Source organism: Streptomyces sp. NPDC048191 (assembly GCF_040652655.1).
GTDB lineage: Bacteria > Actinomycetota > Actinomycetes > Streptomycetales > Streptomycetaceae > Streptomyces.
The window spans coordinates 171,735-228,352 of sequence record NZ_JBEZMO010000008.1; the positions used below are offsets into that span (position 1 = coordinate 171,735).

General features: G+C 71.2%; 57 protein-coding genes and 1 riboswitch (2 of these 58 cut by a window edge). Of the genes, 44 read left to right on the forward strand and 13 right to left on the reverse strand.

The genetic code is table 11. The annotated features are described in order from the left end of the window. Both ffh and ftsH read left to right on the forward strand, forming a co-directional pair. Positions 1–1,000 carry the 3' portion of a signal recognition particle protein gene (gene ffh / locus AB0D93_RS16255; protein ID WP_362119572.1) on the forward strand. The gene continues 551 nt to the left of window position 1, outside the view, so 1,000 of the gene's 1,551 nt are visible here — the last part of the coding sequence; the start codon falls outside the window, past its left edge; it ends in the stop codon at positions 998–1,000. Between the two features lie 91 nt (positions 1,001–1,091). Next, the gene (ftsH, locus tag AB0D93_RS16260) at positions 1,092–3,032 is read left to right on the forward strand and encodes an ATP-dependent zinc metalloprotease FtsH (protein WP_362119575.1); all 1,941 of its coding nucleotides are present in this window, start codon (positions 1,092–1,094) and stop codon (positions 3,030–3,032) included. Here ftsH and AB0D93_RS16265 read toward each other — a convergent pair. Continuing rightward, positions 3,029–3,952: an SAM-dependent methyltransferase gene (locus tag AB0D93_RS16265; RefSeq protein WP_362119578.1), complete on the reverse strand. Its 924-nt coding sequence runs from the start codon at positions 3,950–3,952 to the stop codon at positions 3,029–3,031. The two genes, ftsH and AB0D93_RS16265, sit on opposite strands and share 4 nt — an antisense overlap. A gap of 522 nt (positions 3,953–4,474) precedes the next feature. Between AB0D93_RS16265 and AB0D93_RS16270 the strand changes: the two genes are divergently transcribed. The 17 genes from AB0D93_RS16270 to AB0D93_RS16350 all read left to right on the forward strand — a co-directional run bounded on the left by AB0D93_RS16270 (position 4,475) and on the right by AB0D93_RS16350 (position 17,715). Next, positions 4,475–5,068: a hypothetical protein gene (locus tag AB0D93_RS16270; protein WP_362119581.1), complete on the forward strand. Its 594-nt coding sequence runs from the start codon at positions 4,475–4,477 to the stop codon at positions 5,066–5,068. A 306-nt stretch (positions 5,069–5,374) separates the two neighbouring features. Next, complete coding sequence (gene rpsP, locus AB0D93_RS16275) at positions 5,375–5,794, forward strand: 30S ribosomal protein S16 (RefSeq protein ID WP_030785131.1); 420 nt, start codon at positions 5,375–5,377, stop codon at positions 5,792–5,794. 5 nt (positions 5,795–5,799) lie between these two features. Continuing rightward, on the forward strand, positions 5,800–6,039 hold the full coding sequence (locus AB0D93_RS16280) for an RNA-binding protein (protein WP_003973401.1): 240 nt from the start codon (positions 5,800–5,802) through the stop codon (positions 6,037–6,039). An 82-nt stretch (positions 6,040–6,121) separates the two neighbouring features. Continuing rightward, the gene (gene rimM, locus AB0D93_RS16285; protein WP_362119586.1) at positions 6,122–6,667 is read left to right on the forward strand and encodes a ribosome maturation factor RimM; all 546 of its coding nucleotides are present in this window, start codon (positions 6,122–6,124) and stop codon (positions 6,665–6,667) included. Continuing rightward, positions 6,664–7,497 carry a tRNA (guanosine(37)-N1)-methyltransferase TrmD gene (gene trmD, locus AB0D93_RS16290; protein ID WP_362119589.1) on the forward strand — a complete coding sequence of 278 codons (834 nt, stop codon included), beginning with the start codon at positions 6,664–6,666 and terminating at the stop codon, positions 7,495–7,497. The genes rimM and trmD overlap by 4 nt, the downstream gene beginning before the upstream one ends. Positions 7,498–7,632: 135 nt before the next feature. Then, complete coding sequence (gene rplS / locus AB0D93_RS16295; RefSeq protein ID WP_362119592.1) at positions 7,633–7,983, forward strand: 50S ribosomal protein L19; 351 nt, start codon at positions 7,633–7,635, stop codon at positions 7,981–7,983. A gap of 63 nt (positions 7,984–8,046) precedes the next feature. Continuing rightward, the gene (gene lepB, locus AB0D93_RS16300; protein WP_362119595.1) at positions 8,047–8,742 is read left to right on the forward strand and encodes a signal peptidase I; all 696 of its coding nucleotides are present in this window, start codon (positions 8,047–8,049) and stop codon (positions 8,740–8,742) included. Next, the gene (gene lepB, locus AB0D93_RS16305) at positions 8,735–9,829 is read left to right on the forward strand and encodes a signal peptidase I (protein WP_362119885.1); all 1,095 of its coding nucleotides are present in this window, start codon (positions 8,735–8,737) and stop codon (positions 9,827–9,829) included. The genes lepB (AB0D93_RS16300) and lepB (AB0D93_RS16305) overlap by 8 nt, the downstream gene beginning before the upstream one ends. Next, positions 9,717–10,730: a signal peptidase I gene (gene lepB, locus AB0D93_RS16310; RefSeq protein WP_362119598.1), complete on the forward strand. Its 1,014-nt coding sequence runs from the start codon at positions 9,717–9,719 to the stop codon at positions 10,728–10,730. The genes lepB (AB0D93_RS16305) and lepB (AB0D93_RS16310) overlap by 113 nt, the downstream gene beginning before the upstream one ends. Positions 10,731–10,989: 259 nt before the next feature. Beyond that, positions 10,990–11,775: a signal peptidase I gene (gene lepB / locus AB0D93_RS16315; RefSeq protein WP_362119601.1), complete on the forward strand. Its 786-nt coding sequence runs from the start codon at positions 10,990–10,992 to the stop codon at positions 11,773–11,775. Continuing rightward, positions 11,765–12,289: an NUDIX hydrolase gene (locus AB0D93_RS16320; RefSeq protein WP_362119604.1), complete on the forward strand. Its 525-nt coding sequence runs from the start codon at positions 11,765–11,767 to the stop codon at positions 12,287–12,289. Before lepB (AB0D93_RS16315) ends, AB0D93_RS16320 begins: the two co-directional genes overlap by 11 nt. Positions 12,290–12,345: 56 nt before the next feature. Continuing rightward, positions 12,346–12,654 carry a DUF2469 domain-containing protein gene (locus AB0D93_RS16325; protein WP_003993268.1) on the forward strand — a complete coding sequence of 103 codons (309 nt, stop codon included), beginning with the start codon at positions 12,346–12,348 and terminating at the stop codon, positions 12,652–12,654. Between the two features lie 88 nt (positions 12,655–12,742). Beyond that, complete coding sequence (locus AB0D93_RS16330) at positions 12,743–13,105, forward strand: YraN family protein (RefSeq protein WP_362119609.1); 363 nt, start codon at positions 12,743–12,745, stop codon at positions 13,103–13,105. Beyond that, positions 13,106–14,731 (forward strand): YifB family Mg chelatase-like AAA ATPase, encoded by a 1,626-nt coding sequence (locus tag AB0D93_RS16335; protein ID WP_362119612.1) that lies wholly within the window; start codon positions 13,106–13,108, stop codon positions 14,729–14,731. Continuing rightward, positions 14,728–15,891, forward strand: a complete 1,164-nt coding sequence (dprA, locus tag AB0D93_RS16340; RefSeq protein WP_362119615.1) for a DNA-processing protein DprA — start codon at positions 14,728–14,730, stop codon at positions 15,889–15,891. The genes AB0D93_RS16335 and dprA overlap by 4 nt, the downstream gene beginning before the upstream one ends. Before the next feature lie 331 nt (positions 15,892–16,222). Further along, the gene (gene whiG / locus AB0D93_RS16345; RefSeq protein ID WP_362119618.1) at positions 16,223–17,065 is read left to right on the forward strand and encodes an RNA polymerase sigma factor WhiG; all 843 of its coding nucleotides are present in this window, start codon (positions 16,223–16,225) and stop codon (positions 17,063–17,065) included. A 92-nt stretch (positions 17,066–17,157) separates the two neighbouring features. Then, positions 17,158–17,715 carry a helix-turn-helix domain-containing protein gene (locus tag AB0D93_RS16350; RefSeq protein ID WP_362119887.1) on the forward strand — a complete coding sequence of 186 codons (558 nt, stop codon included), beginning with the start codon at positions 17,158–17,160 and terminating at the stop codon, positions 17,713–17,715. A 359-nt stretch (positions 17,716–18,074) separates the two neighbouring features. Here the strand turns inward: AB0D93_RS16350 and AB0D93_RS16355 are convergent, their stop codons facing one another. Further along, entirely contained in the window at positions 18,075–18,662 is a 588-nt protein-coding gene (locus tag AB0D93_RS16355; RefSeq protein WP_362119621.1) for a M23 family metallopeptidase, read from the reverse strand. Between the two features lie 273 nt (positions 18,663–18,935). Here AB0D93_RS16355 and rpsB point away from each other — a divergent pair, with 273 nt between their 5' ends. From rpsB to AB0D93_RS16385, 6 genes are all read left to right on the forward strand, one after another. After that, a complete protein-coding gene (gene rpsB, locus AB0D93_RS16360) occupies positions 18,936–19,829 on the forward strand; it encodes a 30S ribosomal protein S2 (protein ID WP_362119624.1) in 894 nt (297 codons plus the stop codon). Between the two features lie 174 nt (positions 19,830–20,003). Beyond that, positions 20,004–20,840 (forward strand): translation elongation factor Ts, encoded by an 837-nt coding sequence (gene tsf, locus AB0D93_RS16365; protein ID WP_362119627.1) that lies wholly within the window; start codon positions 20,004–20,006, stop codon positions 20,838–20,840. Positions 20,841–21,064: 224 nt separating this feature from the next. Then, the gene (gene pyrH / locus AB0D93_RS16370) at positions 21,065–21,823 is read left to right on the forward strand and encodes a UMP kinase (RefSeq protein WP_362119630.1); all 759 of its coding nucleotides are present in this window, start codon (positions 21,065–21,067) and stop codon (positions 21,821–21,823) included. Positions 21,824–21,999: 176 nt separating this feature from the next. Next, positions 22,000–22,557 (forward strand): ribosome recycling factor, encoded by a 558-nt coding sequence (frr, locus tag AB0D93_RS16375; protein WP_055706853.1) that lies wholly within the window; start codon positions 22,000–22,002, stop codon positions 22,555–22,557. Beyond that, entirely contained in the window at positions 22,557–23,702 is a 1,146-nt protein-coding gene (locus AB0D93_RS16380) for a phosphatidate cytidylyltransferase (RefSeq protein WP_362119635.1), read from the forward strand. The genes frr and AB0D93_RS16380 overlap by 1 nt, the downstream gene beginning before the upstream one ends. 203 nt (positions 23,703–23,905) lie before the next feature. After that, complete coding sequence (locus tag AB0D93_RS16385) at positions 23,906–24,352, forward strand: SRPBCC family protein (RefSeq protein ID WP_362119639.1); 447 nt, start codon at positions 23,906–23,908, stop codon at positions 24,350–24,352. Between the two features lie 27 nt (positions 24,353–24,379). Here the strand turns inward: AB0D93_RS16385 and AB0D93_RS16390 are convergent, their stop codons facing one another. Next, positions 24,380–25,042 (reverse strand): YceI family protein, encoded by a 663-nt coding sequence (locus AB0D93_RS16390; protein WP_362119642.1) that lies wholly within the window; start codon positions 25,040–25,042, stop codon positions 24,380–24,382. A 339-nt stretch (positions 25,043–25,381) separates the two neighbouring features. Between AB0D93_RS16390 and AB0D93_RS16395 the strand changes: the two genes are divergently transcribed. From AB0D93_RS16395 to AB0D93_RS16435, 9 genes are all read left to right on the forward strand, one after another. After that, positions 25,382–25,582: a hypothetical protein gene (locus AB0D93_RS16395; RefSeq protein ID WP_362119645.1), complete on the forward strand. Its 201-nt coding sequence runs from the start codon at positions 25,382–25,384 to the stop codon at positions 25,580–25,582. A 202-nt stretch (positions 25,583–25,784) separates the two neighbouring features. Further along, positions 25,785–25,991: a hypothetical protein gene (locus tag AB0D93_RS16400; RefSeq protein WP_362119648.1), complete on the forward strand. Its 207-nt coding sequence runs from the start codon at positions 25,785–25,787 to the stop codon at positions 25,989–25,991. Between the two features lie 90 nt (positions 25,992–26,081). Then, entirely contained in the window at positions 26,082–26,570 is a 489-nt protein-coding gene (locus AB0D93_RS16405; RefSeq protein ID WP_362119651.1) for a hypothetical protein, read from the forward strand. A 214-nt stretch (positions 26,571–26,784) separates the two neighbouring features. After that, positions 26,785–27,096, forward strand: coding sequence for a hypothetical protein (locus tag AB0D93_RS16410; protein WP_362119654.1), 312 nt, complete (start codon positions 26,785–26,787; stop codon positions 27,094–27,096). 317 nt (positions 27,097–27,413) lie between these two features. Beyond that, on the forward strand, positions 27,414–28,520 hold the full coding sequence (gene rlmN, locus AB0D93_RS16415; protein ID WP_362119657.1) for a 23S rRNA (adenine(2503)-C(2))-methyltransferase RlmN: 1,107 nt from the start codon (positions 27,414–27,416) through the stop codon (positions 28,518–28,520). 23 nt (positions 28,521–28,543) lie between these two features. Next, positions 28,544–28,652, forward strand: a riboswitch (TPP riboswitch). An 81-nt stretch (positions 28,653–28,733) separates the two neighbouring features. Beyond that, the gene (locus AB0D93_RS16420; protein ID WP_362119659.1) at positions 28,734–29,807 is read left to right on the forward strand and encodes a thiamine ABC transporter substrate-binding protein; all 1,074 of its coding nucleotides are present in this window, start codon (positions 28,734–28,736) and stop codon (positions 29,805–29,807) included. A 38-nt stretch (positions 29,808–29,845) separates the two neighbouring features. Next, entirely contained in the window at positions 29,846–31,447 is a 1,602-nt protein-coding gene (locus AB0D93_RS16425) for an iron ABC transporter permease (protein ID WP_362119661.1), read from the forward strand. Next, positions 31,448–32,467 (forward strand): ABC transporter ATP-binding protein, encoded by a 1,020-nt coding sequence (locus tag AB0D93_RS16430; RefSeq protein ID WP_362119664.1) that lies wholly within the window; start codon positions 31,448–31,450, stop codon positions 32,465–32,467. A gap of 25 nt (positions 32,468–32,492) precedes the next feature. Then, positions 32,493–33,290: a maleylpyruvate isomerase family mycothiol-dependent enzyme gene (locus tag AB0D93_RS16435; RefSeq protein WP_362119666.1), complete on the forward strand. Its 798-nt coding sequence runs from the start codon at positions 32,493–32,495 to the stop codon at positions 33,288–33,290. Positions 33,291–33,364: 74 nt separating this feature from the next. Here the strand turns inward: AB0D93_RS16435 and AB0D93_RS16440 are convergent, their stop codons facing one another. The 7 genes from AB0D93_RS16440 to AB0D93_RS16470 form a co-directional block, all read right to left on the reverse strand. Continuing rightward, the gene (locus AB0D93_RS16440) at positions 33,365–34,057 is read right to left on the reverse strand and encodes an LAETG motif-containing sortase-dependent surface protein (protein WP_362119668.1); all 693 of its coding nucleotides are present in this window, start codon (positions 34,055–34,057) and stop codon (positions 33,365–33,367) included. 160 nt (positions 34,058–34,217) lie between these two features. Continuing rightward, positions 34,218–35,342, reverse strand: a complete 1,125-nt coding sequence (locus tag AB0D93_RS16445; protein WP_362119670.1) for an LOG family protein — start codon at positions 35,340–35,342, stop codon at positions 34,218–34,220. Positions 35,343–35,358: 16 nt separating this feature from the next. After that, a complete protein-coding gene (locus tag AB0D93_RS16450) occupies positions 35,359–35,766 on the reverse strand; it encodes a VOC family protein (RefSeq protein ID WP_362119672.1) in 408 nt (135 codons plus the stop codon). A gap of 147 nt (positions 35,767–35,913) precedes the next feature. Then, positions 35,914–37,296, reverse strand: coding sequence for a hypothetical protein (locus AB0D93_RS16455; RefSeq protein WP_362119673.1), 1,383 nt, complete (start codon positions 37,294–37,296; stop codon positions 35,914–35,916). Beyond that, on the reverse strand, positions 37,278–38,018 hold the full coding sequence (locus AB0D93_RS16460; RefSeq protein ID WP_362119676.1) for an ATP-binding cassette domain-containing protein: 741 nt from the start codon (positions 38,016–38,018) through the stop codon (positions 37,278–37,280). The genes AB0D93_RS16455 and AB0D93_RS16460 overlap by 19 nt, the downstream gene beginning before the upstream one ends. A gap of 206 nt (positions 38,019–38,224) precedes the next feature. Next, positions 38,225–39,607: an aspartate aminotransferase family protein gene (locus AB0D93_RS16465; RefSeq protein ID WP_362119678.1), complete on the reverse strand. Its 1,383-nt coding sequence runs from the start codon at positions 39,605–39,607 to the stop codon at positions 38,225–38,227. Further along, positions 39,592–40,113 carry an Lrp/AsnC family transcriptional regulator gene (locus tag AB0D93_RS16470; RefSeq protein WP_362119680.1) on the reverse strand — a complete coding sequence of 174 codons (522 nt, stop codon included), beginning with the start codon at positions 40,111–40,113 and terminating at the stop codon, positions 39,592–39,594. Before AB0D93_RS16470 ends, AB0D93_RS16465 begins: the two co-directional genes overlap by 16 nt. A 206-nt stretch (positions 40,114–40,319) precedes the next feature. Here AB0D93_RS16470 and AB0D93_RS16475 point away from each other — a divergent pair, with 206 nt between their 5' ends. The 8 genes from AB0D93_RS16475 to AB0D93_RS16510 all read left to right on the forward strand — a co-directional run bounded on the left by AB0D93_RS16475 (position 40,320) and on the right by AB0D93_RS16510 (position 47,525). After that, positions 40,320–41,759, forward strand: a complete 1,440-nt coding sequence (locus AB0D93_RS16475; protein WP_362119682.1) for a gamma-aminobutyraldehyde dehydrogenase — start codon at positions 40,320–40,322, stop codon at positions 41,757–41,759. Between the two features lie 173 nt (positions 41,760–41,932). After that, positions 41,933–43,126, forward strand: coding sequence for an extracellular solute-binding protein (locus AB0D93_RS16480; protein WP_362119684.1), 1,194 nt, complete (start codon positions 41,933–41,935; stop codon positions 43,124–43,126). 70 nt (positions 43,127–43,196) lie between these two features. Further along, a complete protein-coding gene (locus tag AB0D93_RS16485) occupies positions 43,197–43,646 on the forward strand; it encodes a hypothetical protein (protein ID WP_362119686.1) in 450 nt (149 codons plus the stop codon). Between the two features lie 115 nt (positions 43,647–43,761). Beyond that, positions 43,762–44,724 carry a hypothetical protein gene (locus AB0D93_RS16490; protein WP_362119688.1) on the forward strand — a complete coding sequence of 321 codons (963 nt, stop codon included), beginning with the start codon at positions 43,762–43,764 and terminating at the stop codon, positions 44,722–44,724. A 30-nt stretch (positions 44,725–44,754) separates the two neighbouring features. Beyond that, positions 44,755–45,414, forward strand: coding sequence for a hypothetical protein (locus AB0D93_RS16495; RefSeq protein ID WP_362119690.1), 660 nt, complete (start codon positions 44,755–44,757; stop codon positions 45,412–45,414). Continuing rightward, on the forward strand, positions 45,395–46,354 hold the full coding sequence (locus tag AB0D93_RS16500) for an inositol monophosphatase family protein (protein ID WP_362119692.1): 960 nt from the start codon (positions 45,395–45,397) through the stop codon (positions 46,352–46,354). The genes AB0D93_RS16495 and AB0D93_RS16500 overlap by 20 nt, the downstream gene beginning before the upstream one ends. Before the next feature lie 150 nt (positions 46,355–46,504). Beyond that, complete coding sequence (locus tag AB0D93_RS16505; protein ID WP_362119694.1) at positions 46,505–47,359, forward strand: helix-turn-helix transcriptional regulator; 855 nt, start codon at positions 46,505–46,507, stop codon at positions 47,357–47,359. Further along, complete coding sequence (locus AB0D93_RS16510) at positions 47,316–47,525, forward strand: DUF397 domain-containing protein (RefSeq protein ID WP_362119696.1); 210 nt, start codon at positions 47,316–47,318, stop codon at positions 47,523–47,525. The genes AB0D93_RS16505 and AB0D93_RS16510 overlap by 44 nt, the downstream gene beginning before the upstream one ends. On the opposite strand, the gene AB0D93_RS16515 is transcribed toward AB0D93_RS16510, so the two are convergent. Continuing rightward, positions 47,522–48,805 carry an SLC13 family permease gene (locus AB0D93_RS16515; RefSeq protein WP_362119698.1) on the reverse strand — a complete coding sequence of 428 codons (1,284 nt, stop codon included), beginning with the start codon at positions 48,803–48,805 and terminating at the stop codon, positions 47,522–47,524. The two genes, AB0D93_RS16510 and AB0D93_RS16515, sit on opposite strands and share 4 nt — an antisense overlap. Positions 48,806–48,906: 101 nt before the next feature. Here AB0D93_RS16515 and AB0D93_RS16520 point away from each other — a divergent pair, with 101 nt between their 5' ends. Next, on the forward strand, positions 48,907–54,717 hold the full coding sequence (locus AB0D93_RS16520; protein ID WP_362119700.1) for a TIR domain-containing protein: 5,811 nt from the start codon (positions 48,907–48,909) through the stop codon (positions 54,715–54,717). A 49-nt stretch (positions 54,718–54,766) separates the two neighbouring features. Further along, positions 54,767–55,261: a hypothetical protein gene (locus AB0D93_RS16525; RefSeq protein ID WP_362119702.1), complete on the forward strand. Its 495-nt coding sequence runs from the start codon at positions 54,767–54,769 to the stop codon at positions 55,259–55,261. Here the strand turns inward: AB0D93_RS16525 and AB0D93_RS16530 are convergent. Together AB0D93_RS16530 and AB0D93_RS16535 are read right to left on the reverse strand one after the other, a co-directional pair. After that, a complete protein-coding gene (locus tag AB0D93_RS16530) occupies positions 55,258–55,872 on the reverse strand; it encodes a biotin transporter BioY (protein WP_362119704.1) in 615 nt (204 codons plus the stop codon). The genes AB0D93_RS16525 and AB0D93_RS16530 overlap by 4 nt on opposite strands. 34 nt (positions 55,873–55,906) lie before the next feature. Continuing rightward, positions 55,907–56,618: the 3' portion of a 3-hydroxybutyryl-CoA dehydrogenase gene (locus tag AB0D93_RS16535; RefSeq protein WP_362119706.1), read on the reverse strand. The gene runs 149 nt beyond the window's last position; only the last 712 of its 861 coding nucleotides appear in the window; its start codon lies beyond the right edge, outside the window; the stop codon is at positions 55,907–55,909.

Below are 56,618 nucleotides of genomic sequence, written 5' to 3' on the forward strand. Positions count from 1 at the left end.
GGTCCACGACATCGTGATCGTGGACACCGCCGGCCGCCTCGGCATCGACGCCGAGATGATGCAGCAGGCCGCGGACATCCGCGACGCCGTCTCCCCGGACGAGATCCTGTTCGTCGTCGACGCGATGATCGGTCAGGACGCCGTCAACACCGCCGAGGCCTTCCGCGACGGCGTCGGCTTCGACGGCGTGGTGCTCTCCAAGCTCGACGGTGACGCCCGCGGTGGTGCCGCCCTGTCGATCCGGCAGATCACCGGCAAGCCGATCATGTTCGCGTCGAACGGCGAGAAGCTGGACGACTTCGACGCCTTCCACCCGGACCGGATGGCCTCCCGCATCCTCGACATGGGTGACCTGCTCACCCTGATCGAGCAGGCGGAGAAGACCTTCAGCCAGGAAGAGGCCGCCAAGATGGCCTCGAAGCTGGCGTCCAAGAAGGGCCAGGACTTCACCCTGGACGACTTCCTGGCCCAGATGGAGCAGGTCCGGAAGATGGGCAGCATCAGCAAGCTGCTCGGCATGCTCCCGGGCATGGGCCAGATCAAGGACCAGATCCAGAACATCGACGAGCGGGACGTCGACCGCACCGCCGCGATCATCAAGTCGATGACCCCGGGCGAGCGCCAGGACCCGACGATCATCAACGGCTCCCGCCGCGCCCGTATCGCCAGGGGTTCCGGCGTCGAGGTCAGCGCGGTGAAGAACCTCGTCGAGCGGTTCTTCGAGGCCCGCAAGATGATGTCCCGCATGGCCCAGGGCGGCGGCATGCCGGGCATGCCCGGGATCCCGGGCATGGGCGGCGGCCCCGGCCGGCAGAAGAAGCAGCAGAAGAAGGCCAAGGGCAAGCAGCGCTCCGGCAACCCGATGAAGCGCAAGCAGCAGGAGCTGGAGGAGGCCCAGCGCCGCGAGGCCGCCGCCCAGGGCGGGAACGCCTTCGGGCTGCCGCAGCAGGGCGGCCAGGACTTCGAGCTGCCGGACGAGTTCAAGAAGTTCATGGGCTGAGTCCCGCTCGTACGTCCCTGAGGGCGCCCCCCGGCCGAGGGGGGCGCCCTCAGCGCATGCCGACGTCCGCCATATGCCTTAACGTCCAGATATGAGCGATGCGGCGCCGCCACGCAAGACTCCGGATCAGCCGTGGCGCACCGAAGGCACCCCCGACGAGTCGCCCCGGCGGCCCGGCGGAGGACGCATCCGCGGCGGAAAGTGGTGGGGGCTGCTGGTCACCGCCGTGATCGTCTTCCTGCTGGCCTACGCGGGACTGAACTATCTCGGCCAGGGCAACCAGCCGACGATCTCGTACACGGAGTTCAGCAGGCAGGTCACCGCCGGCAACGTCGCCAAGATCTACTCCAAGGGTGACGCGATCCAGGGCCAGCTCAGGACCGCGCGGGCCAACCCCGAGGGCGGCGGCTCGTACATCCGGTTCAAGACACAGCGCCCCGCCTTCGCGGACGACCGGCTCTGGCAGAACCTGAGCAGCCACGGGGTCACGGTGACCGCGCGGCCGGTCGTGCAGGAGCGCAGCCTCCTGTCCAACGTGCTGATCTCCCTGATCCCGATCGCGGTCCTGGCCGTGGTGTGGATCTTCTTCGCGCGGCGGATCGGCGGGGTGCTGCCCGGCGCGGGTGGCCTGTTCGGCCGCCGGGCGCCGCCCAAGCCGGTCGGGCTGCGGCCGGACACCGAGCGCACGACCTTCGCGGACGTGGCCGGCATCGACGAGGTCAAGGGCGAACTGGACGACGTCGTCGACTTCCTGGAGCACCCCGACGTCTACCGCCGGATGGGGGCGAAGCTGCCCCGCGGTGTGCTGCTCGCCGGTCCGCCCGGCACCGGCAAGACCCTGCTCGCCCGCGCGGTCGCGGGCGAGGCCGGCGTACCGTTCTTCTCCGCCTCGGCGTCCGAGTTCATCGAGATGATCGTCGGTGTCGGCGCCTCCCGCGTCCGCGAACTGTTCGCCGAGGCCCGGAAGGTCGCGCCGTCGATCATCTTCATCGACGAGATCGACACCATCGGCCGGGCGCGCGCCGGCGGCGCCTCGATGAGCGGGCACGACGAGCGCGAGCAGACCCTGAACCAGATCCTCACCGAGATGGACGGCTTCACCGGCTCGGAGGGCGTGATCGTCATCGCCGCGACGAACCGGGCGGACATCCTGGATCCGGCCCTCACCCGCCCCGGGCGCTTCGACCGGGTGGTCAACGTCGCCCCGCCGGACCGCGGCGGCCGTGAGGCCATTCTGCGGATCCACACCCGGGAGATCCCGCTCGCGTCCGACGCCGACCTGGCCCAGCTGGCCCGCGTCACCCCGGGCATGACGGGCGCGGACCTGGCCAACCTCGCCAACGAGGCCGCTCTGCTCGCGGTCAAGCGCAAGCAGGAGCAGGTGACCGGCGCGGACCTGTCCGAGGCGCTGGAAAAGGTCCAGCTGGGTGCCGAGCGCACCCTCGTGATGCCCGAGGAGGACCGCCGGCGCACCGCGTACCACGAGAGCGGCCACGCCCTCCTGGGCATGCTGCAGCCCGGCGCCGACCCGGTCCGCAAGATCACCATCGTGCCGCGCGGCCGGGCGCTCGGGGTGACGATGTCCACGCCCGAGGTGGAGCGCTACGCCCACTCGGAGGACTACCTGCGCGGTCGCATCATCGGCGCCCTGGGCGGGATGGCGGCGGAGGACGTCGTCTACGGAGTGGTCACCACGGGCGCGGAGAACGACCTCGAACAGGTCACCAACATCGCGCGCGGGATGGTGGCCCGCTGGGGCATGAGCGAGCGGGTCGGCCGCCTGTCCGCCCTGCCGAGCGATGCCCAGCAGGCCTACGGCCTCTCCGCCGCCCCGCAGACCCTGGACGTCATCGACACCGAGATGCGGCGGATCGTGGACGACTGCTACGAGGAGGCGTGCCGCAAACTCCGCGACCACCGCGGCCAGTTGGACGCCCTCGCCCAGGCGCTGCTGGCCAACGAGACGCTGGAGGAGGCGGACGCGTACCGGATCGCCGGGATCACGCGCCTGACCAAGGAGGACGGCTCCTAGGGCACGCGCGCGACCAGATACCGGAAGACGTTCGGCATCCACACGGTCCCGTCCGGGCGCCGGTGCGGATGCAGGGCCTCCGTCAGCTCCTTGTCGACCTGCTTGGCGTCCGTCGCCGCGATCGCCGCGTCGAACAGCCCGGTCGACAGCAGCCCCCGTACGGCGCTGTCGGCGTCGGCGTACCCGAACGGGCAGGCCACCCGCCCCGAGCCGTCCGGTTTCAGCCCGGCCCGCTGGGCGACCTCCTCCAGGTCGTCCCGCCGGGCGGGCCGCCAGCTGCGCGCGCTGCGCAGGGGATCGGCCAGTCTGGTCGCCACCCGCAGCACGGAGGCGGTGGCGCAGCGCTCCGGCGGACCCCAGCCGGCCAGTACCACGGCGGCCCCGCGCCCGGCCCGCGGCAGCGCCGTTGCCAGCAGCCCGCCGAGCCCCTCGGAGTCGCCCGCGAGGCAGCCGATCGGCTCGAAGACGGTCAGCAGGGTGTACCCGCTGGTGTCCGCGCCGACCGCGTCACGGGCCGAGCCGTCGACGGGCCGGGGCCCGCCGTCGACGTGCGGCGCGACCGCACACGCCTGTGGGCCGCTTCTTCCGCCACGCGCGACCGGGGTGCCCTCGCCCGCGTGGTGCGGGGCGGTTGCCGGCAGGCGTTCGCGGGCGAGGGCGAGCCGTTCGGGGGACGAGTCGTCGACCCCGGTGACCGTCGCCCCCCTGCCGGCCGCCAGCAGTAACGCCAGCCCCGAGCCGCAGCGCAGGCCCAGCAGCCGGGTGGCGGGACCCACTTCGAGTCGTTCGTAGACGGCTTCGTAGAGCGGCACCAGCATCCGCTCCTGGATCTCGGACCAGTCACGCGCGCGTGCGCTCCGGTCCACGCGGGGTGTGGAGTCCGCGTGAGACACGTGCTGCCGCACGAGCGTAGGTGTCATAGGTAAGCGCCCCAATCAGCCGACAGTTCGCCGCTGTGCCCGGTTGCGTGGCCCCCGTGCGGTGCGCGCGCACTTCCCACGTATGCCAGGTAACTCCCGGCTCGCGGCCCCGTCCAGTGGTCGTGGGGCTCTGCTTGGGGTCCGGAAGCGAGTGTGGCGAGATTTCACGTCCTGGTAATCCGGGCGGCCGTACCGTGTCCCTTTCCGTGGAACCGGCCGGTGCCGGGGGCCGGACAGCGCGCGGTAACGTCACGCCCGTCACGGACGCTGACCAAGATGAGACGTCGTGACGAGAGCGGCCGAAACGTCTCTTGCGCAATCGCCGACCACACCCGCACCGGGGTCTACAGGAGCGGTCGTACGGCGGACTACGCACCGGCTTGGTATGAGCTGTGAAGCTTCTCCGCAGATCAGCGCACCCGCCCTCGTCCGGACGCATCAGCGGCAACTGACGGGTACGTGCAAATTATTTGGGATGACCCGGAATAGGAACACATTCGAGCTCCCGCTCGTTGTCATTACGTGAGCACGACACAGACACCACCTGTTCTCGCCGCGGAGCTGGCGCAGGCGTGGGCCGACATTCAGCGGTACCACCCCGAGCTGCCGGACCTCGCCGCGCCAGAGTCCCTGATCGGAGAGTCGTCGTCCGCGTGCGGTCACGAACTCTCCTTCGAGCGACTGCTCCATGAGGCAGTCCACGGCATCGCCGCCGCCCGCGGAATCCGCGACACCTCCCGCGCCGGCCGGTACCACAACCGACGTTTCCTCGCGATCGCCGAGGAACTGGGCCTCGACCACCCGGAGGAACCGCACCCGAGCAGCGGCTTCTCCCTGGTCACCCTCAACCCGGAGGCCAGGCGGCGCTACCGCCCGACCATCGAGCGACTCCAGCGCGCCCTGAAGGCCCACACGGCGGCCACCTCCTCGGACACCTCCCGTACCTTCCGCGGCCCCGCCGCGCGGCACGGCTCCTCCGGCGGCGGTGTTCGCGTCAAGGCGGTCTGCGACTGCGGCCGCAACGTCCGGGTGGTCCCCTCGGTCCTGGCCCAGGCCCCCATCGTCTGCGGCGGCTGCGGCAAGCCGTTCAGAATCCCGGAGGTCGCGGCGGCGTAGTCGAGGCCGCGTACGGACCGGCATCTCGTGGGTGCCGGTAGTGGCCGGCAACCGCACAGCACCGGGCGGCGCACCCGACGTGACCTCACCTCCACGCCGGGTGCCGCTGAAGCATGCCCGGGCCCGGGTCACCCACCCGCGGCCAAGAGCGACCCGCCGGGTATGGCACAATGGCTAGCTGTACTCGACAGCCGCACAGGACCCCTCTCTCCTCCGGCTGACGCGTCCGTCGGGCACTCGGGTACCGCAACCCCACGCGGCAGCTCGCCGTGCCCAACCACGTCAAATCCAGGAGAACCCACTCCCGTGGCAGTCAAGATCAAGCTGAAGCGTCTGGGCAAGATCCGTTCGCCTCACTACCGCATCGTCGTCGCCGACTCCCGTACCCGCCGTGACGGCCGGGCCATCGAGGAGATCGGCAAGTACCACCCGACCTACAACCCGTCGGTCATCGAGGTGGACGCCGAGCGTGTGGCGTACTGGCTGGGTGTCGGCGCGCAGCCGACCGAGCCGGTTCTCGCCATCCTGAAGAAGACCGGCGACTGGCAGAAGTTCAAGGGCGAGCCGGCTCCCGCGCCGCTGCTCGTCGCCGAGCCGAAGCCGGCCCGTCCGTCGTTCGAGGCTCTCGGCGGTGACGACGAGGGCAAGGGTGAGGCCATCACCCAGAAGAAGAAGGCTGAGAAGAAGGACGAGGCCGCTGCCGAGTCCGAGTCGACCGAGGCCTGAGCAGCATGCTCGAAGAGGCGCTTGAGCACCTCGTGAAGGGCATCGTCGACAACCCTGACGATGTGCAGGTCGCCTCGCGCAACCTGCGCCGCGGGCGCGTGCTCGAGGTCCGGGTCCACCCGGACGACCTCGGCAAGGTGATCGGCCGCAACGGCCGCACCGCGCGCGCCCTGCGCACCGTCGTGGGCGCCATCGGCGGTCGCGGTGTCCGCGTCGACCTCGTCGACGTGGACCACGTCCGCTGACGCTTCATCGCAACCGGCTCGGGCCGGGGAGGGCCACTGGGCCGTCCCCGGCCCGCAGTCGTATGACAGGAGATTTGGACAGGTGCAGCTGGTAGTCGCACGGATCGGCCGTGCCCATGGCATCAAGGGCGAGGTCACCGTCGAGGTACGTACCGACGAGCCGGAACTCAGGCTCGCGCCCGGCGCCGTACTCGCCACGGAGCCCGCCTCCACGGGGCCGCTGACCATCGAGACGGGGCGTGTCCACAGCGGCCGCCTCCTCCTGCGCTTCGAGGGCGTCACCGACCGCACGGCGGCCGAGGCCCTGCGCAACACCCTCCTGATCGCCGAGATCGACCCGGAGGAACTGCCCGAGGGCGAGGACGAGTACTACGACCACCAGCTCATCGACCTCGACGTGGTCACCGAGGACGGCACGGAGGTCGGCCGGATCACGGAGATCTCGCACCTGCCCTCGCAGGACCTGTTCATCGTGGAGCGCCCCGACGGGACCGAGGTGCTCATCCCGTTCGTGGAGGAGATCGTCACCGAGATCGACCTGGAGGAGCAGAAGGCGGTCATCGCCCCTCCGCCGGGCCTGATCGACGACCGCGCCGAGATCGCGTCCTCGAGGGAAGACAGCGAATGAGGCTCGACGTCGTCACGATCTTCCCCGAGTACCTGGAACCCCTGAACGTCTCCCTGGTCGGCAAGGCACGCGCGCGTGGGCAGCTGAACGTCCACGTGCACGACCTGCGCGCATGGACCTACGACCGGCACAACACCGTCGACGACACGCCGTACGGCGGCGGCCCCGGCATGGTCATGAAGACCGACCCCTGGGGCGACGCCCTGGACACGGTCCTCGCCGACGGCTACGAGACGGGTGCCCGGCGCCCCGCGCTGATCGTCCCCACGCCCAGCGGCCGCCCCTTCACCCAGGAACTCGCCGTAGAACTCTCCGAGCGCCCCTGGCTGATCTTCACCCCGGCCCGCTACGAGGGCATCGACCGGCGCGTCATGGACGAGTACGCCACGCGCGTGCCCGTCTACGAGGTCTCCATCGGCGACTACGTCCTCGCCGGCGGCGAGGCCGCCGTCCTGGTCGTCACGGAGGCCGTCGCCCGGCTGCTGCCCGGCGTCCTCGGCAACGCCGAGTCCCACCGGGACGACTCCTTCGCGCCCGGCGCCATGGCCAATCTCCTGGAAGGCCCCGTCTACACCAAGCCGCCCGTCTGGCGTGGCCGGGACATCCCGGACGTGCTGCTCAGCGGCCACCACGGCAGGATCGCCCGCTGGCGCCGCGACGAGGCCCTCAGGCGTACGACCGCCAACCGGCCCGACCTGATCGAGCACTGCGACCCCAAGGCCTTCGACAAGAAGGACCGCGAGATGCTTTCCATCCTGGGCTGGGAACCGGACCCGGAAGGCCACCCGTACGGCCGATTTTGGCGGCGGGCCGGGGGCATGGAAGAATAGACCGCTGTTGTGCGCCCGTCCGGCGTGCGCCCCTGCCGCAGGGGGACACGACGCCCGCCCCGACCCGCACACGGCTTCGTGCAAACACCTAGTTTCCGTTGATGACCTGTGGCATCAGCGAAGAAAGCAGACGAAATGTCTCACCTGCTCGACACCGTCGACGCCGCGTCGCTGCGCAGCGACATCCCGGCCTTCCGCCCGGGTGACACCGTCAACGTCCACGTCCGCGTCATCGAGGGCAACCGCTCCCGTGTGCAGCAGTTCAAGGGCGTTGTGATCCGGCGCCAGGGCTCCGGCGTCCGCGAGACCTTCACGGTCCGCAAGGTCTCGTTCTCCGTCGGCGTCGAGCGCACCTTCCCGGTGCACACCCCGATCGTCGAGAAGATCGAGCTCGTCACCCGCGGTGACGTGCGCCGCGCCAAGCTGTACTACCTCCGTGAGCTGCGCGGCAAGGCCGCGAAGATCAAGGAGAAGCGCGAGAACTGAGCGCTTCCCCGGTGTCACGGCCCGCATGAGGGTCACAGCGGAGCCGGATAACATCTGGCTCCGATGGACACCGAAGCACAGCCGACGCAACGCGACCGTTCCTCCCACCCGGATTCACCGGGGCCGGAGGAACGGTCGCGTTTCGCGTTGCTGGAGCGGGTCGCCGACTGGCTGCCGGGCGGCCGGATCACCCTCACGCTCTTCGTCTGCCTGGTGTTTTTGCTGGTCCTCAACACTTTCGTGGTGCAACCGTTCCAGATTCCGAGCGGATCCATGGAACAGGGCTTGAGGATCGGGGACCGCGTTCTCGTAAATAAGTTGGCGTACCGTTTCGGTGCCCAGCCGCGGCGCGGCGACGTCGTCGTGTTCGACGGCACCGGGTACTTCGGCGACGCGGACTACGTCAAACGCGTGGTCGGGGTGGGGGGAGACCATGTCGTGTGCTGCGACAAGAAGGGGAGAATCGGGGTGAACGGCCGAGCGGTCGACGAGTCGGCGTACCTCTATCCGGGGGACAGCGCCTCCAGCGTGCCCTTCGACATCGTCGTGCCCGCCGGGCGCCTGTTCGTCCTCGGCGACCACCGCAGCGACTCCAGCGACTCCAGGGACCACCTCGGCTCGCCCGGCGGCGGCATGATCCCGGTCGGTGACGTCATCGGCCGCGCCGACTGGATCGTGTGGCCCTACGGCCACTGGACGCACCTGACGCGGCCCGCCGCGTACGCGCGCGTACCGGTGCCGGGCGGTGCCCATGGGTAACCGCGGCAAACCGCGCGGGGTGCCCAGCGACCCCGCCGACAACCTGCTGCCCACCGGATCCCGGCGGACCTCCGCCGCGCCCGGCGGCGGCCGTACGCGCGCGGAGCGGCGGAAGCTCCAGCGCAAGGTCAAGCGCAAGCGCCGGCGCTCAGCCGTTCGGGAGATCCCTCTCCTGGTCGGCGTGGCCGTCCTGATAGCGCTGGTCCTGAAGACCTTCCTCGTCCAGGCGTTCGTGATCCCGTCCGGCTCGATGGAGCAGACGATCCGGATCGGCGACCGCGTCCTGGTCGACAAGCTCACCCCGTGGTTCGGCTCCCAGCCGCAGCGCGGTGACGTCGTCGTCTTCCACGACCCGGGCGGCTGGCTGGCCGACGAGCAGACGGTCAAGAAGCACGATCCGGTCGTCGTCAAGCAGCTCAAGGAAGGCCTCACCTTCATCGGCCTGCTGCCCTCGGACAACGAGAAGGACCTGATCAAGCGGGTCATCGGGGTCGGCGGCGATCATGTCAAGTGCTGTGACGCGCAGGGCCGGGTCACCGTCAACGGCGTACCGCTGACCGAAGGCGACTACCTCTATCCGGGGAACGCGCCCTCCGCCCAGCCCTTCGACATCACCGTGCCCAAGGGCCGGCTGTGGGTGATGGGCGACCACCGGGACGACTCCGCCGACTCCCGCGCCCACCAGAACACCCCGTACGGCGGTACGGTCGCCGAGAGTTCCGTCGTCGGCCGGGCCGTGGTCATCGGCTGGCCGATCGGCCACTGGACACGGCTGAACGAACCTAAAACCTTCGCAAGCGTCGCCGACTCCGCGTCAGGTGCGACTGCCGGTCCCCCGCTGTCGCATAGGGTTGCCTCCGGGAATCCGAACGGAATGACCCCGCTCCCGACCCCTGCGGAACTCCCGCTCGTTATGGGAGTAGTGGGCCTGCGCCGAATGTGGCGCAGGCGGCGGCACAGAGTAAGGAGTTGGCGTGGGGGATGTGGCGGTTGGCGCACGGTCGGGGCACGACGGCGAGGAGCACCGCGGGCACCCCGTGGAAGCGAACGCCCCCGTGCCGGACGGAGCCATGACCTCAGACAATGACGCGGCGGGCGGCCAGGGCGCGCCGGACGAGGAGCAGGGGTCCCCGGCCGGGGACGCGGGTTCGGGCGAGGCCAGCGGCCACCCGAAGAAGCCACGCTCCTTCTGGAAGGAGCTGCCGATCCTCATCGTGATCGCGCTGGTCCTGGCGCTGCTGATCAAGACGTTCCTGGTGCAGGCGTTCTCGATCCCGTCCGCCTCGATGCAGAACACCCTCCAGGTGGGTGACCGCGTCCTGGTCGACAAGCTCACCCCGTGGTTCGGCTCCGAGCCCGAGCGGGGCGAGGTGGTCGTCTTCCACGACCCGGACAACTGGCTGGCGGGCGAGCCGACGCCGACCCCGAACGCCGTGCAGCAGGTCCTCAGCTGGATCGGCCTGATGCCGTCCGCGAACGAGAAGGACCTCATCAAGCGCGTGATCGGCGTCGGCGGCGACACGGTCCAGTGCAAGGGCACCGGCCCGCTGCTGGTCAACGGCAAGCCCCTGAACGAGGAATCGTACGTGTACGCCGGCAACACCCCGTGCACCGATGACGACCTCGGCGGCCAGTTCAAGGTGACGGTCCCCAAGGGCTACATCTGGGTGATGGGCGACCACCGCCAGAACTCCCGCGACTCGCGCTACAACCAGAACGACAAGAACCACGGCATGGTCCCCGTCGACAAGGTCGTCGGCCGCGCGATCGTCAAGGCCTGGCCGATCAACCACTGGGGCACCCTGCCGGTCCCGGACACCTTCGACCAGCCCGGCATCAACGAGCAGTCCCCGGCGTCCACCGCCCTCTCGGTGGCCCCGCAGGGCGCGGCGGTCGCGGCGGTGCTGCCGGTGGCGGTGTGGCGCCGCCGGCGTGCGAACCGGCTGGAGTCCAAGGCCGAGCAGAAGACGTCCGCGGGCAGCCGGTGACCGTCGGGGGCCCGGCGGCTCCCCGACGGGTGGACGGCGGACCGCCCGCGCATCCCCTGGGGCGATGCGCGGGCGGTCCCGCTTTTCCCGGGCCGGCTCGTGCGCGTGGCGGACGGCTCCGCGGGCCGCTGGGCGGCCTGCGGGACCGACCCGGCGGAGGCGATCCGGAACCTTTGGGTCCGACGCCTGTGGTGCCTTCGCCCCCGGTCGCGAAACAGGGGCTGCCCCTGCCCGGTACTGCCGGGTAGGGTGCGGGTCCATGGGTGGCGAGAGCACGACGCGTACGGCCCCGCACAGCGGCGGGACAGGCACGGCACAGCCCGGCGGCAGCCGGCTCGGACAACGGTTGTCCGGGGTGGCCGTGGCCCTGGGTCTGGTGCTGTTCCTCGGCGGATTCGCCTGGGCGGCCGTGTCCTACCGGCCGTACACCGTGCCGACCAGCTCCATGACGCCCACGATCGACGCCGGTGACCGGGTGCTGGCGCAGAAGGTCGACGGCGGCGAGGTGCGCCGCGGTGACGTCGTCGTGTTCGCGGACAAGTCCTGGGTCACCAACGCCAAGGTGGTCAAGCGCGTGGTCGCGGTGGGCGGCGACACCGTCTCCTGCTGCACGAACGGCAAGCTGACCGTCAACGGCAAGCAGATCGACGAACCCTATCTGCCCAAGGGCAGCCTGGCCGAGATCAAGGGCTTCCCGACGGTGACCGTCCCCAAGGGCCGGCTGTTCCTCCTCGGCGACGAGCGCCAGGGTTCCCTGGACTCCACGGCCCACCTCACCGACGCCGCGAAGGGCACGGTGTCCCGCGGCGCCGTGACCGCCCGGGTGGACGCCGTGATCTGGCCCTGGAAGGGCTCGCTCGCGCGCCCCACCGGCTTCCAGGCCCTCGGCACCCTCTCCCGGCCCGGCCCGCTGCCCACGATCGAGCTGCTGGTCGTCGCCGGTGCCGTCCTGGTGCTGGCGGGCGGCGCCTACGGCCCGATCGCGAGCCGCCTGGGCCGGTCCCGGGCCCGTACGGCCCGCGCGGAGGCGGCCGGTGTCCGCTGAGCCCGCGCGGACCGGCGAGGAGTCGTACGGGAGCGGACTGCGCAAGGTGGCCCGGGTGGTCCTCCTGGACCCGCGGGACCGCATCCTGCTCCTGCACGGCCACGAGCCGGACGATCCGGCCGACGACTGGTGGTTCACCCCCGGCGGCGGTCTGGAGGGCGCGGAGACGCGCGAGGAGGCCGCGCTGAGGGAACTCGCGGAGGAGACCGGCATCACCGACGTCGAACTGGGCCCGGTGCTGTGGCGGCGCATGTGCTCCTTCCCGTTCGCGGGCCGCCGCTGGGACCAGGACGAGTGGTACTACCTGGCCCGTACGACGCAGACGGCCACCGCGGCGCAGGGGCTGACGGAACTGGAGCGGCGCAGTGTCGCCGGAGCGCGTTGGTGGACGTGTCAGGAACTGACCCGGGCACATGAGACGGTGTATCCGACCAGACTCGCCGAGCTGCTGCGCACGCTGCTCGACGAAGGTCCCCCGGCCGGTCCTGTGACCCTGGACGCGGAAATCGTCTGAGGGCCCGTCGGACTGGCGCACAATGGTGGGATCGCACGGCTGAAGGGGAACATGCCATGAGCGCCGAGGACCTCGAGAAGTACGAGACCGAGATGGAGCTGAAGCTCTACCGGGAGTACCGAGATGTCGTCGGTCTGTTCAAATACGTGATCGAGACAGAGCGGCGCTTCTACCTCACCAATGACTACGAGATGCAGGTGCACTCGGTCCAGGGCGAGGTGTTCTTCGAGGTCTCCATGGCCGACGCCTGGGTCTGGGACATGTACCGGCCGGCCCGCTTCGTGAAACAGGTCCGGGTCCTCACGTTCAAGGACGTGAACATCGAGGAGCTGAACAAGAGCGACCTGGAGCTTCCGAGCGGGTGACGGGGTTTTCCACAACCGCCGAGTAGTACACCAAGATCAACAACTTGGGCGGGGATGCGTGACGGTTGGCGCCGGAGGTGGTGCCGACATGAACGCACGAGAGGCACTCGGCAGGTACGGCGAGGAACTGGCCGCCCGGCGGCTCGCCGAGGCCGGAATGACGATCCTGGAGCGCAACTGGCGCTGCGGACGGTCCGGCGAGATCGACATCGTCGCCCGGGACGGGGACGCGCTCGTCGTCTGCGAGGTGAAGACCCGCAGGGGCGGCGGTTACGAACACCCGATGGCCGCGGTGTCCCCCGAGAAGGCGGCCAGACTGCGCGCCCTGGCCGAACACTGGATCCAGGGCCACGGAGGGGCACCGCCGGGCGGCGTCCGTATCGACCTGATCGGCGTCCTGCTGCCCCACCGCGGCGCCCCGTCCGTGGAGCACGCGCGGGGGGTGGCCTGAATGGGCTTCGCCCGCACGTGCTCGGTGGCCCTGGTCGGCGTGGAGGGCGTCGTCGTGGAGGTCCAGGCCGACCTGGAACCCGGCGTCGCGGCCTTCACCCTGGTCGGCCTCCCGGACAAGAGCCTGACGGAGAGCAGGGACCGGGTCCGGGCGGCGGTGGTGAACTCGGGCGGTGAGTGGCCGCAGAAGAAGCTCACCGTCGGACTGAGCCCGGCGTCGGTGCCCAAGGCCGGCTCCGGCTTCGACCTCGCGGTCGCCTGCGCGGTGCTCGGCGCCGCCGAACGGATCGATCCCCGCGTCCTCGCGGACATCGTCATGATCGGGGAGCTGGGCCTGGACGGACGCGTCCGACCGGTCCGTGGCATCCTTCCGGCCGTCCTGGCCGCGGCCGACGCCGGCTACGAGCAAGTGGTCGTACCCGAGTGCGCCGCCGCCGAGGCCTCGCTGGTCCCCGGTGTCTCCGTGCTCGGGGTCCGCAGCCTGCGGCAGCTCGTCGCGGTGCTGACCGAGGAGCCCGTCCCCGAGGAGGAACCGGACGAGCAAGGCCGCCCGGACCCCCTCCTGGCCGGCCTGCGCGTGCCGGGCACGAGCGCGGCCACCGGCATGCACAGCCTGGGCGCCGCACAGCACGAACACGAGCACGACCTGGCGGACGTCGTGGGCCAGACCTCGGCCCGTACGGCCGTGGAGGTGGCCGCCGCCGGTGGACACCACCTATTCCTCGAAGGACCGCCCGGCGCGGGCAAGACCATGCTCGCCGAGCGGCTGCCCGCCGTCCTGCCCCTGCTCACCAGGGAGGAATCACTGGAGGTCACCGCGGTGCACTCGGTGGCCGGACTGCTGCCGCCGGGCAAACCGCTCATCGACGTCGCCCCCTACTGCGCCCCGCACCACTCGGCCACGATGCAGTCGCTCGTCGGCGGAGGCCCCGGCATCGCCCGGCCCGGCGCGGTCTCCCTCGCGCACCGGGGCGTGCTGTTCCTCGACGAGGCTCCCGAGTTCCACAGCCAGACCCTGGACGCCCTGCGCCAGCCGCTGGAGTCGGGGCACGTCGTGATCGCGCGCAGCGCGGGCGTCCTCCGGTTCCCGGCACGCTTCCTGATGGTGCTGGCGGCCAACCCCTGTCCCTGCGGACGCTTCTCGCAGCGCGACTCCCTGTGCGAATGCCCGCCGTCGGCGATCCGCCGCTACCAGTCCCGGCTCTCCGGGCCCCTGCTGGACCGGGTGGACCTGCGCGTCGAGGTCGATCCGGTCACCAGGGCCCAGCTCACCGAGCCCGACGCCCGCGGTGAGTCCACGGCGACCGTGGCCGAGCGGGTCCGGCAGGCCCGCGAGCGAACGGCGGCCCGCCTCGCCGGAACCCCCTGGCGCTCCAACAGCGAAGTCCCCGGGCGGGAACTGCGCAGCCGCTACCACCCCATGGCCGGCGCGATGGAAGAGGCCGAACGCAACCTCGAACGGGGCGTGCTCACCGCGCGCGGGATCGACCGGGTCCTGCGCGTCGCCTGGACCGTCGCCGACCTCGTCGGGCACGACCGCCCCGACGCGACCGACGTGGCCCTGGCCCTGCAGCTGCGCACCGGAGTCCCCCGAGGGGTGCCGATGGCCATCGGGGCGCTGACGTGACCACGGGTGAGGGCCGCGGAGAAGAGCTGCTCGGACGCGTCTTCCTCGGGCGGGTGATCGAGCCGGGGGACGAAGTCGGCGGGCGGTGGGTTCGGGAGTTCGGGGTGGGGGAGGTGGTGCGGCGGTTGAGAGAGGGGGCGGCGGCGCTGCCCGGGGTGAGCGGGGTGCGGTGGGGCGGGCTCGTCGCACGGGCGCGGCGGGCCGAGCCGGAGCGGGATCTCGCGACGGCCCGAGCGGCCGGGGCGCGGTTCGTCGCGCCCGGGGACGCCGAGTGGCCGGGACAGCTCGACGACCTCGGGGACACGCGGCCCCTGGGGCTGTGGGTGCGCGGGCGTCCCAGTCTGCGGATGTGGGCGCTCAGATCGGTGGCCGTGGTGGGCGCGCGTGCCTGCACCGAGTACGGCACCCATGTGGCCGCCACCCTCGCCGGAGGCCTCGCCGAGCGGGGCTGGGTGGTGGTGTCGGGCGGCGCCTACGGCATCGACGGCGCCGCCCACAGAGGTGCCCTCGCCGCGCGCGGCGCCACCGTCGCCGTCCTGGCCTGCGGCGTCGACCGGCCCTACCCGCGCGGCCACGCCGCCCTGATCAGCAGGATCGCGGAACAGGGACTGGTCGTCGGCGAGTTGCCTCCGGGCGACCATCCGACGCCCAGCCGCTTCATCCTCCGCAACCGCGTCATCGCCGCGCTGACCAGGGGGACCGTCGTCGTGGAGGCAGCCTGCCGCAGCGGCTCGCTGGCCACCGCGCGGGCCGCGGGGCGCCTCGGACGGTTCACCATGGGCGTTCCCGGCCCCGTCACCAGCGGCCTCTCCGCCGGCGTGCACGAACTGCTGCGCGCAGAGACGGCGACCCTGGTCACCGATGCCGCGGAAGTCGTCGAACTGGTGGGTGACATGGGTGAGCTGGCGCCGGCCCGCCGGGGCCCCGTCCTGCCGCGTGACCTGCTGGAACCCGAGGCACGGGCCGTCCTCGACGCGCTGCCCGGACACCGCGCGGCCACCGTCGAGGAGATCGCGCGCGGCACGCCGACCACCCGGGACGAGGCGATCGCGAAACTGTACGAACTCCGAGCACTTGGTTACGTCGAACGACACGGCGATGGCTGGAAGTTGACACGCCAGGCCATGATGTCGGTCCGCACCGGTCACGGTCCGTGCTGACCGAGCCTGTTCGGCCGTCCGGGGGAATGCCCGACGCCCTTGATGTTTCCCGGAGTTGACGCTTCGGCCGGTCACGCAGAGCGAGCCGCGGGACGCGCGCGCGAGCCCGGACTGAGCGCCCCGCGCACGGGTGGAGCCTCGGTGTTCGCACACCGCGACACCTCAGTCACGCTACGCTCACGAAGTCGTCGACGCGGAATGCGCCAACTCGACACCAGACCGACAGCTCACCCAGGTAGCCCACTTCACCCTACGAACCCCAGCCCCTACCACTTCGCAGTACTTCACGGCACTTCACAGCACTTCACGGCAGAACGGCACAAGGCGACGAATGCCCCAGCACACCTCCGGGTCCGACCGGGCGGCGGTCCCCCCAGCCGCCCGCGACGGTGGCAGCGTGCGGCCGCCCGCTCCCTCGACGCTCGACGAGCTGTGGCGGTCGTACAAGGCGACGGGGGACGACCGGCTGCGGGAGCAGCTGATCCTGCACTACTCACCGCTCGTGAAATACGTCGCGGGGCGGGTGAGCGTCGGTCTGCCGCCCAACGTGGACCAGGCCGACTTCGTCTCCTCCGGCGTCTTCGGGCTGATCGACGCGATCGAGAAGTTCGACATCGACCGGGAGATCAAGTTCGAGACGTACGCGATCACCCGGATCCGGGGCGCGATGATCGACGAGCTGCGGGCGCTGGACTGGATTCCGCGATCGGTCCGGCAGAAGGCGCGGAACGTGGAGCGGGCCTACGCCACCCTGGAGGCACGGCTGCGGCGCACCCCGACCGAGACCGAGGTCGCCGCCGAGCTGGACATGGAGGTCGAGGAACTCCACGCCGTGTTCAGCCAGTTGTCGCTGGCCAACGTGGTCGCGCTGGAGGAGCTGCTGCACGTCGGCAGCGAGGGCGGGGACCGGCTCAGTCTCATGGACACGCTGGAGGACACCGCCGCGGACAATCCGGTGGAGGTGGCCGAGGACCGGGAGCTGCGCAGATTTCTCGCGCGGGCGATCAACACACTGCCCGAGCGGGAGAAGACCGTGGTCACGCTGTACTACTACGAAGGGCTCACCCTCGCCGAGATCGGCAATGTGCTCGGGGTCACCGAGAGCCGGGTCAGCCAGATCCACACGAAGTCGGTGCTGCAGCTGCGGGCCAAGCTGGCGAGCTTCGGGCGCTGACACGCGGCGGCGCGGCGCGGTGGGCCAGTGGCTCCCGTTCGGGTGGGGCCGTCCGTAAAGTGGTTGACGTGCCAAGGATTCGAGCGGCCTCCGTGGCCGAGCACCGGTCGATGCAGCGAGCCGCCCTGCTGGACGCGGCGCGGTCTCTGCTGTCCGAGGGCGGGACCGAAGCGCTGACGTTCCCCGCGCTGGCAGAGCGGACGGGTCTGGCCCGGTCGTCCGTGTACGAGTACTTCCGGTCGCGGGCCGCCGTGGTCGAGGAACTGTGCGCGGTCGACTTTCCGCTGTGGGCGGCGGACGTGGCCGCCGCGATGGAGCGGGCCGAGTCCGCCTCGGCCAAGGTCGAGGCATATGTGCGGCAGCAGCTGGCGCTGGTCGGGGACCGGCGGCATCGGGCGGTTGTCGCCATCTCCGCGAGTGAGCTGGACGCCGGGGCGCGGGAGAAGATCCGCGCGGCGCACGGGGGGCTGGTCGCCATGGTCGTCGAGGCGCTCGGGGAGATGGGGCATGCGCAGCCCCGGCTGGCGGCGATGCTGCTGCAGGGGGTCGTGGATGCGGCGGTGCGGCGCATCGAGCTGGGGGCGGCGGAGGATCCCGCGGTGGTGACGGACGCCGCTGTGGCCATGGCGCTGCGTGGTGTGACGGGCTGACGTCTGCCCGGTGCCGGGGCGCTTGCCGGTGCCGGCGGGGTGCGGGGATGCTGCGCTGGGCGACGCGGTCTATCGCGTGCCGACGCCGGCGGGTACCGGTGCTGCCGCTGACCGAGGGGGCGTTTCGCTCGCCCGGGCCGCCACGTCGATGGGGCGGCGCCGGCGGGGCTCACGCCGGTCGGCGGTGCCGGACGCCACTCGGCCGACATGCCCGCCGCCGGCGGCCGCACGGGCGCGGATGGCGGGGCCCCTCCCCGCGCTCGGCTTCACCCACAGGACCCCACCGCCCATCCTGCCGCCTGCTTCCCCCGCGCCCTGAAGGCACCGGAGCTGCGCGAGGGCTGCCGCCGCTGCCGACGTCACGACGGCAGCGGCACCCCCAACACGGGCAGCAGCCTCGGTGGGCCCCGGTGGAGGAGCCAGGGTGGCAGCAGCGACAGGGGGTCCAAGTAGGTGTTTCCCCGGAGCAGGCCCCAGTGCAGGCACGGCGTGGCGCAGTGGGTGTCCGTCGCCTCCGTCGTGCCCACCGTCTCTCCGGCCCTGACCTCCTCGCCCTTGCGGACCGACGCGGTCACCGGCTCGTACGTCGTCCGCAGGTCCGTGCCCGTCAGCTCGACCGAGACGACGCCGCGTCCCGCCACCCGGCCCGCGAAGGACACCCGGCCCGGGGCGACCGCCCGTACCGGCGAACCGGCCGGCGCCGCCAGGTCCACGCCCCGGTGGCCGGAGCCGTACACCGTCGCCGGTGGCTCCCACCCCCGTAACACCCACGGCCGGATGCCCACCGGCCAGGTGCGGGCGAGGGCCGGGACCGGGGCCTGAGGGGGTGGTGCGGGGGCCGGGGGAGGGTCCGCCCAGGCCCACGGGGCCAGCAGGGGCAGCAGCGTCACCGCCAAGGGCAGGAGCAGGAGCAGGCACACCGGGGCATATCGCTTCGCATGTCGCATGCGCCAACCGTCCCGCACCCCCACCGATCAGGGCCGGAGTCTGTGGACTACTTCCCGGTTGTGGGCAGCGGCGTCACCCGGTGCCCCGCCGGTCCCGTACACTTCTTCTGGCGATCCGGGTCACCGGGTCGACTTCGCACGCCCCGACACCGGTCCGTCAAGCGGTCGGTGTCAGCGCCTCTCGGTCCTCAGCGGCAAGGCGCGTCGCGGGCGTCAGGCGTGGGAGCCGTCCGGCTTCCGCGGCACAACCGAGAAACTCAAGGAGATACGGCCATGGCCGTCGTCACGATGCGGGAGCTGCTGGAGAGCGGCGTCCACTTCGGTCACCAGACCCGTCGCTGGAACCCGAAGATGAAGCGCTTCATCTTCACCGAGCGCAACGGCATCTACATCATCGACCTGCTCCAGTCGCTGTCGTACATCGACCGCGCCTACGAGTTCGTCAAGGAGACCGTGGCCCACGGCGGCACGGTCATGTTCGTCGGCACCAAGAAGCAGGCGCAGGAGGCCATCGCCGAGCAGGCCACCCGCGTCGGCATGCCCTACGTCAACCAGCGCTGGCTGGGCGGCATGCTCACCAACTTCTCGACCGTCTACAAGCGTCTGCAGCGCCTCAAGGAGCTCGAGCAGATCGACTTCGAGGACGTCGCCGCGTCCGGTCTGACCAAGAAGGAGCTTCTCGTGCTCTCGCGCGAGAAGGCCAAGCTGGAGAAGACCCTCGGTGGTATCCGCGAGATGCAGAAGGTGCCGAGCGCCGTCTGGATCGTGGACACCAAGAAGGAGCACATCGCCGTCGGTGAGGCCCGGAAGCTGAACATTCCGGTCGTCGCGATCCTCGACACCAACTGCGACCCCGACGAGGTCGACTACAAGATCCCGGGCAACGACGACGCGATCCGCTCCGTCACCCTGCTCACCCGTGTGATCGCCGACGCCGTCGCCGAGGGCCTCATCTCCCGCTCTCGCGTCGCCACCGGTGACAAGGGCGAGAAGGCCGCGGGCGAGCCGCTCGCCGAGTGGGAGCGCGACCTGCTCGAGGGTGAGAAGAAGGCCGACGAGGCCGAGAAGCCGGCCGAGGCCGCCGCTGAGGCCCCGGCTGCCGAGGCTCCGGCTGCTGCTGAGGCCCCGGCTGCTGAGGCTCCGGCCGCCGAGGGCGAGCAGGCCTGACGCACGCGTTGACGGCGGGGGCGGTGCTGCATCGACAGCGCCTCCGGCGCGGTGAAGTCCGCCCCCGTTGTTCACCCGTAGGTCGGCGCGCCGTACGCGCTCTGCGTTCACATGTGGAGCGCACACCGTGCTGATCTGAAGATCTTCCAGACTTCGAGAAAGACTCACAGACTCATGGCGAACTACACCGCCGCCGACGTCAAGAAGCTCCGTGAGCTCACCGGCGCCGGCATGATGGACTGCAAGAAGGCGCTGGACGAGGCCGAGGGCAACGTCGACAAGGCCGTCGAGGCGCTGCGCATCAAGGGCCAGAAGGGCGTCGCCAAGCGCGAGGGCCGCTCCGCCGAGAACGGCGCCGTGGTCTCCATCATCGCCGACGACAACTCCTCCGGCGTCCTGGTCGAGCTGAAGTGCGAGACCGACTTCGTCGCCAAGGGCGAGAAGTTCCAGGCCGTCGCCAACAAGATCGCCGAGCACGTCGCCGCGACCTCCCCGGCCGACATCGACGCCCTGCTCGCCTCCGAGATCGAGCCCGGCAAGACCGTCCAGGCGTTCGTGGACGAGGCCAACGCCAACCTCGGCGAGAAGATCGTCCTGGACCGCTTCGCGCAGTTCGCCGACGGCTTCGTGCTCGCTTACATGCACCGCACCATGCCCGACCTGCCCCCGCAGATCGGTGTCCTGGTCGAGCTCGACAAGCCGAACGCCGAGGTCGCCAAGGGCGTCGCCCAGCACATCGCCGCCTTCGCGCCGAAGTACCTCGCCAAGGAGGACATCCCGGCCGACGTCGTCGAGTCCGAGCGCCGCATCGCCGAGGAGACCACCCGCGCCGAGGGCAAGCCCGAGGCCGCGATCGCCAAGATCGTCGAGGGTCGCCTCAACGGCTTCTTCAAGGACGCCACGCTGCTCGGCCAGCCGTACGCGCTGGACAACAAGAAGTCGGTCCAGAAGGTGCTGGACGAGGCCGGTGTCACCCTGAAGCGCTTCTCGCGCATCAAGGTCGGCATCTGAGTCCGTATCGCGATCGACTGAGTCCGTATCGCGATCGACGCGCGACCCGCGGAGAAATCCCGATAGGGTCGACAGCAGTCGTCCGCGCACACCGCCACACCATGGTGTGGGGCGGACGGCAGCAGATCTGACGAGGAGGCCATTGCCGCGCATGGGAGCGAAAAGCGACCCCACCGGCAATGGCCTTCTTCGTATGTGCAACACGTGAAAGAGGCGGGATCTCCATGACCACCAAGGCCCAGAAGAGCGACGACGGCAAAGTACGCGGCCGGTTTCTGCTGAAGCTGTCCGGAGAGGCGTTCTCCGGCGGTGGGGGCCTGGGCGTGGACCCGGACGTGGTGCACAAGATCGCCCGGGAGGTCGCGGCCGTCGTACGTGACGGGGCGCAGATCGCGGTCGTCATCGGCGGCGGCAACTTCTTCCGTGGCGCCGAGCTCCAGCAGCGCGGCATGGACCGCGCCCGCTCCGACTACATGGGCATGCTCGGCACGGTGATGAACTGCCTCGCCCTCCAGGACTTCCTGGAGAAGGAGGGCATCGACAGCCGGGTGCAGACCGCCATCACCATGGGCCAGGTCGCCGAGCCGTACATCCCGCTGCGCGCCGTGCGCCACCTGGAGAAGGGCCGCGTGGTCATCTTCGGCGCCGGTATGGGCATGCCGTACTTCTCCACCGACACCACCGCCGCGCAGCGCGCCCTGGAGATCGACGCCGAGGCGCTGCTCATGGGCAAGAACGGCGTGGACGGGGTCTACGACTCCGACCCGAAGGCCAACCCGGACGCCGTCAAGTTCGACGCCCTCGGCTACGGCGAGGTCATCACCCGTGACCTCAAGGTCGCCGACGCCACCGCCATCACGCTGTGCCGCGACAACAAGCTCCCGATCCTCGTCTTCGAGCTTCTCGCGGAGGGCAATATCGCCCGCGCGGTCAAGGGTGAGAAGATCGGCACGCTGGTGGGTGACCAGGCCGGCCGGGGCTGACCCGGCATCAACCCGGCCGGTGTCGTGCGGCCCCGTAAGGGGTCCTGACCCTGGCCGGGGGATGGACAATGTCCTGCCGGTCGGGAACCGTGCAGGAAGAAGACGCGACGCAGCCGGCCGCCGACCGACTTCAGGAACCGCAGCCGGGCCTTACTCAAGACACGCAGGAGCAAGTGGTGATCGAAGAGACCCTCCTCGAGGCCGAGGAGAAGATGGAGAAGGCCGTCGTGGTCGCCAAGGAGGACTTCGCCGCGATCCGCACCGGCCGTGCGCACCCGGCGATGTTCAACAAGATCGTGGCCGACTACTACGGTGCCCCGACGCCGATCAACCAGCTGGCCTCGTTCTCCGTGCCGGAGCCGCGCATGGCGGTCGTGACCCCATTCGACAAGAGCGCGCTGCGCAACATCGAGCAGGCGATCCGCGACTCCGACCTGGGCGTCAACCCCAGCAATGACGGCAACATCATCCGAGTGGTGTTCCCCGAGCTCACCGAGGAGCGCCGCCGCGACTACATCAAGGTCGCCAAGGGCAAGGCCGAGGACGCGCGCGTGTCCATCCGCTCCGTGCGCCGCAAGGCCAAGGAAGCCCTCGACAAGCTCGTCAAGGACGGCGAGGTCGGCGAGGACGAGGGCCGCCGTGCGGAGAAGGAGCTCGACGACACCACGCACAAGTACGTGGCGCAGGTGGACGAGCTCCTGAAGCACAAGGAAGCCGAGCTGCTCGAAGTCTGATGAGCGACTCTTCCTGGGGAGCGCCGCCCGCGGCGGGGCAGGCCGGCTACTGGGGACCCACCGCGGGCGGGCCTGCCCAGGGGGCCGCCCCGGCGGGTCCCGCGTACGATGCGCCTGAGGCGCAGCACACTCGCCCCATGCCCAGCGTGCCCGACGAAGCCGTGTACGGCCCAGACCAGGACGGCGACCGGGGGGCCGCTCGGCGCAGTGGCCCCTTGTTCCAGGACGAGTTCCGCCCGGGGGCCCCGCCCGCCCGCACCGTCCCGGCCGAGAACCAGAATCCGGAGCCCATGCCCGACGCCCAGCAGCCGGCGCCAGCGCCGCAGAAGAAGAGCGCGGGCCGTGACCTGAGCGCGGCCATAGGCGTCGGCGTCGGGCTCGGTGTGGTGATCATCGCGAGCCTGTTCATCGAGAAGGCCGTCTTCGTCGGCGTGATCGCGGTCGCCGTGGTCGTCGGCCTGTGGGAACTGACCAGCAGGCTGCGGGAGCGCAAGGGCATCAAGGCGCCGCTGGTGCCGCTCGCGGTCGGCGGTGCGGCGATGGTGGTCGCCGGGTACGTCCGCGGCGCCGAGGGCGCCTGGGTCGCCATGGCGCTGACGGCGCTGGCAGCCCTGGTCTGGCGGATGACGGAGTCGCCGGAGGGCTATCTCAAGGACGTCACGGCGGGCGTCTTCGCGGCGTTCTACGTGCCGTTCCTGGCCACGTTCGTCGCGCTGATGCTGACGGCGCAGGACGGCCCCTGGCGCGTCCTGACGTTCCTCCTCCTGACGGTCGTCAGCGACACCGGCGCGTACGCGGTCGGCTGGCGCTTCGGTCGGCACAAGCTGGCCCCGCGCATCAGCCCCGGCAAGACCCGCGAGGGCCTGGCGGGCGCGGTGCTGTTCGCGATGGTCGCGGGCGCGCTGTGCATGCAGTTCCTGATCGACGACGGCATGTGGTGGCAGGGCCTGCTGCTGGGCCTCGCGGTCGCGGGCAGTGCCACGCTGGGCGACCTCGGCGAGTCCATGATCAAGCGCGACCTGGGCATCAAGGACATGGGCACGTTGCTCCCCGGTCACGGGGGCATCATGGACCGACTCGACTCCCTGCTGCCGACGGCTCCGGTGGTGTGGCTGTTGTTGGTGGTGTTCGTCGGCTCCGCGTGAGTCCGCGGCTCGTACGGTTCCTGGGCCCCGTCCTCTGCGGAGGGCGGGGCCTGTTGCGTGCTCGCGTGCTCCGGTGGTGAGCGGCTGTGGCTCGGCCGTGCCGTCGTCCTGTCCCGGCGCGGGGGCCGGCGGGATGTGGTCGGGCCGTTCCCGGGGTGGGACGATTCTGGATGTAAGCCCTCTGTCCGGAAAGGGAGGGCGTCATGTCCGCCTTCCACGAAGTGATCGACGTCGACCGGAGTCCCGGTGACGTCTGGGCGTACCTCAGCGACCCCGCTCATCTGCCGGAGTGGCAGAAGAGCGCGGTCTCGGTCGAGGAGATGGACGACGGCCCCTTCGGACTCGGCTGCCGGATCAGGGTCACGCGGCTCGTCCGCGGGCGTGATGTGCCGATAACCATGCAGGTCACCGAGTTCGAGCCACCGCACACCTGGAGTCTGCGCGGCGTCGACGGCCCCGTGCGCGGCCGGGTGCACGGCGAGATCACACCGCTCCCCGACGGCCGCACCCGCGTGACCATGGACCTGGACTTCGAGGCCCACGGCATCGGCAGGGTGCTGCTGCCACTCGTCGTACGCCCCCAGGTCCGCAAGGAGCTGCCGGAGAACGAGCGGCTGCTCAAGGAGCGGTTGGAGCAGGCCACCACCTGACGGGAAATCCCGGGGGCCGGAGGGCGCTCACGAGGCCCGGATGGCCGCGATGTCGAACTGGAGGCGGACCTTCTCGCTCACCATGGCTCCGCCCTGGGCCAGCCGGGCGTCGTAGCTCAGGCCCCAGTCGGAGCGGTTGATGGTGGTGGTGCCGTCGAAGCCCACCCGCTCGTCGCCGAACGCGTCGGTGACATGGCCGATGTAGGTGAGTTCGAGGACGACGGGGCGGGTGGTGTCCTTGATGGTGAGATCACCGGTCATCCGGTAGACGTCCTTGCCCGCCAGGTCCACGGCGGTGCTCGTGAAGGTCATCCGTGGGTGGGCCCCGGCGTCGAGGAACTGGCGCCCGACCAGGTGGGCGTCGCGCTGCTCGACGCCGGTGTCGACGCTGGCGGTGTACAGCACGATGTCGGCCCGCGAGCGGGCCGGCTCGCGGCCGTCGAAGTACAGGCGGCTCTCGTACTCCGTGAAGGCGCCGCGCACCGTCGTCACCATCGCGTGTCGTACGGAGAACCCGATCCTGCTGTGCGCGGGATCGATCAGCCACTCGCCGGTGAGGCCCGCCAGCTGGGGATCGGGCAGGACGGCGGTGGCGGTGGCGCCGGTAGTGGCCACCAGGGCGGCGCTCGCCACGGGAGCGCCGGACTGCTGCGCGCGCCGGTGGAAGGAGTTGCGGCCGAAAAGGTTCATGGATCACGTGGTTACGGCAGGGTCACGGGGCGGGACAAGGCCCGACCAGGAAACCCGACCGTTCGTCAGCAGAACTTCACAGGACCACCGGCCGCGTTCGGATCTGAGGACCCCACCCCGCCGGTCCGCAGAAGGGGCTGCTCGGGCCGTCGCTGTTGGCCACGGCTTTACCTTCGTGCGCCCCCTGTGCTCCGGCACCGTGGGTTAGGTCACGCTTAGCTACCGCCGTAACAAGGGGAGATGCACATCACAGTGGTCCAACACGAAAGCCCACCGACCGCCGCACAGGCTTCCCGGCGAGGGCGGCGATCGGTGGGCATGCACCCAGGAGGTACTGCTATGAGTGTGACCCCAATCAACTCCCTTTCAATCCCCCGTCCACGCGGCTGGGCTGTCGTTCTCGTCATCATCGTGATCATCTGCGCCCCCGCCGCGCGCCTCGAAGGGGTCATGACCGACCTGATCGCGCTGTCGGCGGTCCTCGTGGCCGGCACCGCGGTGAGCGCCGTGGCGGCGAGGCAGTCCCGCACGGCGCCCTGACCGCCGACCGGGCCCGCTGTCCCCGCTCCGGCCGGGGCGGGGACCGCAGGGACGGTGACCGGAGCCGGTTCCCGGTGGGATTGCCCGATTTCGGGTGTTGACGTCATGTCTGTGGCATATGACGATATGCGGAACAGCGAGCGCCGAACCGTCGCCCTGTGAACTGCGCGGTGCTCCCGTACCGGCCCGAAGGAGGGCGGCAATGAAGACGTTCCGGAGGCGTGTCCCGGGCAAGAAATCGGCGGTGGCGGCATTGATCCTCGGGGTGACCCTCCTCGTCGCCCCGACCGCGACCGCCGCCACCGAGAACCCGAAGCCCCAGAGCCCCGGCTTCGACCTGTGCGTCCACAGCGCCGGTCCGGCCGGCCGCTTCATCTACCCGGGGTACTCCAACATCCCCTGCATCTGAGTGGCGCAAAGCGAACGCCCCCGCCCAGCGGTTTCCCGTTGGGCGGGGGCTTTTGCCTGCCGCGATTACGACGCGGGCGGCGAACCAGGCGTGGTCGGCGCCGGCGTACCGGGCGTGGTCCCGGCCGGTGAGGTCACGGTCGGCGACGGCGACCCGGGTGCGGTCACCGTCGGCGACGGCGACCCGGGCTTGGTCGGCGACGGTGACCCCGGTGCGGTCGGCGACGGCGACCCGGGCTTGGTCGGCGACGGTGACCCCGGTGCGGTCGGCGACGGCGACCCGGGCTTGGTCGGCGACGGCGACCCGGGCTTGGTCACCGAAGTGGTCGGTGAGGGCTTCCTCGAGGGCTTCTTCGTCGGCTTGGCCGTACAGACCTTGTGGCCTTGGACCCAGACGCGCTTTTTGTGCTGGCCCTTTCCCTTGTATTCCCAGTGCCCCTTCACCCACTGGCACTTGGGCTTCGCTGGAGTGGCGTGCGTGCTCACATCAGCGGAGTGTTGCGCGGTAGCGATTCCGGCTGCCCCGCCGAGCATCAGGACGGGCACCGCTGCTATCGCAACTACAGCCCCTCTCATATGAGTTCGCATGGCGGCTCCTTATCGCTGGGGGATTTCCAGTCCATGCCCACCCCTCGTTTCAAGGCTGACATGAGGGCACACAACTCGCAAATTCGGACAAAAACCACCGCATTCCCAAGGTGCAGACAAAACTGACGTGCGATCAGCTCTTGGGCTCCTGAACCGACCCGGGCGGTCGTGGCGAGCCACCGCTAGAGTGGACGCGGGGAGGTCCAGTGCGCGGAAATCTGCCGGTCGAGAATGTGGGGAGCACCCCGCTGTGTCTCTTCGTCGAGCCGTACGGTGAGGACTTCTGGCTTGAACCGGGCGACGCCGTCACCCTTTCCCCGGTCGGCGACGGCGGCAGTGTCCAGTTCGCGGTCCAGGTCGCGGCCGAGCTGATGAGCGTGTGGCTCTACGAGGACGGCGACCCCGGCAAAGTCATCGCGGAATCTCAGGTCACCGATGCGGCGGGCACGCCGTTGGAGTGTGGTCACCAGCGGGGTGACCGGCGCATTCCCGGACCGTTCTTCCGGCGGACCGAGTAACGACCTCAGCGCTTGCAGGAGCGGCCCCTGGCGGCCGAGCGAGGCCCCCCACCGGCCCGGCGACAGATTGCTTGGCAGCGCGCGGACCCGTCGGCCGGGCCGTCTCCGGGCCTTCCGAAGCCGCTCGGTCACGGCGGGTGACGACTGCTGACGGCAGTCGTGGGCGGCGACGGCCGCAGGTCACCCCTGGGCGGCCTCTGGGCCGTCCCTGGGCCGGTCCGAGGCCGCTCAGCGGCAACCGGTGACGACTACTAACGACAGTCGTAGCAGGCGGCAGCCACAGGTCACCGAGTTTGATCTGCGACACTGGTATCGCCATGCCTAAGCCCGGAGAACTCACTTTCGTCGCGCCGCGCGGAGCCCAGAAGCCGCCGCGGCACCTTGCCGATCTCACGCCCGCCGAGCGCAAGGACGCGGTGGCCGAGATCGGTGAGAAGCCGTTCCGCGCCAAGCAGCTCGCGCAGCACTACTTCGCGCGGTACGCGCACGAGCCGGAGCAGTGGACCGACATCCCCGCCGCCTCGCGGGACAAGCTGCGCGAGGCGCTGTTCCCGGAGCTGATGACCGTCGTCCGGCATCTGTCGACGGACCAGGGGACCACGCGCAAGACGCTGTGGCGGCTGTTCGACGGGACCCTCGTCGAGTCGGTGCTGATGCGCTACCCGGACCGGGTCACCATGTGCATCAGCTCGCAGGCGGGCTGCGGCATGAACTGTCCGTTCTGCGCCACCGGGCAGGCCGGGCTCGACCGGAACCTGTCCACGGCCGAGATCGTCCACCAGATCGTGGACGGTATGCGGGCCCTGCGGGACGGGGAGGTGCCCGGGGGACCCGCCCGGCTGTCCAACATCGTCTTCATGGGCATGGGCGAGCCGCTCGCCAACTACAAGCGTGTGGTCGGCGCCATCCGGGCGCTCACCGACCCGGCCCCCGACGGGCTGGGGCTGTCGCAGCGCGGGATCACCGTGTCCACCGTCGGGCTCGTGCCGGCCATCCACCGCTTCGCCGACGAGGGCTTCAAGTGCCGGCTGGCGATCTCCCTGCACGCCCCCGACGACGAGCTGCGTGACACCCTCGTCCCCGTGAACACGCGGTGGAAGGTGCGCGAGGTGCTCGACGCCGGGTTCGAGTACGTCGAGAAGAGCGGCCGTCGGCTGTCCATCGAGTACGCCCTCATCCGGGACATCAACGACCAGGCGTGGCGGGGCGACCGGCTCGGCCGGCTGCTCAGGGGCAAGCCCGTGCACGTCAATCTCATTCCGCTCAACCCGACGCCGGGCTCCAAGTGGACCGCATCGCGGCCCGAGGACGAGAAGGCGTTCGTGGAGGCCATCGCCGCCCATGGTGTGCCCGTCACCATCCGGGACACCCGTGGTCAGGAGATCGACGGAGCCTGTGGTCAGCTCGCGGCCACCGAGCGGTAATCTGACCCGGTCCACACATCTTCATATTCCGACAGGGGAGCGCCACAGCGCTGAGAGTGCGGCGGACAGGGCCGCAGACCCTCTGAACCTCGCCCAGGTCATTCTGGGTAGGGAGTTCGGTCATCACTCAAGCTGTTGCGCCCTGCCCGGGTCCTCCTCGCGGAGTCCGGGCGGGGCCGCGTCTCTTCCTGGCCAACCCCAGGAGGACATCCAGTGCAGAACAAGACCTTCGTGGCCGTGGCGGTCGGGCTCGGCCTGATCGGCCTGTCCGCGTGCGGATCCACCGACGCCAAGTCGTCAGGTGACTCCAAGACCGTGACGCTCGTCAGTCACGACTCGTGGGCCGTCTCCAAGAACGTGCTCGCCGACTTCGAGAAGCAGTCCGGATACAAGGTCAGGGTCCTCAAGGACGGCGACGCCGGGCAGGCCGTGAACAAGGCCATCCTGACCAAGGACAACCCGCAGGGCGACGTCTTCTTCGGCGTCGACAACACCCTGCTGTCCCGCGCGCTCGACAACGGGCTCTTCCAGCCGTACCGGGCCAAGGGCGCCGACCGGATCCTGCCCCAGTACCGCGTCGACCAGGACAAGCACCGGGTCACGCCCATCGACACCGGCGACATCTGCGTCAACTACGACAAGGCCTACTTCAGCAAGCACAAGCTGACCCCGCCGCAGTCCTTCGCCGACCTCGCCAAGCCGGCGTACAAGAACCTCCTCGTCACCGAGAACGCCGCGACCTCCTCGCCGGGCCTCGGCTTCCTGCTGGGCAGCGCCGGGCGGTTCGGCGACACCGGCTGGCAGGGCTACTGGAAGAAGCTCAAGGCCAACGGCGTCAAGGTCGTCGACGGCTGGGAGCAGGCCTACTACCAGGAGTTCTCGGGCTCCTCCGAGGGCAAGAAGGCCGGCGGCGACCGGCCGCTGGTGGTGTCGTACGCCTCCTCCCCGCCCGCCGAGGTGATCTACGCCAAGAAGCGCCCCAGCACCGCGCCGACCGGGGTCTCCTACGGCACCTGCTTCCGGCAGACGGAGTACGCGGGGCTGCTGAGCAACGCGAAGAACACCAAGGGCGGCAAGGCCTTCCTGGACTTCCTGCTCACCAAGGAGTTCCAGGAGGACATGCCGCTCAACATGTTCGTCTACCCGGTGCGCGAAGCCGCCCAGGTGCCACCGGAGTTCGTGAAGTACGGGCCGCAGGCCAAGAACCCCGAGACCATGGCCCCCGGCAAGATCGCCGCCAACCGTGACCAGTGGGTCAAGTCGTGGACCTCGCTCGTACTGAAGTAGCGGAACCCCGGCGGGGGAACGCGGCGAGGTTCGGGCTGATGGCCCTGCCCGTCGCGTTCTTCGCGCTGTTCTTCGCCTGGCCCGTGGCCGCGATCGTCACGCGCGGGCTGAAGGCCGACGGTGCCTGGCAGTGGGGGCGGATCGCGGACGTGGTCACGCAGCCGGACATCCGGCACGTGCTGTGGTTCACCACCTGGCAGGCGCTCGCCTCCACCGCGCTCACCCTGCTGCTCGCGCTGCCGGCCGCGTACGTCTTCGCCCGCCTCGACTTCCCCGGCAAGCAGGTGCTGCGGGCCGTCGTCACCGTGCCGTTCGTGCTGCCGACCGTCGTCGCCGGCAGCGCGTTCCTCGCCCTCGTCGGGCACGGCGGACTGCTCGACGAGCTGTGGGGCGTACGGCTGGACACCACTGTGTGGGCGATCCTGCTGGCCCATGTCTTCTTCAACTACGCGGTCGTCGTACGGACCGTCGGCGGCCTGTGGTCCCAGCTCGACCCCCGGCAGGAGGAGGCCGCCCGCATGCTCGGCGCGTCCCCCCTGCACGCCTGGCGGAAGGTCACCCTCCCGGCCCTCGCCCCCGCCGTGGCCGCCGCCGCGCTGATGGTGTTCCTCTTCACCTTCACCTCCTTCGGCGTCGTCCAGATCCTGGGCGGCCCCACCTTCTCCACCCTGGAAGTGGAGATCTACCGGCAGACCTCCGAGGTGTTCGACCTCTCCACGGCAGCCGTCCTCACCCTGGTCCAGTTCGTCGCCGTCGGCGCGATCCTCGTCGTGCACGCCTGGACGGTACGGCGCCGGGAGACCGCCCTGAGGCTCGTCGACCCGAAGGCGACCGCGCGCCGCCCGCGCGGAGCCGGCCAGTGGGCCCTGCTGGCCGGCGTCCTCGTCACGATCACGCTCCTGCTGGTCCTGCCGCTCGCCGTCCTCGTCCGCCGCTCCCTGGACGCGCCCGGCTTCGGCTACTACCGGGCGCTCGCGAACTCCGACGGCGGTACGTTCCTGGTGGCGCCCGTGCACGCGGTGTGGACCTCGCTCCAGTACGCCGTGGCCGCCACCGCCATCGCCGTCGTGATCGGCGGACTGGCCGCCGCCGCGCTGGCCCGCCGGGACGCGGGCCGCCTGGTGCGGGGCTTCGACGCGCTCCTGATGCTGCCGCTCGGGGTGTCCGCCGTGACGGTCGGCTTCGGTTTCCTGATCGCCCTCGACAAGCCGCCACTGGACCTCAGGGAGTCCTGGATCCTCGTCCCCCTCGCCCAGGCGCTGGTCGGCGCCCCCTTCGTCGTACGGACCATGCTGCCCGTACTGCGGGCGGTGGACGTCCGGCTCCGGGAGGCGGCGGCCGTGCTCGGGGCCTCGCCGTGGCGGGTGTGGCGGGAGGTGGACCTGCCACTGGTGCGTCGGGCGCTGCTGGTCGCGGCCGGGTTCGCGTTCGCCGTCTCGCTGGGCGAGTTCGGGGCGACCGTGTTCATCGCCCGGCCCGACAACCCGACGCTCCCGGTCGCCGTGGCCCGGCTGCTCAGCCGCCCCGGGGACCTCAACTACGGCCAGGCGATGGCCCTTTCGACCATTCTGATGGTGGTGTGCGCCGCCGCGCTGCTGATCCTGGAGCGGCTGCGCACCGACCGGACGGGGGAGTTCTAGATGCTGCTGAGCCTCGATGCCGCGACCGTCCGCCTCGGCGGGCGGGCCGTGCTCGACGCCGTCGACCTGGACGTCGCCGAGCACGAGGTGGTGTGCGTGCTCGGGCCGAGCGGCAGCGGAAAGTCCACCCTGCTGCGGGCGGTCGCCGGGCTCCAGCCCCTCTCCGGTGGACGGGTGCTGCTCGACGGCCGGGACCAGTCGGGCGTGCCCGCGCACCAGCGCGGCGTCGGCCTGATGTTCCAGGACCACCAGCTCTTCCCGCAGCGGGACGTCGGCGCGAACGTGGCGTTCGGGCTGCGCATGCACGGGGTCGGCAGGGGCGAACGGGACGCCGAGGTGGGCCGGTTGCTGGACCTGGTGGGGCTTCCGGGTGCCGCCGGGCGGGCCGTGGCCGCCCTGTCCGGTGGCGAGCAGCAGCGCGTGGCCCTCGCCCGCGCGCTCGCGCCCCGGCCCCGGCTGCTCATGCTGGACGAGCCACTCGGCCAGCTGGACCGCTCGCTCAGGGAACGCCTGGTGGTCGAACTGCGGGAGCTGTTCGGCCGGTTGGGTACGACCGTGCTCGCCGTGACCCACGACCAGGGCGAGGCGTTCGCGCTGGCCGACCGGGTGGTGGTGATGCGGGACGGGCGGATCGCGCAGTCCGGCACGCCCCTGGAGGTCTGGCAGCGGCCCGCCGACGCGTTCGTGGCCCGTTTCCTCGGCTTCGACAACGTGGCCGGGGCGACCGTCGCCGGGACGGCCGCCGACAGCCCCTGGGGCAAACTTCCGGTGCCCGACGGCTCCCCGCAGGGCGCGCGCACCCTGCTGGTCCGGCCCGCCGGGGTACGGCTCGTGGCGGCCGACGCCGGCCTGCCCTGCACGGTGACCGCGCGCACCTTCAAGGGCACCCATGTGGCCGTCCGCCTCCAGCCCGCGGACGGACCGCGCCTGGAGGCGGCCTGCGCGCTGCGGGAGGCACCGGAGGTCGGCGACGGGGTCGGCGTGGAGTTCGACGCGACCGAAATAGTCGTGCTCGGCTGATCATCGGGCCCCTAGGGTGAGGGCCATGACATTGCTCGCACACGATCGCTACTGTGACGAAATCGCCCACCAGGTCGGCCAGTTGAGGGCACTGGTGACCTCGGGCGCGGATCTGTCGGCCACCGTGCCGACCTGCCCCGAGTGGTCGCTGGAACAGCTCGTACGGCACATGGGCGGCGCCCTTCGCTGGTCGGCCACGTTGGTCCGCACCCGGGCCCAGGAGATGGTCCCGCACGAGCAGGTACCGCTCGGTGCGGGACCGGAGGCCGAGGGGGACGCGGCCGCCCTCGACGCATGGCTCGCGGAGACCGGCGAGCTGGTCGTCGGGGCGCTGCGCGAGGCCGGACCCGAGGCGAAGGTGTGGTCCTGGACCGGCGTGGCCACGAGCGGGTTCTGGGCCCGCCGGATGACCCATGAGATCACCATCCACCGCGCGGACGCGGCGCTCACCGTCGGTGCGCCCTACGAGGTCGCGCCCGAGGTCGCCGCCGACGCGTTGGACGAGTGGCTGCAGCTCGTGGAGTGGGTGCAGCGCTCCGGGGCGCGCGCATGGGCCGAGGAGCTGCGCGGGCCCGGCCGCAGCATCCATCTGCACGCCACCGACGCCGGCCCGGCGCTGGACGCCGAGTGGCTGATCGAGCTGGGCGAGGACGGTGTCTCCTGGCGGCGCGGCCACGAGAAGGCCACGGTCGCCCTGCGCGGCCCGCTCACCTCCGTGCTGCTCGCCTTCTACAACCGGCTGCCGCTCGACACCCCCGGCCTCGAGGTCCTCGGCGAGCGTGAGCTGCTGGAGTTCTGGCTGAAGCAGGCCACCTTCGGCTGACACACGACCGCGGCCCGTCCCCTGGGGATAGGGGGACGGGCCGCGGTGGCGTACTGGTGAGAACGGGCGAGGCGTCAGCCGTTGCCGCGCGCCCCACGACGGCGCATACCGAAGTAGACCGCGCCACCGCCGACGACGACCAGCGCGCCCGCGATGCCGGCGATCAGGCCGGTGTTGGAGTTGGCACCGGTCTCGGCGAGGTTCGAGTCACCGGCCGCCGGGGACGGCGCGTTGCTCGGCGCCGCGCTCGCCGGAGCGGAGCTGGAGGCGGAGTCCGACGGGGTCGGGGTCGCCGACTCGGCCGGGGCGGACTTCGACGGCGACGGCTTCGGCGTCGAGGAGGCCGGCGGGGTCGGGGTCGGGGTGTCGGTCTTGCAGGCGGTGGACGGGGTCACCAGGTCGGGCTTGATGTCCTCGTCGACGATGTTGGCCGCCTTGACGTGGACGCGGTAGGTCGCGTTGGGCTTCCAGTCCTCCGGGAAGCTGACCGGAGTACCCTCGGCCGACCCCTTGACCTCCTGCTTGCCCACCTGCGTCTCGACGCCACCCTCGTTCGAGAACACGGTGATGGTGGCAGAGGTGCGCGAGGCGTCGGTGTCGGTGACGACGATGACACCCTTTTCGCCGTCGCACTTGGCTTCGGCCTTGAAGTCACGGATGTTGCACGCGAACGCGGAGCTGGACAGACCCAGCACGACCGCGGCCGAGGCGGAGGCAACACCCAGAATGCGCACGGAACGACGCGCGCTGCGGCGAGTTATGGACACGTTTGTCCTTTACAGAGTGCATAACTGCGGGGGGCTGTAGGGGAGTTGGGGCGACAATGAGGTGAGGCCCCAGCACCCCCAAGAGGCTCACAGGTCTATAAGCGCTCCATAAGCAGTGTCAACGCATATGCCACCAACGGCCGTTGACTTTACCTGCATATTAACCGCCGAGACGTTTGACCGCCTCCGAAGCCTGCTCGATTCGGTCAACCAGGGCGATACGGGACTCCATCGGGCGACCGCGGGCCAGCGACCGCAGCAGCGGCCAGGCGGGCAACTCCGTCGTCCAGTGCGCCTCGTTCACCAGTACCATCGGCGTCGGCTCACCGCGCGACCCGTAGTAGTTCGGCGTCGCGTTGTCGAAGATCTCCTGTACGGTCCCGGCGGCGCCCGGCAGGAACACCACCCCGGCGGTGGAGCGGGCCAGCAGGCCGTCCTCGCGGGTGGCGTTGGCGAAGTACTTGGCGATGTGCGCGGCGAAGGCGTTGGGCGGCTCGTGGCCGTAGAACCAGGTGGGGATGCCCACCGAGGCGCCGCCGCCCGGCCAGCGCTCGCGGACCTCGAAGGCGGCGCGCGCCCAGTCGGTGACGGACGGCCGGAACGAGGGTGCCTTGGCGAGGAGCCGGAGCGCGTCGTCCAGCATCTCGTCCGCGAGGGGGGCGGCGTACGCGCCGAGGTTCGCCGCCTCCATCGCGCCGGGTCCGCCGCCGGTGGCGACCGTGAACCCGGCGCGGGCGAGCTCCCGGCCGAGCCGGGCGGCGCCGGCGTAGGCGGCCGTGCCCCGCTCCATGGCGTGGCCGCCCATGACGCCCACCACCCGGGCGCCGACGAGGAGTTCGTCGAGGGCGTCGGAGACGGCGTCGTCGTGGATCGAGCGGAGCATCGAGGCGAAGATGTCGCCGTCTGCCTTGTTCTGCTGGAACCAGGCGTACGCGAGGGCGTCGGGGGTCGTCTCGTAGCCCTCGCCGAGCGAGTCGAAGAGTTCGTCGGGCGTGTAGACGAATCCGCGGTACGGGTCGAACGGCAGCCCGGGGACCGGCGGGAACACCAGGGCACCGGAGGCGCGCACCGCGGCGGCCGCCTCGGCGTCCATGGGGCAGCCGAGGAAGACGGCGCCGGTCGTGTCCGTGCCGAGCAGGACGTCCGTACGGCCCGTCAGATCGACGGCCTGGACACGGTGGTGGGCGAGTGTGCCCTGTTCGGCGACGACCTCGTCGAACTCGGCGAGGGACTCGATCTCACGGTCGCGGGCGGCACGGTTCGGCTGGGCGGGTATCGGATGCACCCGCCCATGCTAGGGGTCAGCCCTGCACCGCGGCCGGGTCCATCCACATGACCTCCCAGGTGTGGCCGTCGAGGTCGTCGAAGGCGCGGCCGTACATGAAGCCGTGGTCCTGGGTCTGCCCGCTCGCCGTGCCGCCCGCCGCGATCGCCCTGTCGACCAGCTCGTCGACCTTTTCGCGGCTCTCGGCGCTCAGACAGACGAGCACCTCGCTGGCCTTGGTGGAGTCGATGATCTCCTTCTTGGTGAACGTCGAGTAGTGCTGCTTGCTCAGCAGCATCGCGACGATCGTGTCGCTGATCACGACACAGGCGCAGTCGTCGGTGCTGAACTGCGGGTTGATGGTGTAGCCGAGCTCCGTGAAGAACTTCTTGGACGCCTCGACGTCGTCGGTGGCCAGGTTCACGAAGATCATCTGCTGGTACATGGGGGTCCCTCTCCCGGGGTGGTCCGTCGCTGGGGTCAGCGTGTTCGGTGGGTAGACAGGGGGCTCCGGGAGAACTCATCGGTCGCCGCGGAACTTTTTTCAGCGGTCCACGGTTTCAGCGGTCCATGGTTTCAGCGGTCCGCGGTTTCAGCGGTCCACGGGAAGGGCCGCGGCGACGGCGACGGCGAGGGTGAGCGGGCCGAACAGCGCCAGCAGGGCCGCCGCGCGGAGGGCCGCGGCCGCCCGCAGCATCGAGACCGGGGCGCCGAGCCGGAGCAGCGCGGCGGTCGTGTCGGCCCGGCACTGGCGGGTCTCCACGGCCGCGGTGAGCAGGGTGGCGACCGTACAGCCGGTGACCAGCAGCGCGCCGAGGACGGTCAGGGGGCCGAACGCCGGTCCCGAGCCCGCGTACAGCGTGGTCATCGTGTAGCCGGCGGAGGCGACCGCGCAGACGACCCCCAGGGGGCGGCCGATGCGGATGGCCTCCGCCATCAGGACCCGGCCGGAGAGGAGACGGAGGGCACCGGGGCGGGTGGACTGGAGGAGCAGGCCGCACAGGTGGGTGAGGCCGGGGCCGGCCAGGACGAGGCCGCCGGCGGTGAGGAGCCGGCCGAGGAGGACCGCCGTGTTCGAGTGGTCGGCGTAGGCCTGGACCGCGAGCCCGACGGCCAGGAGGGTGATGCCCCAGGGCAGCCCGGTGGGGGCGCCGCCGGAGGGGCCGGCCGGACCGGCGGCCGGGGCGGGCGGCTCGGGGTCGGTCTCGCCGCTCTGCGCCGCGAGGCCGCCGTCCTGTTCCGGATCGGGAGCCGCCCCGTCGGCTGCACCCTCGGCGGGCCGCGCGGGGGATCGCCCGCTCTGCTCGGCCTCCTCACCCGGGTCCTCGGCGCCACGGCCGCCCGTCTCCGTACGACCCCTTCGTGCCCCGAACCTGCCGTACGTCCCGAACGTCTCCCGTGCCGCCGAGGAGCCGTACGCCCCGAACCGGCCGTACCTGCGCAGCAGCGGGGCGGTGGGGCGGGCGTCCCTCGGGCGCAGGGCCAGGGCCACCGTGGTGGAGGCGAGGGCCGGGACCAGGGCCAGCAGCGTCAGGGTCGCCGGAACCGGGAGGTGCTCGTCCGCGGCCAGGAAGTCCGCCGCCGCGCCGTCGAAGGGCATGCCCGTGAGGTCGCCGCGCAGATGGAGGAAGACCAGCAGGGCCAGCAGGGAGCCCAGGGCGCAGGACAGGGCCGTGGTCAGCGCGGAGATCGCCATCAGGCGCGCCGGACCGAGACCCACGGCGGACAGGCCGGTGCGCGGCCGGGTGCCGGGGTCGGTGCGGGCGACGGCGAGCGCGAAGTACGCCGTGGCGGCGAGCGGCACCGCGCACCAGGAGAGCCGCAGCGCGGCGGCGTCCGCCCGCTCCGGGTGGCCCAGGGCGTAGCCGAGGCAGGCCAGCAGCAGAAAGCCCGTGCCGCCGGCCGCCGCGGCCACCAGCAGGCGGCGCAGCTGGACGGCGGGCCGGGCCGCACGGGTCAGACGGAGAGCGACCACGCGGCGTGGCCTTCCGTCTCGGGGGCGTCCGGCAGTTGCACGGTGCTGACGAGCCGGCCGTCCAGCAGTGCCACCGTGCGGTCGGCCAGGGCGGCGGTGTCGGGGTCGTGCGTGGCGAGGACGACGGTGATGCCGTGCGAGCGGGCGGCCGTGGTCAGGGTGCGCAGCACGTGGGCGCGGTCGGCGCGGTGCAGCGGCGCCGTCGGCTCGTCGGCGAACAGGACGGTGGGCGCCGGGACCAGTGCCCGGGCGATCGCCACCCGCTGGCGCTCGGCCTGCTGCAGGACGTGCGGACGGCTGCGGGCCCTGTCGCCCACGTCGAGCCGTTCCAGCCACTCCAGTGCGGCGACCTTGGCCCTGCGCCGGCTGGTGCCGCGCAGCATCAGCGGGAGTGCGGCGTTCTCCCACACGTTCAGCTCGGGGACCAGCACCGGCGCGGGGTCGATCCAGCCGAAGCGGCCCCGGCGCAGCCGCTCCCGGCCCATCGGGCCCAGGGTGTGCAGGGGCGAGCTGTTGAACCACACCTCGCCGGTGCGCACCGGCACCTGGCCGGACAGACAGTGCAACAGGGTCGTCTTGCCGCTGCCGCGCGGGCCGGTGACGGCGAGGATCTCGCCCTCGCGCACGCCGAGCGAGACCCCGGTGAGCCCGGGGGAGCCGTCGGGGTGCGTGAAGTGCAGGGAGCGTGCCCAGAGCACGTCGTTGTCCGGCGGGGCCTCCATGGGCGTACACCTCGGTTCTGATCCGTTTTCCCGCATCCGATCCCTCGTCCGGGGGAACGAAGGCTGGGCCGATCGGTCACTGGAACGCTAGGCAGCCGCTCCCGGGAGGCCGGACAGCACACGGCCCCGGGCCGCCGTTCCCACTCGAACGGACGGCACCGGGGCCGGGACGGTCATCCGGTCGGATGACCGGGGTGACAGGGGGCTCAGAGCTTGGTCCACGCCTCCGTCAGCGTCGCGCGCAGGATCTGCTCGATCTCGTCGAAGGTCTCCTGGTTGGAGATCAGCGGCGGGGCGAGCTGGACGACCGGGTCGCCGCGGTCGTCGGCACGGCAGTACAGGCCGTTGTCGTAGAGCGCCTTGGAGAGGAAGCCGTACAGGACGCGCTCGGTCTCCTCCTCGTTGAAGGACTCCTTGGTGTTCTTGTCCTTCACCAGCTCGATGCCGTAGAAGAAGCCGTTGCCGCGGACGTCGCCGACGATCGGCAGGTCGTGCAGCTTCTGCAGGGTCTGCAGGAAGGCGCCCTCGTTGTCCAGCACGTGCTGGTTGATGCCCTCGCGCTCGAACAGGTCGAGGTTGGCGAGGCCCACGGCCGCGGAGACCGGGTGGCCGCCGAAGGTGTAGCCGTGCAGGAAGGTGTTGTCGCCCTTGTAGAACGGCTCGGCGAGCCGGTCGGAGATGATGCAGGCGCCGATCGGGGAGTAGCCCGAGGTCATGCCCTTGGCGCAGGTGATCATGTCCGGGACGTAGCCGAACTTGTCGCAGGCGAACATCGTGCCCAGGCGGCCGAAGGCGCAGATGACCTCGTCCGAGACGAGCAGCACGTCGTACTGGTCGCAGATCTCCCGGACGCGCTGGAAATAGCCGGGCGGGGGCGGGAAGCAGCCGCCGGCGTTCTGCACGGGCTCGAGGAAGACCGCGGCGACGGTGTCCGGGCCCTCGAAGAGGATCTGCTGCTCGATCTGGTCGGCGGCCCAGCGGCCGAAGGCCTCCGGGTCGTCGCCGAAGATCGGGGCGCGGTAGATGTTGGTGTTCGGCACCTTGTGCGCGCCCGGGACGAGCGGCTCGAACGGCGCCTTCAGGCCGGGCAGACCCGTGATGGACAGGGCGCCCTGCGGGGTGCCGTGGTAGGCGACCGCGCGGGAGATGACCTTGTGCTTGGTGGGCTTGCCGGTCAGCTTGAAGTACTGCTTGGCGAGCTTCCAGGCGGTCTCGACGGCCTCGCCGCCGCCGGTGGTGAAGAAGACCTTGTTCAGGTCGCCCGGGGCGTAGTCGGCGAGGCGCTCGGCCAGCTCGACGGCCTTCGGGTGGGCGTAGGACCACACCGGGAAGAAGGCCAGCTCCTGGGCCTGCTTGAAGGCGGTCTCGGCGAGCTCCGTGCGGCCGTGTCCGGCCTGGACCACGAACAGACCGGCGAGACCGTCCAGGTAGCGCTTGCCCTTGTCGTCGTAGATGTAGGTGCCCTCGCCCCGGACGATGGTCGGGACGGGGGAGTTCTCGTACGAGGACATGCGGGTGAAGTGCATCCACAGGTGGTCGTACGCGGTGCGGCTGAGGTCCTTCTGACTCACGGTTATCGGGTTCCCCACATGTAGGTCTGCTTCTTCAGCTTCAAGTAGACGAAGCTTTCGGTGGAGCGCACCCCGGGCAGGGCCCGGATGCGTTTGTTGATGACGTCCAGCAGGTGGTCGTCGTCCTCGCAGACGATCTCGGCGAGGATGTCGAACGAGCCCGCGGTCATCACCACGTACTCGACTTCCGACATGTCGGTCAGCACGTCCGCGATCGACTCGACATCACCCTCGACGTTGATCCCGACCATCGCCTGCCGACGGAAGCCCACGGTGAGCGGGTCCGTGACGGCGACGATCTGCATCACGCCCTGGTCCAGCAGCTTCTGGACGCGCTGCCGCACGGCCGCCTCCGACAGGCCGACGGCCTTGCCGATCGCGGCGTACGGCCGGCGGCCGTCCTCCTGGAGCTGCTGAATGATGGCGAGGGAGACGGCATCCAGCTGAGGGGTGCCGCCGTTCCTGGACTCGCGGGTGGAGTCCCTCTGGTCTGCGCTTCGACTGGCCACGACCTCACTGTGCACGACGTCTCGACAGTTTCGCAAGGCCCGATCGATGAAATTCGTTGTTTGAGAGACCGAGTCTTGCGGATTTCGCAGAACTGATGGCGGTGGGGGTGTTGAAAACGTGGGCTCGGCGACTAGGGTGGGGTGTCTCAGTGACTGGACAGCCGACAGGGCTGGACAAAGCTGGACAGCTCGAACCCTCGAACCTGATCAGGAGGCCGGCAGTGAGCACCGAGCTGCGTCGTCTGCGCAACTACATCGACGGTGAGTTCCGGGACGCCGCCGACGGACGGACCACCGAGGTGGTCAACCCCGCGACGGGCGAGGCGTACGCGACCGCGCCGCTGTCCGGGCGGGCGGACGTGGACGCCGCCATGGAGGCCGCCGCCCGCGCCTTCCCCGCCTGGCGTGACACCACCCCGGCCGAGCGGCAGAAGGCGCTCCTGAAGATCGCCGACGCCTTCGAGGAGCGCGCCGAGGAACTGATCGCGGCCGAGGTGGAGAACACGGGCAAGCCGACCGGGCTGACCCGCTCCGAGGAGATCCCGCCGATGGTCGACCAGATCCGCTTCTTCGCGGGTGCGGCGCGACTGCTGGAGGGCCGCTCGGCCGGCGAGTACATGGAGGGGATGACGTCGATCATCCGCCGTGAGCCGGTCGGCGTCTGCGCGCAGGTCGCCCCCTGGAACTACCCGATGATGATGGCCGTGTGGAAGTTCGCCCCGGCGATCGCCGCGGGCAACACGGTCGTCCTGAAGCCCTCGGACACGACCCCCGCCTCCACGGTCCTGATCGCCGACATCATCGGCTCGATCCTGCCCAAGGGCGTCTTCAACGTCATCTGCGGCGACCGCGACACCGGCCGTCTGATGGTCGAGCACGACACCCCGGCGATGGCCTCCATTACCGGTTCGGTGCGCGCCGGCATGTCCGTCGCCGAGTCCGCCTCCAAGGACCTCAAGCGGGTCCACCTGGAGCTCGGCGGCAAGGCCCCGGTCGTCGTCTTCGAGGACACCGACATCGCCAAGGCCGTGGAGGACATCTCCGTGGCGGGCTTCTTCAACGCCGGCCAGGACTGTACGGCCGCGACCCGCGTCCTCGTCCAGGAGTCCATCCACGACGAGTTCGTGGCCGCGCTCGCCAAGGCCGCGTCCGAGACGAAGACCGGGCAGCCGGACGACGAGGACGTGCTCTTCGGCCCGCTGAACAACCCGAACCAGCTCAAGCAGGTCTCCGGCTTCATCGACCGCCTGCCGGCGCACGCCAAGGTCGAGGCGGGCGGCCAGCAGGTCGGCGACAAGGGCTACTTCTACGCCCCGACCGTCGTCTCCGGCCTGAAGCAGGACGACGAGATCGTCCAGAACGAGGTCTTCGGCCCGGTCATCACCGTCCAGTCCTTCTCCGACGAGGACCAGGCCGTCGAGTGGGCCAACGGCGTCGAGTACGCCCTCGCCTCCTCGGTGTGGACCAAGGACCACGCGCGTGCGATGCGGATGTCCAAGAAGCTGGACTTCGGCTGCGTGTGGATCAACACGCACATCCCGCTGGTCGCGGAGATGCCGCACGGTGGCTTCAAGAAGTCCGGTTACGGCAAGGACCTGTCGGCGTACGGGTTCGAGGACTACACCCGGATCAAGCACGTGATGACGTCCATCGGCGAGTAGGCACCGGCGACGACGGCCGCGGCCCCGGACGGGTTCACCTCCCCGTCCGGGGCCGCGCCGTGTCGTTCCCCCCGCCATGAACTCCCGCTGATCGACAAGGTGTCGGGCAGCCGGGGGCATGCTCGACGCAGCGTCGATTGTGGCTTCGCCGCGCGGGACGGCATGCTTCCCGGGTGCCCCAGACTTCCTCTCGTACGTCCGTGATGTCCCGCCGCTCCCTCCTGCGCGCACTCGGCGGCACCGCCGCGCTCGGTGCCCTGGCCGGCTGCGGGGTGCCCGCCGCCTATGTCGCGCCCGGCGACCGGGCCGTGCCCGACGAGTCCGCGGCCGACAGGAAGCTGACCTGGGCGAACTGGCCGCTGTACATCGACACGGACGACAAGAACCCCAACCGGCGGCCCACGCTGGAGGAGTTCGGGAAGCGCACCGGGATCTCCGTGGACTACGTCGAGGAGATCAACGACAACGACGAGTTCTTCGGCAAGATCAGTCCCGCGCTGATGAACCACCAGTCGACCGGCCGCGACCTGATCGTCATCAGCGACTGGATGTGCGCCCGTTTCGTCCGCCTGGGCTGGGTGCAGCAGATGGACCGGGCCCGCCAGCCGAACGTGGCGAAGTACCTGGACCCGCTGCTGCGGACGCCCGCCTTCGACCAGGGCCGCCGGTTCACGGTGCCCTGGCAGTCGGGCATCACCGGCATCGCCTACAACCGCAGGAAGCTGGGCCGCGAGATCCGCCACGTCGAGGACCTGTGGGCGAGCGACCTCAAGGGCCGGGTGACCCTCCTGTCCGGCCTGGACGAGTCCTTCGCCCTGCTGATGCAGGGCAACGGCGTGGACATCACCAAGTGGACGGCGGACGACTTCCACGACGTCTGCGACGAGGTGGAGCGCGAGGTCCACCGCGGCCAGATCCGCCGCTTCACCGGCAACGACTACACCAAGGACCTGGTCAGCGGCGACGTGCTGGCCTGCCAGGCGTACTCCGGCGACGTCATCCAGCTCCAGGCGGACAACCCCGACATCCGCTTCGTCGTGCCCGAGGAGGGCGCCGAGCTGTGGTCGGACTCCCTGATGATCCCCAACCGCGCGAGCCACAAGGTCAACGCCGAGCGTCTGATCGACTACTACTACGCACCCGAGGTCGCCGCAGAACTCGCCGCCTGGGTCAACTACGTCTGCCCGGTCCCGGCCGCCAGGGACGTCCTGGCGTCCTCGAAGGACAAGGACACCGCGGCCCTCGCCGACAACCCCCTCGTCTTCCCGGACTCCGCGATGCGGGAGCGCCTCGCCATCGCGCGGGACATAACCTCGACGGAACGCGTGGAATTCGCGAAGCGGTGGAACAAGATCGTGGGGCTCTAGGGAGCAGCCGGCCTTGTCCGGCCAGTGCCGGACCGGCGATCCTGGGCGCACGTGAACGGGGGCGGAGAACATGACGGTGTGGGGCCTGGTCGTCGAGACGACCATGAGTGCCGGGGACCGCAAGCACATCGAGGCCAACGTGGTGGCGCACGTCCACGGAACCCGGGACGAGGCGTTCGCGGAGCTGGAGCGGCGGGCCCGGAGCTTCTCGCCCGAGCATCCCCGAAGTCCCAGGCGCCGTCGGCTCCTTCGGCACGGCGACGGGTTCCTCCTCGTCGTCGACGGGGTGTTCCAGTCGTTCGCCACCCGGTTCACGGTGGCGGAACTGCTGGAGGACTCCGCCGCGCCCGCCGCACCGCAGGACGCGCCCGCAGCGCGGAACGAGCCCGTACCGCAGGACGAGCCCGCAGCGCGGAACGAGCCGGTGCAACAGGACGCGCCGGTGGCGGACGACATCGAGCGGTACTCCGACGGCGTGCCGGTCAAGCCGGCCTGGTGGGGGCGCGACGACCTGTCATGAGCGCCCGGTCCCGTCATCCTCGGCGCCGTCCGCTTCTTCGGTACGGCCGATAGAGGCATGGCTGACCAACTCCTTTTCCTCCTACGATGGAAGCCACCGTCGGGGGAGGGTGGACGTGACGAGCAGCACGCCGCAGGGCGCCGGGCGCCGGCTGGAGGACGCGATCGCCTGGGCGGTCCGGAACGCGGACGGGATCGTCGCCATCGTCGTCGCCGTCACCGTCGGGCTGATGGACGTCCTCAACAACGACATGGACAGCAACATCGTCTCCGGCGCCACCCTGCTGGTCCTCGCCGCGCTGGTGTACGGCACGCTCACCGAGCGGCGCCGCAGGATGGCCGACATCCGGACCGCGACCGCGGGGACGAGCAGGGCCATCGAGGACCTGGCGATGGTCCGCACGCTCTCCGGCGCCGAGGTCGCCCTCGCGCACGAGCGGGCCCGGCGCGCCACCACCCGCTGGGTGTTCAAGGGCGGCACCGGCACCTATCTGCGCGCCGTCACGCTGCCCGAGTCCGTCCTCGAAGCGCAGCGCCAGCGCCGCTCCCTCAGCATGAAGATCGACATCATCAACCCGGCCGACGACCATGTGTGCGCCGCCTACGCGCGCTTCAGGAGCACCTTCGGGCCGGAGACCGGTGGCGGTTTCGGCGAGTGGACCGTCGAGCGCACCCGCAAGGAGGCCTACGCCACGGTCGTCGCCGCGAGCTGGCACCGGCAGCGGCTGGACACCCTGGAGATCGACATCCACCTCTCCTCGGTGGCACCGGCGCTGCGGTTCGACCTCTCGGACACCTGCCTGATCATCACCCAGGACGACCCCAGCCGGGTCAGCCTCTACGTGGAGCGCGACCGGCCGCTCTACGACTACTACGTCACCGAGCTGCACCAGAGCCGGGAGCAGGCCGTCAAACTCGACCTGCGCGAGGCCGTCCCGCTCGCCGACGAGCCGACGGTGGACGAGGTCAGACGCCTGCTCGACCGGCTCGGCCTGCCGCTACCGCCGAGCTTCACCGATCGTGACGTCGGCGACATCATCGACAAGGCGCTGCGCGCGGAGAACCCCTACCGCAGGTGAGCGTCGTGTTCCGGCCAAGGGGGAAGGAACATGGACTACCCGGCCCTGGAACGGGCCGCCCGGCGGCACGCCACCGCCGAGCTGTTGGGGCACGCCGTATCGGAACTGGACCGGATCGTCTCCGGCCGCCGCGCCCTGCGCGCGGTACGGCACCCACTCGGTTTCGTCTGCCTGCCCGTCCTGCGCGACGGCGACGACGGCGTCTGCGTCCACGTCTTCGGCACACCGGAGGCCGAACCGGACCAGGCCGTCCCCCAAGTGCACTGCCACAGCTGGGACCTGACCAGCACCGTGCTGTACGGACGGCTCGACAACCGGCGCGTGGACGTCGACGACGAGACCGGCGACCCCACCCACCGCGTCTTCGAGGTGCTCAGCGACCCGTCCGGCGTCGACGAACTCCGGCCGACCGAGCGACTGGTGCGTTGCCGGCCCGGCGCGGAACAGACCAGCGCCCGTGGCCAGAGCTACGCCCTCCCGGCGGGTGAATTCCACACCAGCGTGGTGCCCGACGGCCGCCCCACCGCCACCCTGGTCCTGGGACGGACCCTGCCCGGCCGGCCGGACCTCTCCCTGGGGCCGCTGTCCACCCCGGGGCACCGCATGGTCCGCCGGACGTGCGACGCGACCCAGACCGCCCGGATCGCTCGGGCCGCCCTCAGGAGGATCCATGAGCCCGAAGAACCCTGACCCCTGGTCCTCCGAGCGCCGTACGGCCGTGGCCGCCGCCGAGGAGGCCGGGGCGCTGCTGCGGTCCCGCTTCCCCGACGGCTTCGCGGCGCGCCAGAAGGGCGAACTCGGCGACGTCGTCACCGACTTGGACCTGGCGGCCGAGCAACTGGTGGTCGGCCGGATCCGGGACCGCTTCCCGCACGACCGGATCCTCGCCGAGGAGGCCGGCGAACTCGCCGGGGACGGGGGCGGCCGCACCTGGCTGGTCGATCCGCTCGACGGCAGCAACAACGTGGTGATCGGACTCGCCGTCTACGTCGTCGGCATCGCCCTGTGCGTCGACGACACGCCGGTGCTGGGCGTCGTCCACGATCCGATGACGGGCCGTACGTGGTCCGCGCTGGCCGGTGGCGGGGCGCACGGCCCGGGCGGGCGGCTGGCCGTCGCCCCGAACGGCCCCCCGCTTCCCGCCGCCGGCCCGCTGCTGGCCTGGACCCAGGGCCACGGTGTGCCCCGCGACGACCCCGTCGCCTGCGCCCTGCGGCACACCCTCGAACTCCGCTCCCGGCGCCTGCTCCAGCTCTGGGCACCCCTGGTGGCCTGGGCCATGCTGGCCCGCGGGGACATCGACGGCTTCGTCGGCTACCGCGCCGAGGCCATCGACCTCCCCGCCGGCGCCCTGCTCGCCCGCGAGGCCGGCATCGCCCTGCGGCACCTGGACGGCGCGGACTTCGCGGGCGGCTTCGGCGGCCCCGACACCGGGCGCTCGTTCGTCGCCGGGCGCCCGGAACTGCTGCCGCACCTGCTGGGCCTCGTCAGCCCCTTCTCTCCCGGCACCGAGGGCACTCACACGGCGGAAACCGCCCCGACAGGTCCAGCGGTGCCGCGTTCTTCGGCGGCCGGTACGTCACCCTCGGCCCCCACGTCCGCCCACCGTCCCGGGAGACCCTCAGCGTGAGATACACCCCGGCGAAGCCGTCTTCTTGGTCCTGCATTCCAGCGCCTTTCACTTTCCGTGGCGATTCATGCACAGAGTGATGTGACGGCGAGTACCTTCGGTAGATGACCGAGCGTGACAATGGAGTCGGCACGAGGGGGAGTTGAAAGGGTGGCGATCGAGGACAACCCGCGCTCACGGGAGCAGTACGGGCAGGAACTGAAGCGGCGCAGGGAGACGGCGGGTCTCACCCAGGAGGAACTGAGCCAACGTGTCGTGATGTCCCGCACGCACATCGCCCACATCGAGGCGGGGCGCCGACGGCCGGATGTGGAGGACGCGCGGCGGCTGGATCAGGTGCTGGGTGGGGGAGGGTTCTTCGAGCGGTTTCTGCCGACCCTGGATGGCAGGAAGGTGGCGGAGCACTTCGCCGAGGCGGCGGAGCTGGAGAGCCAGGCCCTCGCGATCAAGCAGTACGCGAGTGTGCTGGTGCCTGGCTTCCTTCAGACGCCGGATTACGCGCGCGAGGTGCTGAGCTCCGGGCACCCGGCCAAGAGTGACGACAAACGTGACAGTCTGCTCGCCACCCGCCTTGAACGTGCCCGAATCCTCGACAATTTCGACTCGCCCAGGCTGACGGTACTCCTCGGTGAGGCTGTCCTGCGCCAGGTGATCGGCGGAGCTCAAGTGATGTGCGAGCAGCTACGTCACATCCTGGAGCTGGGTGAGAGCCGTCGTATCCGCGTACATGTGCTCCCCTTCAGGGCGGGAGCCCATGCCCTCCTGGAGGGCCCGGTCAAGCTCATGTGGTTCGAGGAACTGCCCCCCGTGGCATACGTGGAGGGCCTGAAGTCGGGCCGTATCTGGGAAGTCCAACACACTGTGCGCGAGTTGGAGGACGTTTACGATCATGCGCTGGGCGACGCGTTGTCGCACCGTAAGTCCCTGGCGTTGATCAGGTCAGTCGCGGAGGATTACGAGCATGACGCTCAGCGAGAACAGGATCCCGGTAACCGCCTGGCGTAAGTCGACGTACAGCGGTGAGAGTGGCGGTGACTGCCTCGAAGTCGACGACACCGCCGCCCCCACCCACGTCCCCGTGCGGGACAGCAAGAACCCCTCCGGTCCCGCCGTCGTCTTCTCGGCGCCTGCCTGGGCGGGGTTCGTACGTGACCTGCAGAACCGGCGCTAACGCGTCAGCGCCAGCGCAGCGACCGCCGCCCCCACCCCGCACACGGCCAGGACCGCACCGGTCCCCATCAACCGGGGGACCGGCACCCGGACGCCGTACGCGTGGCAGCGCTCGTACCACAGCAGCGTGGCCAGGGACGCCCACGGAGTGATCACCGGGCCGGCGTTGGTGCCGACCAGCAGGGCCAGCAACTGGTCGTGGTTGCCCGGCGGAACGGCCGCCTCTCCGGCCAGGTACACAGGGAGGTTGTTGAGGGCGTTGGACAGGCCGCCGCCGACCGCCGCCGCCCGGAACATCCCGAGCGTGCCGCCGTCGGTGCCGACCGCCGAGGCGAGCAGGTGGTGCAGCCCGTGCGCGTCGAACGTCTCGACCACCAGGAACATCCCCGGCACCATCACCAGCAGCCGCCAGGGGACGAGCGAGAGCCGCAGTGCGGACCGCTGCCGTACGCCGAACGCCGCCACCGCGACGAGCGCGGCCGTCCCGGACGCCGTCCACAGCGGTACGTCGGCCACCAGGATGGCGAGCAGGAAGCCGGCGCAGGCGAGCCCGCACGCCCGGAACAGCACCGCGTCGGCGGGGCGGTGCACACCCGGCGGCACATAGCGGTCGGCGGCGTCCACGCGGACGTCCGCGGCGCGCGCGGCGCCCGGTCCCGACACCGGCACGGCCGCCATCAGCCCGGAGCTGTCCACATCGGGTCCCCCACGCCGTCCCCGGCGCCAGAAGAACAGCCACAAACAAGCCATCGTCACACCCAGCACGGCGAGTTGCGGTGCCCACATCCGCCCGGCCAGCCCCAGCGGGGACAGCGCGACCCGGTTGGCGGCCAGCAGGTTCGTCAGGTTGGACACCGGGAGGAGCAGGCTCGCCGTGTTGGCGAGCCAGACCGTGGTCATGGCCAGCGGCACCGGTGCGATGCCGACCCGGGAGGCGAGCGCCAGCATCACCGGGGTCAGCAGGACGGCCGTCGTGTCCAGGTTGAGCGCGATCGTCGTGACCGACGCGAACAGGACGCACAGCAGGAACAGCAGCGGATAGCTGCCCCGCCCCGCCCGTGCCACCCGGGCCGCCACCACGTCGAACACCTCGGCCCGGCTGGTCAGTTCGGCCAGCACGATGACCGTGCCCAGGAACGCCAGCAGCGGGGCGATGCGTGTCATCGCGTCGGACGCGGAAGCGGTCGGCAGCCATCCCGTGGCCACGCACACCAGTCCGGTCACCAGCAGACCGATCGCCACCCGGTCGAGGACATGCAGACGCAGCAATGAGGCACGCACGGTTGGAAGGGTCGCACGTTTGTGCGTCGCTGTGACCAGGGCGCCGTCGAAGGCCTGGAAACGACCGGTATCAACCTCTCTTTTCACGGCATCATCAATACATGGTGGCTCGTCAGAACATCCCGGGGGACACCGGGCCATTGGACTTCTTCATCAGCTACTCGCCGGCCGACGAACGCTGGGCGTCCTGGATCGCCTGGACCCTGGAGGAGGCCGGGTTCCGGACGGTCCTGCAGGCCTGGGACTTCGTGCCGGGCACGAACTTCGTCGACTTCATGGACCGGGGCGTGAGCGAGTCCGCCGCCGTCATCGCCGTACTGTCCAGGAACTACGAGCGGTCGCGGTACGGGCGGATGGAGTGGCAGGCCGCCCTGCGTGCCGACCCGGACGCGCCGGAGCGGCGGCTGATCACCGTACGGGTCGAGGACATCCCGGTGGAGGGGCTGCTCGCCACCATCACGTACGTGGACCTGGTGCCGGTCACCGATCCGGCCGCGGCCCGGGACCTGCTGCTCGCCCGGGTGCGGCAGGCCCTCGACGGGCGGGCCCGGCCGAGTCTGGCGCCCGGTTACCCGGGGGCGGGCGGCCTTCCCGTGCCCTCCGCGCCGTCCGTGCCGAGCCCCGGGCGGCCGCTCGGCGGGACCGGGTGGGCGGGGCGCCGCAGACCGGCGGCGCCGCCGTCGTATCCGCGGATGTCCGGGGTGGTCCGGGAGCGGGAGGCGGTGACCGTGCTCCAGCTGGCCGGGCCCGCCTTCGGGCGGGGGCAGGACCCCGCCGAGTTGCAGGCGGCGATCTGGGGCGACCTGGTCGAGCTGGCCGACGCGGGCGCGCCCTCGCCCGACCTGCTGGTCGTCACCGGGGACCTGACCGCCTCCGGCAGCCGGCGCGAGTTCGAACAGGCGCTGGCCTTCCTCACCGGACTGCGGGCCCTGCTCGGGCTGGAACCGCACCGGGTCGCCCTCGTGCCGGGCGGGCAGGACGTCAACCAGGCCGCCTGCCAGGCCTACTTCAGCACCTGCGAGGCCGACGAGATGCCGCCCCGGCCGCCGTACTGGCCCAAGTGGCGGCACTTCGCCGGGCTGTTCCGGGAGCTGTACCAGGGGCTCGACGTCGTCTTCGACAGCGACCAGCCGTGGACCCTGTTCCCCGTCCCGGAACTGCACACCGTGGTCGCGGGCCTCAACTCCTCGATGGCGTACAGCCACCGGCGCGACGACCAGTACGGGCTGGTCGGGCGCGAGCAGGCCGCCTGGTTCGCCCAGGCGCTGCGGCCGCACGAGACCGAGGGCTGGCTGCGGATCGGGGCCGTCCGGCATGCACCGGGATCCGGCCGGTCCGCCGCCCCCGGTGTCCGCCGTACGGCCGTCCTGGACGGCGCCGGTCCGTTGCACGACACCGATGTGCTGACGCGGCTCACCGCGCCCCGGCTCCACCTGCTGCTGCACGGCCCGACCGGACCCGGCGCGCTGCCCGCCCTGGCCACCGGCTCCGGCGAGGTCCCGGTGATCGGTGCCGTACGGCCCGGCGGGCACCAGCTGGTGCGGGTCGGCCGGGACGGAGTGGCCGTCTGGCACGGGCCGGGGGAGCCGCGGCGGCGGGCGGTCCAGTGGCGGCGGGCCGACCGGGCCTTCGGGCCCGAGGCCGCGATCGCCGACGACCAGGACGGCGGCCCCGCCCCCGACCCCGAGCCGCGCGCCGTGCAGACCCCGGCCGAGATACTGCTGGCCCGGGTCGCGGAGGTCTGCCGCACCCGCCACGAGGGCGCCCAGATCCGCCCGGTGGACGGGCCGGTGCCCCAACTGCTCGTCACCTGGACCCAGTCCGGGTTCGTCCGGCAGCAGCGCGTCGCCGTGCACACCGGGACCCCGACCGCGCAGGACGTCGACCGGTTCGTGGCCCTCGTGCACGCCGCCGACTCCGAGGCGGAGGCCGAACTCGTCCACGACGGGCCGCCGCCCGACCGCGAGCTGCGCGACGCGGCCCGCCGCCGGGGCGTCCGGGTGCGCAGCTTCACCGAGTTCCAGGGCCTGCTCGACCTGCGCGGCTATGTCGCCGGGCAGAGCGAGCGGCTGCGCACCGACCCCCGCTATCCCCCGGGCATGTACCTGCCGCAGCGGTACCGGGAGGTGGAGCGCCTCGACGCCGAGGACCGCGACGGGCTGGTCGACGAGATGCTGCGGCTGCTCGACTCCGACCAGGGCCGCTTCCTGCTGCTCCTCGGCGACTTCGGGCACGGAAAGACCTTCGCGCTGCGCGAGCTGGCCCGCCGGATCCCCGGTGAACTGCCGCACCTCGTCCCGCTGTTGATCGAGCTCCACGCCCTCGACCGGGCCTACTCCTTCGAGGGCCTGGTCGCCGCGCACCTCGCCGCCCACGGGGTCGACAACATCGATCTGCGCGCCTTCAGGTACATGCTCCAGCAGGGCCGGATCGTGCTGCTCTTCGACGGCTTCGACGAACTCGTCAACCAGGTGACGTACGACCGCGCCGCCGAACGCCTGCAGGTGCTGCTGGACTCCGCCGTCGACCACGCCAAGATCGTGGTCTCCAGCCGCACCCAGCACTTCCGCTCCCAGGGCCAGGTGCTCACCGCGCTCGGCGAACGCGTCGGGCTGCTCCCGCACCGCCGAGTGCTGGCCGTCCAGGAGTTCAGCCCGCAGCAGATCCGCGCCTACCTGGTCAACCGCTACGACGGGGACGAGCGCGCCGCCGACCACCGGCTGGGGCTGCTGGACGCCATCCCCGACCTGCTCGCCCTGTGCCGCAACCCGCGGCTGCTCGGCTTCGTCGCCGACCTCGACGACGACCGGCTGCGCGCCGTCGCCGGCGCCGGCCGCGCCCTCAGCCCCGCCGGGCTGTACGAGGAGGTGCTCACCGCCTGGCTGGGCTTCGAGGCGCTGCGCGGCAGCGGCAGTCCCGGCCGGGCACCCGGGCTCTCCCTGGACCAGCTGTGGGACGCGGTGACCGCGCTCGCCCTGCGGCTGTGGGAGAGCGGGCAGGACTCGCTGCGGCTGGACGAGCTGACCGACGTCGCCGAGACCCTGACCGGGCTGGCGGACGCCCGGCTGTCGGTGCCGCAGACCGCGCACGCCATCGGCTCCGGCAGCCTGCTGGTGCGCAGCGACGACGGGGTGTTCCGGTTCATCCACGGCTCGGTGGTGGAGTGGCTGGTCGCCCGGGAGTGCGGCCGCAGGCTCACCGACGGCGACAGCACCCTGCTGGGCCGGCGCCCACTCAGCCAGCTGGCCGTCGAGTTCCTCTGCGACCTCGCCGACCACCGGATCTGCCAGGCGTGGGCCGAGCGGGAGCTGGCCGGCACCGGCGGGGAGGCCGCCGCGGACGCCGCCCACGTCAATGCGGTGAAGATCCTCAGCCGGCTCCGGGTGCCCGCCCGCACCGATCTGCGCGGCGCCGCCCTGGCCGGGGAGGACCTGTCCCACCGGGACTTCTCCGGCGTCGACCTCACCCGCGCCGACCTCACCGACGCCCGGCTGGTCGGCGCCAACCTCTCCGGGGCCGTGCTGCGCGGCGCCCGGCTGACCGGCGCCCGGCTCGACGGCGCGGATCTGACCGGCGCCGACCTGCGCGGCGCGGACCTCAGGCGGGCCCGGCTGATCGGCACCGAGCTGACCGGCGCCCGGCTGGAGGGCGGCCGGTGGCGGCGGGCCGCGCTGATCTCGGCGACCACCGGGGCGCTCGCGGACAGCCCCGAGCTCGCCACCGCGGCGATCGCGCCCGGCATGGCCGTCGACTCCGGCTTCCGGCCCTCCACGGTCGGCGTCCCGTACGGCTACGAAGCGCGCATCCGGCTGCCCGAGCCCATCTCCTACAGCCCCGACGGCGAACTGCTCGCCGTGGGCAGCGAGGACGGCGGCGTCCTGGTCTGCGACGCTGCCACCGGCATCCCGCTGCGCACCCTGCAGGGCCACACCGGCCGGGTGTACGCCGTCAAGTTCCGCTCCCGGGTCCTGGCCACCGGCAGCGCCGACGGCACCGTACGGCTGTGGGACCCGGTCTCCGGCCGCTGTCTGCACCGGCTGGAGATCCACCCGAGCGGCGTCTGGCCGGTCGTGCTCGACACCGAGGGCGCGCGCGTCGCCACCGGTGACGCCGACGGCCAGGTCACCGTCTGGGACACCGAGTCGGGCACCCCGCTGCAGCGGCTGCCCGGACACTCCGCGCCCGTCTACACCGTCGCGTTGGCGCCGGGGGACACCACCCTGGTCACCGGGGACGCCTCCACCACCGTACGGCTGTGGGACCTGACCACCGGGCAGCGGACCGGCGAGCTGACAGGACATCAGGGTGCGGTGTACCGGGCGCGTTTCAGCCCGGACGGCACCCTGCTGGCCACCGCCGACCGCGGCGACGAGCGGCACGGCGGCACCGTGCGCGTGTGGGACTTCGCCACCCGGAGACTGCTCCACGAGTTCACCGGGCACTCCGGCCGCGTCTACACCCTGGACTTCCACCCCGGCGGCACCCTGCTGGTCAGTGGTGACACCGAGGGGGAGGTGCGGCTGTGGGACCTGGACGCCGGACGCTCCGCCGGGCTGCTCGGCGGCTGTCGGGGGGCCGTCTACCAGGTGCTGTTCGACCCCGACGGCACCCTGCTCGCGGCCGGGGACAGCGCAGGGGTGGTCCGGCTGTGGCGGATCGGCCCGGAGGCCGACCCCGTCGCCGTGCCGCTGAACCGGCAGCCCTCCGAGCACCGCGGCTCGGTGTGGGTGGTCAAGTTCCGCCCGCCCGGCGACACGCCCGCCCAGGCTCCCGGCGCGCTGCTGGTGACCGGCGGCAACGACGGTGTCGTACGGCTGTGGGAGCCGGCCACCGGTCAGGGCCGGCGCATCCTGCGCGGCCACGGGCGGCGCATCGGCACCCTGTCCTTCAGCGCCGACGGCGCGCTGCTGGCGGCCGGCGGCAACGACGGTGTGGTCCGGGTGTGGCACTCCGGCTCCGGCCGGCGGCTGCGCGAACTGACCGGGCAGAGCGACCGCCTGGTGTCGGCGGCGTTCGGCCCCACCGGATCCCTGCTGGCCACCGCGAGCAGCGACGGCGACATCTACCTCTGGAACGCGGCCAGCGGCGAGTACCAACGCGAACTGGACGTCGAGACCGACCATGTGTGGGCGGAGGCGTTCAGCGCCGACGGCGAACTCCTCGCCACCGCCAACGACGACGACACCGTACGGCTGTGGTACCGGGCCACCGGAGCGCACGTCGCCACCATCACCGAGCACTACGGCCGGGTCCGCGCCATCGCCTTCCGGGCCGACGACGCGGTCCTGGCCACCGGCTGCGACGACAAGAAGGTGCGCCTGTGGGATCTGACGGAGCACCGGATCACGAGCGTCCTCGACGGCCACGCGGACCGGGTGTACGCCGTCGCCTTCGGGCCCGACGGCTCCTGGCTCGCCAGCGCCTCCTGGGACGGCACGGCGGTGATCTGGCGGGACGGCGAGATCGACCACCGCCTGAGCGGCCACACCGGCAAGCTCTGGACGGCCGCCGCCCACCCCCGGCGCCCCCTGCTGGCGACGGCGGGCGACGACCGGACCGTCCGGCTGTGGGATCCGGACACCGGGGAGGAGACGGCCGTGCTGACCGGCCACACCGGCCGGATCCTCGCGGTGGCGTTCAGCCCCGACGGTTCCCTGCTGGCGAGCGGCGGCGAGGACGGCACGGTACGGCTGTGGCACGTCCCCGCCGACGCCCCCGCCACCCTGCGGGCCACCCTGGTCGGCATGCCCGGCGGCTGGGCCGCGCTGTCGCCCTCCGGCGGCTACAAGTACGAGGGGGACGTCACCGGCGAGTTCTGGCACGCGGTGGGCATGTGCCGCTTCGAACCCGGCGAGCTGGACGGCCATCTGCCGGGCGTGCGGCATGTCGCCCTGGACGACCCGCTGGATTAGGGGAGGGGGGCTTTTTGAACGCGTTCAACTCTAGGCGTACGCTCTTCCCATGAGCGACAGAGCCGCCCTGCTGAAGGGCATTCGCGTCTGGTTGGTCCTCTTCGTCGTGTGCCTCGTGCTGAGCGGGGCCACGGCCTTCCCCCTGGTCCACGAACTCCACTGGACCGAGAGCGCGTTGCGGGCCCTGTCCGTGCCGGACCACCTGCCCGGTCTGACGAACTGGATCGAGCGGGTGCGCGACGGACTCGACACCGCCGACACCGACTACCCGTTCCTGCTCTACGGCACCGACTGGCTCGCCTTCGCCCACCTCGTCATCGCGGTCGCCTTCTACGGGCCCTACCGCGACCCCGTACGCAACATCTGGGTGGTCGAGTTCGCGATGATCGCCTGTGCCGGGATCATCCCGCTCGCCCTGGTCTGCGGCCCCATCCGCGGAATCCCCTTCTGGTGGTCGCTGATCGACATGTCCTTCGGCGTCTTCGGGGTGATCCCGCTGTACGTCGTACGGAAGAAGATCAAGCGGCTGGAGGCCCTTGCCTAGTTCCCGGACCGGCCCAGCAGCCGCCACGCCCCCGGCAGCAGGCCCATCGCCACGACCGCCTTCAGGGCGTCGCCCGGCAGGTAGGGCACGGCGCCCAGGGCCAGCGCGCGGGACAGGGAGAGGTGCAGCGACAGCGCGAGGTACGGCACCCCGGCCGCGTACACGCAGAGGCTGCCCAGCGCCATGACACCGGCCGTGCGCAGCGGTCCGCGGTCGCCGCCGCGCCGTGCCAGGCCGCCGACCACGGCGGCGGCCAGGACCAGGCCGACGAGATATCCGAAGGTCGGCATGGCCGCGCCGGACGCGCCCCCGGCGAACCAGGGCATACCGCAGACGCCCGCACCCAGGTACACGGCGAGCGCCGCCGCCCCGCGCCCTGCCCCAAGCGCGGTGCCGACCAGCAGCGCGGCGAAGGTCTGGCCCGTCACCGGGACCGGCGACCCGGGCACCGGCACCGCGAGCTGCGCGGCGGCCCCGGTCAAGGCCGCCCCGCCGAGGACGAGCGCGGCATCGCGCACCCGGGTGCGGGCGCCGCCCCCGGCGGGCAGCAGGTCGGCGAGGACCAGACCGCCGGAGCGGGGTCCCGGGGCGGTGGTGGAAGCTGTACTCACGTCGCGTGCATCCGTTTCTGAGTGCGTTCTGTGGCTACTGGTACGCGTAGAAGCCGCGGCCCGACTTACGGCCGAGCAGACCGCCCTCGACCATCCGGGACAGCAGCGGGGGAGCCGCGTACAGGGGCTCCTTGAACTCGGCGTACAGCGCGTCGGCCACGGCGGCGACGACGTCGAGGCCCACCATGTCGGTGAGCCGCAGCGGGCCCATCGGATGGGAGCAGCCGAGCACCATGCCCTGGTCGATGTCCTCGGCGGTGGCGAATCCCGTCTCCACCATGCGCACGGCGGACAGCAGGTACGGCACCAGCAGCGCGTTGACCACGAAACCGGCCCGGTCCTTGGACCGGATCGGTCGCTTGCCGAGGGACTGCGCCACCCAGGCCTCGGCCCGGTCCATGGTCTGCTCGGAGGTGTGCAGCGAGCCGACCAGTTCCACCAGGGCCATCGCCGGCACGGGGTTGAAGAAGTGGGTGCCGATGACCTGGGCCGGGCGGTCGGTGGCCCCGGCCAGCTTCATGACGGGGATCGAGGAGGTGTTGGAGGCCAGGATCGCCTCCGGGTCCTCGACCACCTTGTCGAGGGTGGCGAAGAGGTCCAGTTTGAGGGTCTCCTCCTCACGGACCGCCTCGACCACGAGCTGCCGGTCGGCCAACTCGCCCAGATCCATGGTGAACCGGAGGCGGGCCACGGCCGCGTCCCGCGCCTCCGGGGCGAGCCTGCCCTTGGTGACGGCGCGGTCGAGG

Bases quoted from the DNA above. Each gene is read 5' to 3' on its own strand.
- AB0D93_RS16385 (WP_362119639.1), top strand. From the start codon at position 23,906: ATGTCCGCCTTCCACGAAGTGATCGACGTCGACCGGAGTCCCGGTGAC.
- AB0D93_RS16430 (WP_362119664.1), top strand. From the start codon at position 31,448: ATGCTGCTGAGCCTCGATGCCGCGACCGTCCGCCTCGGCGGGCGGGCC.
- AB0D93_RS16400 (WP_362119648.1), top strand. From the start codon at position 25,785: ATGAAGACGTTCCGGAGGCGTGTCCCGGGCAAGAAATCGGCGGTGGCG.
- AB0D93_RS16330 (WP_362119609.1), top strand. From the start codon at position 12,743: ATGAACGCACGAGAGGCACTCGGCAGGTACGGCGAGGAACTGGCCGCC.
- lepB (WP_362119885.1), top strand. From the start codon at position 8,735: ATGGGTAACCGCGGCAAACCGCGCGGGGTGCCCAGCGACCCCGCCGAC.
- AB0D93_RS16395 (WP_362119645.1), top strand. From the start codon at position 25,382: ATGAGTGTGACCCCAATCAACTCCCTTTCAATCCCCCGTCCACGCGGC.
- AB0D93_RS16425 (WP_362119661.1), top strand. From the start codon at position 29,846: ATGGCCCTGCCCGTCGCGTTCTTCGCGCTGTTCTTCGCCTGGCCCGTG.
- AB0D93_RS16355 (WP_362119621.1), bottom strand. From the start codon at position 18,662: ATGCGACATGCGAAGCGATATGCCCCGGTGTGCCTGCTCCTGCTCCTG.
- lepB (WP_362119601.1), top strand. From the start codon at position 10,990: ATGGGTGGCGAGAGCACGACGCGTACGGCCCCGCACAGCGGCGGGACA.
- pyrH (WP_362119630.1), top strand. From the start codon at position 21,065: ATGACCACCAAGGCCCAGAAGAGCGACGACGGCAAAGTACGCGGCCGG.
- AB0D93_RS16500 (WP_362119692.1), top strand. From the start codon at position 45,395: ATGAGCCCGAAGAACCCTGACCCCTGGTCCTCCGAGCGCCGTACGGCC.
- AB0D93_RS16335 (WP_362119612.1), top strand. From the start codon at position 13,106: ATGGGCTTCGCCCGCACGTGCTCGGTGGCCCTGGTCGGCGTGGAGGGC.
- AB0D93_RS16485 (WP_362119686.1), top strand. From the start codon at position 43,197: ATGACGGTGTGGGGCCTGGTCGTCGAGACGACCATGAGTGCCGGGGAC.
- rpsB (WP_362119624.1), top strand. From the start codon at position 18,936: ATGGCCGTCGTCACGATGCGGGAGCTGCTGGAGAGCGGCGTCCACTTC.
- AB0D93_RS16390 (WP_362119642.1), bottom strand. From the start codon at position 25,042: ATGAACCTTTTCGGCCGCAACTCCTTCCACCGGCGCGCGCAGCAGTCC.
- rlmN (WP_362119657.1), top strand. From the start codon at position 27,414: ATGCCTAAGCCCGGAGAACTCACTTTCGTCGCGCCGCGCGGAGCCCAG.
- lepB (WP_362119595.1), top strand. From the start codon at position 8,047: ATGGACACCGAAGCACAGCCGACGCAACGCGACCGTTCCTCCCACCCG.
- AB0D93_RS16280 (WP_003973401.1), top strand. From the start codon at position 5,800: ATGCTCGAAGAGGCGCTTGAGCACCTCGTGAAGGGCATCGTCGACAAC.
- AB0D93_RS16460 (WP_362119676.1), bottom strand. From the start codon at position 38,018: ATGGAGGCCCCGCCGGACAACGACGTGCTCTGGGCACGCTCCCTGCAC.
- AB0D93_RS16495 (WP_362119690.1), top strand. From the start codon at position 44,755: ATGGACTACCCGGCCCTGGAACGGGCCGCCCGGCGGCACGCCACCGCC.
- AB0D93_RS16510 (WP_362119696.1), top strand. From the start codon at position 47,316: ATGACGCTCAGCGAGAACAGGATCCCGGTAACCGCCTGGCGTAAGTCG.
- AB0D93_RS16380 (WP_362119635.1), top strand. From the start codon at position 22,557: ATGAGCGACTCTTCCTGGGGAGCGCCGCCCGCGGCGGGGCAGGCCGGC.
- tsf (WP_362119627.1), top strand. From the start codon at position 20,004: ATGGCGAACTACACCGCCGCCGACGTCAAGAAGCTCCGTGAGCTCACC.
- AB0D93_RS16265 (WP_362119578.1), bottom strand. From the start codon at position 3,952: ATGACACCTACGCTCGTGCGGCAGCACGTGTCTCACGCGGACTCCACA.
- AB0D93_RS16325 (WP_003993268.1), top strand. From the start codon at position 12,346: ATGAGCGCCGAGGACCTCGAGAAGTACGAGACCGAGATGGAGCTGAAG.
- AB0D93_RS16525 (WP_362119702.1), top strand. From the start codon at position 54,767: ATGAGCGACAGAGCCGCCCTGCTGAAGGGCATTCGCGTCTGGTTGGTC.
- AB0D93_RS16520 (WP_362119700.1), top strand. From the start codon at position 48,907: ATGGTGGCTCGTCAGAACATCCCGGGGGACACCGGGCCATTGGACTTC.
- AB0D93_RS16435 (WP_362119666.1), top strand. From the start codon at position 32,493: ATGACATTGCTCGCACACGATCGCTACTGTGACGAAATCGCCCACCAG.
- trmD (WP_362119589.1), top strand. From the start codon at position 6,664: ATGAGGCTCGACGTCGTCACGATCTTCCCCGAGTACCTGGAACCCCTG.
- whiG (WP_362119618.1), top strand. From the start codon at position 16,223: ATGCCCCAGCACACCTCCGGGTCCGACCGGGCGGCGGTCCCCCCAGCC.
- AB0D93_RS16450 (WP_362119672.1), bottom strand. From the start codon at position 35,766: ATGTACCAGCAGATGATCTTCGTGAACCTGGCCACCGACGACGTCGAG.
- ftsH (WP_362119575.1), top strand. From the start codon at position 1,092: ATGAGCGATGCGGCGCCGCCACGCAAGACTCCGGATCAGCCGTGGCGC.
- rplS (WP_362119592.1), top strand. From the start codon at position 7,633: ATGTCTCACCTGCTCGACACCGTCGACGCCGCGTCGCTGCGCAGCGAC.